The organism is Micromonospora sp. CA-263727 (genome assembly GCF_050942455.1).
In the GTDB taxonomy this organism is placed as follows: domain Bacteria; phylum Actinomycetota; class Actinomycetes; order Mycobacteriales; family Micromonosporaceae; genus Micromonospora.
Genome location: NZ_CP192031.1, coordinates 5987131 through 6044429 on the forward strand (window position 1 = coordinate 5987131; position 57299 = coordinate 6044429).

The 57299-nt window shown below is 73.2% G+C and carries 51 protein-coding genes (2 of these 51 only partly in view); 24 read left to right on the forward strand and 27 right to left on the reverse strand.

The window, feature by feature from the left end:
* The 4 genes from ACQPYA_RS26155 to ACQPYA_RS26170 all read left to right on the forward strand — a co-directional run.
* Positions 1–67 carry the final stretch of a carboxylate-amine ligase gene (locus tag ACQPYA_RS26155; protein WP_433529716.1) on the forward strand. Its footprint begins 1088 nt before the window's first position, so 67 of the gene's 1155 nt are visible here — the last part of the coding sequence; its start codon lies off the left edge, out of view; the stop codon is at positions 65–67.
* 13 nt (positions 68–80) lie between these two features.
* Positions 81–1451, forward strand: coding sequence for an FAD-dependent oxidoreductase (locus ACQPYA_RS26160; protein ID WP_433529717.1), 1371 nt, complete (start codon positions 81–83; stop codon positions 1449–1451).
* A 123-nt stretch (positions 1452–1574) separates the two neighbouring features.
* Positions 1575–2999: a WGR domain-containing protein gene (locus ACQPYA_RS26165; protein ID WP_433529718.1), complete on the forward strand. Its 1425-nt coding sequence runs from the start codon at positions 1575–1577 to the stop codon at positions 2997–2999.
* A 139-nt stretch (positions 3000–3138) separates the two neighbouring features.
* Complete coding sequence (locus ACQPYA_RS26170; protein WP_433529719.1) at positions 3139–4725, forward strand: ricin-type beta-trefoil lectin domain protein; 1587 nt, start codon at positions 3139–3141, stop codon at positions 4723–4725.
* Between the two features lie 109 nt (positions 4726–4834).
* On the opposite strand, the gene ACQPYA_RS26175 is transcribed toward ACQPYA_RS26170, so the two are convergent.
* Together ACQPYA_RS26175 and ACQPYA_RS26180 are read right to left on the reverse strand one after the other, a co-directional pair.
* Positions 4835–5641 (reverse strand): Fpg/Nei family DNA glycosylase, encoded by an 807-nt coding sequence (locus tag ACQPYA_RS26175; protein ID WP_433529720.1) that lies wholly within the window; start codon positions 5639–5641, stop codon positions 4835–4837.
* The gene (locus ACQPYA_RS26180) at positions 5595–5864 is read right to left on the reverse strand and encodes a Scr1 family TA system antitoxin-like transcriptional regulator (protein ID WP_433529721.1); all 270 of its coding nucleotides are present in this window, start codon (positions 5862–5864) and stop codon (positions 5595–5597) included. Before ACQPYA_RS26180 ends, ACQPYA_RS26175 begins: the two co-directional genes overlap by 47 nt.
* Positions 5865–6005: 141 nt before the next feature.
* Here ACQPYA_RS26180 and ACQPYA_RS26185 point away from each other — a divergent pair, with 141 nt between their 5' ends.
* From ACQPYA_RS26185 to rocD, 4 genes are all read left to right on the forward strand, one after another.
* Positions 6006–6698, forward strand: a complete 693-nt coding sequence (locus ACQPYA_RS26185; RefSeq protein ID WP_433529722.1) for an SDR family NAD(P)-dependent oxidoreductase — start codon at positions 6006–6008, stop codon at positions 6696–6698.
* Positions 6699–6848: 150 nt separating this feature from the next.
* Positions 6849–7667, forward strand: coding sequence for a thrombospondin (locus tag ACQPYA_RS26190; RefSeq protein ID WP_433529723.1), 819 nt, complete (start codon positions 6849–6851; stop codon positions 7665–7667).
* Positions 7668–8160: 493 nt separating this feature from the next.
* Positions 8161–8976, forward strand: coding sequence for a dimethylargininase (ddaH, locus tag ACQPYA_RS26195; protein ID WP_433533627.1), 816 nt, complete (start codon positions 8161–8163; stop codon positions 8974–8976).
* Positions 8973–10187, forward strand: coding sequence for an ornithine--oxo-acid transaminase (rocD, locus tag ACQPYA_RS26200; protein ID WP_433529724.1), 1215 nt, complete (start codon positions 8973–8975; stop codon positions 10185–10187). Before ddaH ends, rocD begins: the two co-directional genes overlap by 4 nt.
* Positions 10188–10252: 65 nt before the next feature.
* Here rocD and ACQPYA_RS26205 read toward each other — a convergent pair whose 3' ends face one another.
* From ACQPYA_RS26205 to ACQPYA_RS26230, 6 genes are all read right to left on the reverse strand, one after another.
* Entirely contained in the window at positions 10253–11401 is a 1149-nt protein-coding gene (locus tag ACQPYA_RS26205; RefSeq protein WP_433529725.1) for an FHA domain-containing protein, read from the reverse strand.
* Positions 11398–11691, reverse strand: coding sequence for a 4a-hydroxytetrahydrobiopterin dehydratase (locus tag ACQPYA_RS26210; protein ID WP_433529726.1), 294 nt, complete (start codon positions 11689–11691; stop codon positions 11398–11400). Before ACQPYA_RS26210 ends, ACQPYA_RS26205 begins: the two co-directional genes overlap by 4 nt.
* 63 nt (positions 11692–11754) lie before the next feature.
* On the reverse strand, positions 11755–15558 hold the full coding sequence (locus ACQPYA_RS26215) for an SCO7613 C-terminal domain-containing membrane protein (protein ID WP_433529727.1): 3804 nt from the start codon (positions 15556–15558) through the stop codon (positions 11755–11757).
* 48 nt (positions 15559–15606) lie between these two features.
* Positions 15607–15927 (reverse strand): divalent-cation tolerance protein CutA, encoded by a 321-nt coding sequence (cutA, locus tag ACQPYA_RS26220; RefSeq protein WP_433529728.1) that lies wholly within the window; start codon positions 15925–15927, stop codon positions 15607–15609.
* A 9-nt stretch (positions 15928–15936) separates the two neighbouring features.
* On the reverse strand, positions 15937–16953 hold the full coding sequence (locus tag ACQPYA_RS26225; protein ID WP_433529729.1) for a 1-acyl-sn-glycerol-3-phosphate acyltransferase: 1017 nt from the start codon (positions 16951–16953) through the stop codon (positions 15937–15939).
* Positions 16953–17783: a patatin-like phospholipase family protein gene (locus tag ACQPYA_RS26230; protein WP_433529730.1), complete on the reverse strand. Its 831-nt coding sequence runs from the start codon at positions 17781–17783 to the stop codon at positions 16953–16955. Before ACQPYA_RS26230 ends, ACQPYA_RS26225 begins: the two co-directional genes overlap by 1 nt.
* Positions 17784–17875: 92 nt before the next feature.
* Here ACQPYA_RS26230 and ACQPYA_RS26235 point away from each other — a divergent pair, with 92 nt between their 5' ends.
* The gene (locus ACQPYA_RS26235; protein ID WP_433529731.1) at positions 17876–19525 is read left to right on the forward strand and encodes a serine/threonine-protein kinase; all 1650 of its coding nucleotides are present in this window, start codon (positions 17876–17878) and stop codon (positions 19523–19525) included.
* 356 nt (positions 19526–19881) lie between these two features.
* On the opposite strand, the gene ACQPYA_RS26240 is transcribed toward ACQPYA_RS26235, so the two are convergent.
* From ACQPYA_RS26240 to ACQPYA_RS26270, 7 genes are all read right to left on the reverse strand, one after another.
* Positions 19882–20943: a glycosyltransferase gene (locus tag ACQPYA_RS26240; RefSeq protein ID WP_433533628.1), complete on the reverse strand. Its 1062-nt coding sequence runs from the start codon at positions 20941–20943 to the stop codon at positions 19882–19884.
* Between the two features lie 157 nt (positions 20944–21100).
* Positions 21101–21775 carry a BON domain-containing protein gene (locus tag ACQPYA_RS26245; protein ID WP_433529732.1) on the reverse strand — a complete coding sequence of 225 codons (675 nt, stop codon included), beginning with the start codon at positions 21773–21775 and terminating at the stop codon, positions 21101–21103.
* 171 nt (positions 21776–21946) lie between these two features.
* Positions 21947–23596 carry a trypsin-like peptidase domain-containing protein gene (locus ACQPYA_RS26250; protein WP_433529733.1) on the reverse strand — a complete coding sequence of 550 codons (1650 nt, stop codon included), beginning with the start codon at positions 23594–23596 and terminating at the stop codon, positions 21947–21949.
* 62 nt (positions 23597–23658) lie between these two features.
* Positions 23659–25212: a sensor histidine kinase gene (locus ACQPYA_RS26255; protein ID WP_433529734.1), complete on the reverse strand. Its 1554-nt coding sequence runs from the start codon at positions 25210–25212 to the stop codon at positions 23659–23661.
* Positions 25209–25910: a response regulator transcription factor gene (locus ACQPYA_RS26260; RefSeq protein WP_433529735.1), complete on the reverse strand. Its 702-nt coding sequence runs from the start codon at positions 25908–25910 to the stop codon at positions 25209–25211. The genes ACQPYA_RS26255 and ACQPYA_RS26260 overlap by 4 nt, the downstream gene beginning before the upstream one ends.
* A 79-nt stretch (positions 25911–25989) precedes the next feature.
* Positions 25990–26964 carry a lysophospholipid acyltransferase family protein gene (locus ACQPYA_RS26265; RefSeq protein WP_433529736.1) on the reverse strand — a complete coding sequence of 325 codons (975 nt, stop codon included), beginning with the start codon at positions 26962–26964 and terminating at the stop codon, positions 25990–25992.
* Positions 26961–27725: a GNAT family N-acetyltransferase gene (locus ACQPYA_RS26270; RefSeq protein WP_433529737.1), complete on the reverse strand. Its 765-nt coding sequence runs from the start codon at positions 27723–27725 to the stop codon at positions 26961–26963. Before ACQPYA_RS26270 ends, ACQPYA_RS26265 begins: the two co-directional genes overlap by 4 nt.
* A gap of 187 nt (positions 27726–27912) precedes the next feature.
* On the opposite strand from ACQPYA_RS26270, the gene ACQPYA_RS26275 reads away from it, so the two are divergent.
* From ACQPYA_RS26275 to pta, 6 genes are all read left to right on the forward strand, one after another.
* Positions 27913–28560 carry a hypothetical protein gene (locus ACQPYA_RS26275; protein ID WP_433529738.1) on the forward strand — a complete coding sequence of 216 codons (648 nt, stop codon included), beginning with the start codon at positions 27913–27915 and terminating at the stop codon, positions 28558–28560.
* 148 nt (positions 28561–28708) lie between these two features.
* Positions 28709–29644, forward strand: a complete 936-nt coding sequence (locus tag ACQPYA_RS26280; protein WP_433529739.1) for an ABC transporter ATP-binding protein — start codon at positions 28709–28711, stop codon at positions 29642–29644.
* Positions 29641–30456, forward strand: a complete 816-nt coding sequence (locus ACQPYA_RS26285; protein WP_433529740.1) for an ABC transporter permease — start codon at positions 29641–29643, stop codon at positions 30454–30456. Before ACQPYA_RS26280 ends, ACQPYA_RS26285 begins: the two co-directional genes overlap by 4 nt.
* Before the next feature lie 273 nt (positions 30457–30729).
* Complete coding sequence (locus ACQPYA_RS26290; RefSeq protein ID WP_433529741.1) at positions 30730–34431, forward strand: multifunctional oxoglutarate decarboxylase/oxoglutarate dehydrogenase thiamine pyrophosphate-binding subunit/dihydrolipoyllysine-residue succinyltransferase subunit; 3702 nt, start codon at positions 30730–30732, stop codon at positions 34429–34431.
* Positions 34432–34528: 97 nt separating this feature from the next.
* Entirely contained in the window at positions 34529–34708 is a 180-nt protein-coding gene (locus ACQPYA_RS26295; protein WP_433533629.1) for a DUF6104 family protein, read from the forward strand.
* 150 nt (positions 34709–34858) lie between these two features.
* A complete protein-coding gene (gene pta / locus ACQPYA_RS26300) occupies positions 34859–36958 on the forward strand; it encodes a phosphate acetyltransferase (RefSeq protein ID WP_433529742.1) in 2100 nt (699 codons plus the stop codon).
* 163 nt (positions 36959–37121) lie between these two features.
* Here the strand turns inward: pta and ACQPYA_RS26305 are convergent, their stop codons facing one another.
* A complete protein-coding gene (locus tag ACQPYA_RS26305) occupies positions 37122–38366 on the reverse strand; it encodes an IS110 family transposase (RefSeq protein WP_433529743.1) in 1245 nt (414 codons plus the stop codon).
* 239 nt (positions 38367–38605) lie between these two features.
* Between ACQPYA_RS26305 and ACQPYA_RS26310 the strand changes: the two genes are divergently transcribed.
* Positions 38606–39724: an acetate/propionate family kinase gene (locus ACQPYA_RS26310; RefSeq protein ID WP_433529744.1), complete on the forward strand. Its 1119-nt coding sequence runs from the start codon at positions 38606–38608 to the stop codon at positions 39722–39724.
* Positions 39725–39781: 57 nt separating this feature from the next.
* On the opposite strand, the gene ACQPYA_RS26315 is transcribed toward ACQPYA_RS26310, so the two are convergent.
* Positions 39782–39949 (reverse strand): hypothetical protein, encoded by a 168-nt coding sequence (locus ACQPYA_RS26315; protein WP_433529745.1) that lies wholly within the window; start codon positions 39947–39949, stop codon positions 39782–39784.
* 207 nt (positions 39950–40156) lie between these two features.
* Here ACQPYA_RS26315 and ACQPYA_RS26320 point away from each other — a divergent pair, with 207 nt between their 5' ends.
* On the forward strand, positions 40157–41023 hold the full coding sequence (locus ACQPYA_RS26320; protein ID WP_433533630.1) for an alpha/beta hydrolase family protein: 867 nt from the start codon (positions 40157–40159) through the stop codon (positions 41021–41023).
* A 234-nt stretch (positions 41024–41257) separates the two neighbouring features.
* Complete coding sequence (locus ACQPYA_RS26325; protein WP_433529746.1) at positions 41258–42241, forward strand: alpha/beta hydrolase family protein; 984 nt, start codon at positions 41258–41260, stop codon at positions 42239–42241.
* An 87-nt stretch (positions 42242–42328) separates the two neighbouring features.
* On the opposite strand, the gene ACQPYA_RS26330 is transcribed toward ACQPYA_RS26325, so the two are convergent.
* The 3 genes from ACQPYA_RS26330 to ACQPYA_RS26340 form a co-directional block, all read right to left on the reverse strand.
* The gene (locus tag ACQPYA_RS26330) at positions 42329–43291 is read right to left on the reverse strand and encodes a zinc-binding dehydrogenase (RefSeq protein WP_433529747.1); all 963 of its coding nucleotides are present in this window, start codon (positions 43289–43291) and stop codon (positions 42329–42331) included.
* A 76-nt stretch (positions 43292–43367) separates the two neighbouring features.
* Positions 43368–44546, reverse strand: a complete 1179-nt coding sequence (locus ACQPYA_RS26335) for an NAD(P)-dependent malic enzyme (protein ID WP_433529748.1) — start codon at positions 44544–44546, stop codon at positions 43368–43370.
* Positions 44547–44686: 140 nt separating this feature from the next.
* Positions 44687–45028 (reverse strand): S24/S26 family peptidase, encoded by a 342-nt coding sequence (locus ACQPYA_RS26340; RefSeq protein WP_433529749.1) that lies wholly within the window; start codon positions 45026–45028, stop codon positions 44687–44689.
* A 75-nt stretch (positions 45029–45103) separates the two neighbouring features.
* Between ACQPYA_RS26340 and sodN the strand changes: the two genes are divergently transcribed.
* Both sodN and ACQPYA_RS26350 read left to right on the forward strand, forming a co-directional pair.
* A complete protein-coding gene (gene sodN / locus ACQPYA_RS26345) occupies positions 45104–45508 on the forward strand; it encodes a superoxide dismutase, Ni (protein WP_433529750.1) in 405 nt (134 codons plus the stop codon).
* 172 nt (positions 45509–45680) lie between these two features.
* The gene (locus ACQPYA_RS26350) at positions 45681–46088 is read left to right on the forward strand and encodes an anti-sigma regulatory factor (RefSeq protein WP_433529751.1); all 408 of its coding nucleotides are present in this window, start codon (positions 45681–45683) and stop codon (positions 46086–46088) included.
* Positions 46089–46136: 48 nt separating this feature from the next.
* Here ACQPYA_RS26350 and ACQPYA_RS26355 read toward each other — a convergent pair whose 3' ends face one another.
* Entirely contained in the window at positions 46137–46526 is a 390-nt protein-coding gene (locus ACQPYA_RS26355; protein WP_433529752.1) for a hypothetical protein, read from the reverse strand.
* A 42-nt stretch (positions 46527–46568) separates the two neighbouring features.
* Between ACQPYA_RS26355 and ACQPYA_RS26360 the strand changes: the two genes are divergently transcribed.
* Together ACQPYA_RS26360 and ACQPYA_RS26365 are read left to right on the forward strand one after the other, a co-directional pair.
* Complete coding sequence (locus tag ACQPYA_RS26360) at positions 46569–47513, forward strand: diacylglycerol/lipid kinase family protein (RefSeq protein WP_433529753.1); 945 nt, start codon at positions 46569–46571, stop codon at positions 47511–47513.
* A gap of 446 nt (positions 47514–47959) precedes the next feature.
* Positions 47960–48217 (forward strand): WhiB family transcriptional regulator, encoded by a 258-nt coding sequence (locus ACQPYA_RS26365; RefSeq protein ID WP_007072794.1) that lies wholly within the window; start codon positions 47960–47962, stop codon positions 48215–48217.
* A 96-nt stretch (positions 48218–48313) separates the two neighbouring features.
* On the opposite strand, the gene ACQPYA_RS26370 is transcribed toward ACQPYA_RS26365, so the two are convergent.
* Genes ACQPYA_RS26370 through ACQPYA_RS26385 form a run of 4 tightly spaced genes read right to left on the reverse strand, consistent with a single transcriptional unit; the run spans position 48314 to position 51795 of the window.
* Positions 48314–49120, reverse strand: coding sequence for a sirohydrochlorin chelatase (locus tag ACQPYA_RS26370; protein WP_433533631.1), 807 nt, complete (start codon positions 49118–49120; stop codon positions 48314–48316).
* A gap of 26 nt (positions 49121–49146) precedes the next feature.
* Positions 49147–49911, reverse strand: coding sequence for a phosphoadenylyl-sulfate reductase (locus tag ACQPYA_RS26375; RefSeq protein ID WP_433529754.1), 765 nt, complete (start codon positions 49909–49911; stop codon positions 49147–49149).
* Positions 49908–50069 carry a hypothetical protein gene (locus tag ACQPYA_RS26380; RefSeq protein WP_433529755.1) on the reverse strand — a complete coding sequence of 54 codons (162 nt, stop codon included), beginning with the start codon at positions 50067–50069 and terminating at the stop codon, positions 49908–49910. The genes ACQPYA_RS26375 and ACQPYA_RS26380 overlap by 4 nt, the downstream gene beginning before the upstream one ends.
* Positions 50070–50082: 13 nt before the next feature.
* Complete coding sequence (locus ACQPYA_RS26385) at positions 50083–51795, reverse strand: nitrite/sulfite reductase (RefSeq protein ID WP_433529756.1); 1713 nt, start codon at positions 51793–51795, stop codon at positions 50083–50085.
* A 393-nt stretch (positions 51796–52188) separates the two neighbouring features.
* Here ACQPYA_RS26385 and ACQPYA_RS26390 point away from each other — a divergent pair, with 393 nt between their 5' ends.
* Entirely contained in the window at positions 52189–53724 is a 1536-nt protein-coding gene (locus ACQPYA_RS26390) for a glycosyltransferase family 39 protein (protein ID WP_433533632.1), read from the forward strand.
* Between the two features lie 146 nt (positions 53725–53870).
* Here the strand turns inward: ACQPYA_RS26390 and ACQPYA_RS26395 are convergent, their stop codons facing one another.
* On the reverse strand, positions 53871–55487 hold the full coding sequence (locus ACQPYA_RS26395) for a histidine kinase N-terminal domain-containing protein (protein ID WP_433529757.1): 1617 nt from the start codon (positions 55485–55487) through the stop codon (positions 53871–53873).
* Between the two features lie 25 nt (positions 55488–55512).
* Positions 55513–56544 carry an SIS domain-containing protein gene (locus ACQPYA_RS26400; RefSeq protein ID WP_433533633.1) on the reverse strand — a complete coding sequence of 344 codons (1032 nt, stop codon included), beginning with the start codon at positions 56542–56544 and terminating at the stop codon, positions 55513–55515.
* Between the two features lie 197 nt (positions 56545–56741).
* On the opposite strand from ACQPYA_RS26400, the gene ACQPYA_RS26405 reads away from it, so the two are divergent.
* On the forward strand, positions 56742–57299 hold the beginning of the coding sequence (locus ACQPYA_RS26405) for a tetratricopeptide repeat protein (RefSeq protein WP_433529758.1). It continues 1248 nt past the right edge of the window; only the first 558 of its 1806 coding nucleotides appear in the window; it begins with the start codon at positions 56742–56744; the stop codon falls past the right edge of the window.

Here is a 57299-nt window from a genome sequence, read left to right on the forward strand (position 1 = left end):
CACCGGCCGGTTGGAGGATGTGGTGGCGGACGTGGCGCGACAGACCCGGGGCGAGTTCCGGGCGTGACAGGAGGATTGCCGTGGCGGAACGGTTGATCGTCGTCGGCGGGGACGCCGCCGGCATGGCGGCCGCCTCCCAGGCGCGTCGTCGACGGGCTCGGGACGACCTGGAGATCATCGCGTTCGAGCGGGGGCACTTCACCTCGTACTCGTCGTGCGGTATCCCGTACTGGATCAGCGGACTGGTGGCCGACCGGGAGCAACTGGTGGCCCGGGATCCGGCCACCTTCCGGCAGTCGTACGACATCGACGTGCGCGTCCGGCACGAGGTGGTCGCGATCGACCTGGACCGCCGCGAGGTCCTCGCCCAGAACCTGGACGACGGCGGCGAGGTCCGCGAGCGCTTCGACACCCTGATGTACGCCACCGGAGCGGTGCCGACGAAGCCGGAATGGGTACAGACCGACGCGGCCGGGGTGTTCGGCGTGCAGACCCTGGACGACGGCTCGGCGCTGCGGGAGTGGCTGGACGCCGAGCCACGCCCCCGGCGGGCGGTCGTGGTCGGCGGCGGCTACATCGGCGTGGAGATGGCCGAGGCGCTGGTCCTGCGCGGGCTCTCGGTCACCCTGGTCGAGCGGGACGAGCAGCCGATGGCGACCGTGGACCCGGACATGGCCAAGCTGGTCACCGACGCGATGCGCGGGCTGGGCGTGGACATCCGCACCGGCGTGCAGGTCACCGCGCTCGCCGGCCGCGACGGCCGGATCTCCGAGGTGGTCACCGACGACGGCCCGATCCCGGCCGACGTGGTCGTTCTCGGCCTCGGCGTACGCCCGAACACCGCGCTCGCCGAGGCGGCCGGCCTGCCGCTCGGCCCGACCGGCGGGATCCGGACGGACCGCCGGATGCGGGTCGCCGGAGTGCCCGGGGTGTGGGCGGCCGGCGACTGTGTGGAGACCCTGCACCGGGTCAGCGGCATGCCGGTGCACGTGCCGCTCGGCACGCACGCCAACAAGCAGGGCCGGGTCGCCGGGATCAACATCGGCGGCGGGTACGCCACCTTCGCCGGGGTGATCGGCACCGCGGTCACCAAGGTCTGCGACCTTGAGGTGGGGCGCACCGGGCTGCGCGAGCGGGACGCCCTGGCCGCCGGCTTCGAGTTCGTCTCGGTGATCGCCGAGTCGACCAACCGGGCCGGCTACTACCCGGGGTCCCGGCCGATGACGGTGAAGCTGATCGCCGAGCGGCCCAGCGGCCGGCTGCTCGGGGCGCAGATCGTCGGCTGGTCCGAGGCGGCGAAGCGGATCGACACGCTGGCCGTGGCGCTGTGGAACCGGATGACGGTGGACGACATGACCGCCCTCGATCTCGGCTACGCACCGCCGTACGCCCCGGTCTGGGATCCGGTGCTGGTCGCCGCCCGCAAGGCGGTCGACGCCCTGGCGCGCTGACGGGTTCCGGGTACACCTGTTGTCGCCGGGACCGCAACAGATGTACCCACAGTTCTTGTCGGTGGTGGGGGTTAGCGTTTGCGCGCCACCCAGTCAGGGCCGGCCGACCCCTCGGAGGAATCCATGTCGCAGGAGACGACCTACCTCGAACTGTCCGAAGTGGACGGTGGAGCGCACAAGTTCTACGAGGTGGTGGTCGACGACGCCACGATGACCGTGCGCTACGGCCGGATCGGCGACCAGGGCCAGGTGAAGACCACCGGCTACCCCGACAACGCGCGGGCGCGGGCCGCCGCCGCGAAGAAGATCGGCGACAAGATCCGCAAGGGGTACGCCCCGGCGGTGCCCGGCGTACGGCAGAGGCGCTCGGTCTCCCGGCGGCAGATCGTCAGCACCCGCTCCACCGCCCGCACCGCCCCGGTGCTCTGGCGGTACGACTCCGGCGCCCCCGCCTTCGGCATCTTCATCGACGGGCGCACCTGCATGGTGGGCAACGAGTGGGGCGTGATCACCACCCTCGACCACGACGCCCGGGTGCTGGACCAGGTCCGCCTGCCGGACGGGGTGAAGTGCATCGTGGCCGACGACGCCTGGATCTACGCCGGCTGCGACGACGGCAACGTCTACGACCTCTCCGGCAAGATCCCCCGGGTGGCGTACGCGATCGCGCCCGACATCGACATCTACTGGCTGGACATCCACGACGGCGTCCTCGGTGTCTCTGACGCCGACGGCGGGATCGCCGCCATCGACCACGAGGACGAGTTCCTCTGGCGTCGGGCCGGGCGCGGCCGGTCGGCCTGGATGGTGCGCTGCGACGCCGATGCCGTCTACCACGGCGACTCGACCGGGGTGAGCGGCTACGACTGGCGCACCGGGCGGGAGTTGTGGCACACCCGTACCGGGCCGGTGCTCTTCGGCTGGCAGGAGCGCGACGCCGTCTTCGCCGGCACCGCGCTGCGCGACGTGGTACGCATCGGCAAGGACGGCCGGGCCGCCTCCCGCACGTACCGCGCCGACGCGCCGGTCTTCTCCTGCGCCACCGCCTCCGACGGCCGGTACGTCTTCGCCGGTGACAGCCAGTCCTCGATCTACTGTTTCGCCTCCGACGGCACCCGGCTGTGGAAGCTCGGCACCGGCTGCGGCTCGGCGTACTCGATGCAGTATCACGACCAGCGCCTCTACGTGGTGACCACCAGCGGCCACCTGGCCTGCATCGACGCCAGCGAGCCGGCGATCCGGGCGGCCGAGGCGGGCAGCGTGCCCGAGGTGGTCGACGTCAAGGCTCCCGCCCGACTGCCCGAGCCGGCCGCGTTCACCCAGGTCGAGGTGGTCGGCGACACCGGCAACGGGGTGATCGTGGAGTGCGTCGAGCAGGGCGGCCGGCTGCGGGTGCACGTCCTCTCCACCGGCTACCACCGCGACTGGTCGGTGCAGTTCCCCAAGGGCATCCGCGAGCCCGGAGCGCGCTACCTGGTCACCGAGGTCCGCGAGTCCGCCCGGGGCGGCTTCTACCGCGCCCACGGCGACATCCGCCGCCTCCGCTGATCCCGGTCCTGCCGTAGCCACGGCTGGCCGTACGGACGAAGCCGTCGTCGGTACCCGTGAAGAAGGCCGGCGAGATCGTGAACGCGAGGCGCTGGAGATCCGTCACGAGAGGTGTCGCCACGCCGAAAGGGATTGGTCTGTGCCAACCGACCTCACACTCAAGAAGTTCAAGGCGGGACGGATGCCGCGCCGGATGGTGGCGTTCGTCCTGGCCGCGTTGGCGATCCTCGCCGCCGTCGTCGCCGTCGGTTTCAGCGCCGCCTCGGCCCGGAGCGACGTGGTGGTCGGCGACCCGGTCACCGAGAAGCAGATGACCGTTCTCATCACCGCCGCCTCGTCCTGCCCGCTACTGACTCCGGCGAGGATCGCCGGGCAACTCATGGTCGAATCGGGTTTGAACCACCGGGCGTCGAAGACCGCCTCCGGCGGTCAGGGCATCGCCGGCCTCGAAGACGACGACTGGAAGGCGTGGAAGCCCTGGCCGGACGCCCAGCGCTCCGACATGTCCGCGAGCATCCTGGCGCTCGCCCACCAGATGTGCGACCTCACCGGCCAACTCCGGCTGGCTGGTGCCACCGGTGACAATTGGCGGCTCGCGGTGGCCGCCTTCCACATCGGGCTGCCCGCCGTGACCGAGGCCGACCGGGTGCCCGACGCTGCCGCGGACTACGTCGACCGGGTCAGCGACTACGCCGGGTACTACGGCAAGCTGAGGCAGTTCGGCGGGTCGGATGCCACCGCCCCGACGCTGCCCGCCGTCGAGGCGAAGCACGTTCCCGCCGCGTACGTGCCACTCGTCGTCGAGGCAGGTTCGGTCTGCGACCAGGTGACCCCTCCGCTGGTCGCCGCCCAGCTCATGACGCAGTCCGGATTCGACGCCAACCGGCTCGGTCCGTCCGGTCAACGCGGCATCGCGCAGTTCCTGCCCGAGGTGTGGCAGTCGTACGGACCCGACGGCGGCTCCGTGTGGGAGCCGGAGGTCGCGATCCCCGCCCTGGGCGACGCCATGTGCGGCCTGGTCAAGGAGTTGTCCGCTCTGGACGGTGACCCGCTTCTGCTGGCGCTCGCCGCCTACCGCGACGGCACCACGGCGGTACGGCAGGCCGGCGGCAGCATCGACCGCCAATCCGAGACGTTCCTGCGCTCGGTGAAGGCCCTCGCCGACATCTACGCGCTCGACTCCCGACTGACGCGGCCTGCCCCGGCAACGCCCTCCCCGTCGGCCGTACCGTCGCCCGTGGCCCCCACGACGCCGGACACCCGACCTTCCGGCGACCCGAGCCCGAGCACCGGCAGGCCCACTGGCACACCGTCCAGCCCGGCGACCGCCGCGCCGAAACCCACGCGCCCGACCGGCGCGGTGCAGATCTATCACGTGCAGACCAAGCTCTGCGTCAGCTCCGGCAGCACCGGCAGCGGTACCCGGCTCAAGCTGCGCACCTGCACCGAGGCACCGGCGCAGTGGTGGGATGTCCGTAGCGACGGGACCATCCGCTCCCGTGGCCTCTGTATGGAGATCGCCTCGGGTGGTTCCGAGGACGGCACCCCGGTGCAGGCGGCCACCTGCACCGGAGAGCCAGCGCAGCAGTGGCAGCTCGACGCCAAGAACCGCATGGTCAGCAAGCTCAACGACCGGGTCCTCGACGTCAGGCTGAACGACGAGGACAAGCCACTCGAAATCTGGACCAACAGGGGCTACGCCGACCAGGCCTGGCAACTGCGGTAACGACCGTGGGCCCTCCGTCCGCCGACCACGGCGGCGGGCGGGGCGGCGCCGGGAATCGCCGAGGGGCGTCGGCCCCCAGGGGGCGGGAATCAGTCGACGGTGGCCGGCTTCACGCCTGGCAGGTGGGGCACCAGTAGAGGTTGCGGGTGCCCAGGGTGCCCCGGCTGACCGGGGTGCCGCAGAGGTGGCAGGGCTGGCCGGCGCGACGGTAGACGTACACCTCGCCGCCGTGCCGGTCGACGCGGGGTGGGCGGCCCATCGCCTCCGGCAGGTGCGCCGGGCGGACCGTGTCGATCCGGCCGGCGGCGACGGCGAGTGCCATCAGCTCGACCAGGTCGGCCCAGAGGGCGTCCCACCCGGGGCGGGTCAGGTCACGGCCGGGCAGCGTCGGTGGCAGCCCGGCACGGAACAGCGCCTCCATCACGAAGATCAGGCCGGTGCCGGCCACCACCGACTGGTCCAGCAGCAGCGCCGCCAACGATGTCGAACTGCGCCGGATCCGGTCGTACGCGCGCTGCGGGTCAGCGTCGGCACGCAACGGGTCGGGGCCGAGGCGGGCCCGGAGCACCGCCACCTCGGGCGGGGTGAGCAGTTCACACGCGGCCGGCCCGCGCAGGTCGAGCCAGTGCCGGTCACTGGCCAGCCGCAGCCGGATCTGGCCGATCGGCTCCGGCGGCTCACCGTCGCCGTCGGTGACCTTGCCGTAGAGACCGAGGTGTACGTGCAGGGTCAGCTCACCGGCGTAGTGGTGCAGCAGGTGCTTGCCGTACGCCTCGGTGCCCTCCAGCACGCTGCCGGAGAGTAGCGCGGCACCCTCGGCGAACCGGCCCTGCGGGCTGGCCGCGAGCAGCTTCTCCCCGGCGAACAGCTCAGCATGCCGCGCCGCCAAACGATGGATCGTATGTCCCTCTGGCACAACACCAAGCGTAAAGGAGGGGCCCCCTGTTAACGCCTGGTGTATAGGAAGGGCCCCCTACTAACGGTCGGCGCAGGGTACGCCGCACCCCCTGCGGAAAGCCCAGCACGACGAAGGTTCCGGTCTCGCTGGCCAGCGGCGGGCCGGCGGCCAGCGGCAGCACCCGCAGCGAGACGTTCGGCAGCTTGGCCACGTCGGGCAGGTGTCGCAACGGCTCGACCATCGCCCGACGGAGCCGGCTCGGCCCCGCTGTTCGACGGTGGGGGCTGCCAGGAGTGTCTGGTTCAATTGCACGCCGGGCTGCCGGTGCGGCGGGCACCACGGCGCAATTCAGCGCAATTCAGCGCAATGAGGACGGTGGGTCATGGCGGATCGGGTGCGCTGTGCGGTGGTGGTCGGCAACAGCGACGGAATCGGGTTGGCGTTCACCCGGCGGCTGCTGGCGGACGGTTGGCGGGTCGCCGGGCTGTCCCGGCGGGAGAACGGGATCAACGTCCCGACGTACGCCCACCACACCGTCGACGTGACCGCGCCGGACTACCCCGACCTGCTCGGCAAGGCGGTCGACGAACTGGGGCAGGTGGACCTCTGCGTCTACGCCGCCGGCATCGGTGACCCCGTGGACCTGGCCGACCTGGACGCGCAGACCCACACCATCGAGGTGAACCTGATGGGGGCGGCCCGCACGGTGGCCGTGGTCGTGCCGAGGATGGTGGCGGCCGGTGACGGGCACGTCATCGGGCTGTCCAGCATGGCCGACCGGCTGGTCTCCGGGGAGGCGCCCGGCTACGCCGGCTCGAAGGCGGGGCTGTCGTCGTACCTGATGGGGCTGTCGGCGGCGCTGCGCGGACAGGGGGTGAGCGTGACCACCGTGCGGTTCGGGTTCGTCGATACCAAGATGGCCAAAGGTCCGGTGCGGCCGCTGATGATCCCGGTGGACCGCGCCGTGGAGATCCTGGCCCGGTGCGTCCGCAGCCGCCCCGTACGGGTCTCCCGCCCCCGCCGGATGGCCCTGCTCACCTCCCTGCTGGCCCCCCTGACCCGCCCCCGCCGGTGAGCAGCCTGTACCAAGATCCGCTTGCCTCGACGGCCTAATGGAACGAAGGGGTGTCGGGGAAGTGGGGGGTGGGTATCTCGGGGGCGTTGACGTGTGGCGGGCGATGAACGGGGTCGCGACGCCTTCCACGCATGACCAGGAGGTGTACCCATGAGATTTCCTTCGCTGTCCCGCCGGGAGGCGCCCGCACCGGCCCCGACCTCCGGCGACGACGCCGGCCGCAGCGGAGCGGTAGCCACCGAGGCCCGCCCCACCACTCGACCCAGGGTCGACGAGCGCACCGACGGCCGCACCACCGATCGGGGCGCGGCGGCGATCACCCCGACCACTTCCCGGGACCGCACCACCGGCAGGGCCGACGCCGCCTCCAAAGCCGGCGCCGAAAGGGGCGCCGTGGCCCGGGCCGTCACCGCCCGTTCCGGCGTCGACGGTTCCCGCCGCGCCCGTACCGCCGCACCGGGCTCGGCCCCGGCCACCGACGCCGAGCCGGACTCGCGCACCGACCGGACCACGAACACCACCGACCGTGCCCCGAGCACCGACCGGCCCTCGGGTGCCCACCGCGCCCCCGTCACCGGGCGGGACACTACGTCCGAGCAGGACCGGGTCCCCGCCGCCGACGTGCCGCCCGCACCGGTCGGCCCACGGCCCCGGGCCAGCCTGCTGGCCACCCTCGGCCTGGTCGTCGGGGTCGCCGGCATTCTCTTCGTCCTCACTGGGACGCTCGCCGGGTACGGCATCGCGGTCGGCGCGGTCGGCGCGGTGCTCGCCGTGCTCGGCCTGATCGCCACCCGGCGACGGCACATCGCCGGCAAGGCGGACGCGCTGCTCGGGATCGCCATCGGGCTCGGCGCGGTGGTCCTCGGCGTACTGGCGATGACCGGGCAGTACGACTGGCCGAGCACCGACGGCGACGCGGTGGCCCGTCTCCGTGAGTGGCTCGACTCACAGTTTGTCGACCGAATCTAGGGGGCACATTTCGGCCCGCCGGTGGTTCACCGGCGTCCGGCCGGTGAACCACCGGCCGCAGCCCGACCAGTTCTGGTGGTTCACCAGCCGGGCGCACACAACCCTCGTCAGGGGCGGCGGCTCGCCGCCCCTGACGCGTCTCCGGAGCATCCACCCCGGCGGTTGATCCACACAACTTCAGGGATGTTGCGGTGTCAGCGCGACTGGAGGCAGCAACTTCACCGAAACTGGGCGGATCATCTTCGGAGCGGCCGATGCCGCCCTGGGGCGGCGGCCACTGACGGTGAGGAAGCTGGTCCGCTCTTGCCCGAGCGGGGAAGCGACAACGCAACGATCCACCACTGCTACCGCAGGAGACACAACGATCAGCCGGCCTGTGCAAGGGTTCTCGGTGGATTCTGTGGTTCTGCGGCGCATAACGTTGAGCAACGGCGCCAGCCCGTCGGCCGACGGTGGCCGGGCGCGCCCGAGCCCTGGGAGCAGGACAATGACGATGGACGCCACCCGCCAGCGCTTCCTGATGTGCCGGCCGACGTACTTCGCCGTCGACTACGCGATCAACCCCTGGATGGACCCGAGCGCCCCGGTCGACGCCGGCCTCGCCGTGCGGCAGTGGGAGCGGCTGCGCCAGGTCTACCGGGACCTGGGTCACACCGTCGAGGAGATCACTCCGGTGCCGGGCCTGCCCGACATGGTCTTCGCCGCCAACGGCGGCACCGTGATCGACGGCAGGGCGATGGCCGTGCAGTTCCGGGACCCGCAGCGCGCCGACGAGGCGCCCGCCTACCGGGCCTGGTTCGAGGCCGCCGGCTTCGAGCTGTACGACCCGAAGCACGTCAACGAGGGTGAGGGCGACATCCTGCTGGCCGGCGACTACCTGCTCGCCGGCACCGGTTTCCGGACCGCGCACGCCTCGCACGCCCAGTTGCAGGAGGTCTTCGGCTATCCGGTGATCACCATGCAGCTGGTCGACCCGCGCTTCTACCACCTGGACACCGCGCTGACCGTGCTCGACGAGCGGACCGTGGCGTACCTGCCGGAGGCGTTCTCGCCCGGCAGCCAGGCCGTCCTGCGCCGGCTCTTCCCCGACGCGGTGCACGCCACCATGGCCGACGCCGAGGTGCTCGGCCTCAACGCGGTCGGCGACGGCCGGCACGTGGTGCTGCCCGCGCAGGCCACCGACCTGGCCGCGCAGCTGCGCGACCGGGGCTACGAGACCATCGGCGTCGACCTGTCCGAGCTGCGCAAGGCCGGCGGCGGGCCGAAGTGCTGCACGTTGCGACTCCGTCAGGGAAAGGCAAGCAAGTGATCGAGGACATGCTGCGGACTCCGGCCGCGGTACAGGACGCGGAGCGGTACACCGCCCACAACTACCACCCGCTGCCGGTGGTGATCTCCTCCGCCGAGGGCGTCTGGCTGACCGACGTGGACGGCCGGCGCTACCTCGACTGCCTGGCCGGCTACTCGGCGCTGAACTTCGGCCACCGGCACCCGGCGCTGATCGCCGCCGCGCACGCCCAGCTCGACAAGCTCACGCTGACCAGCCGGGCCTTCATCCACGACCAGTTCGCCGACTTCTGCCGCGAGTTGGCCGCGCTCTGCGGCAAGGAGCTGGTGCTGCCGATGAACACCGGCGCCGAGGCGGTGGAGACCGGCATCAAGGTGGCCCGCAAGTGGGGCTACCAGGTCAAGGGCGTGCCGGCCGGTCAGGCCAACATCGTGGTCGCCGAGGGCAACTTCCACGGCCGTACGACCACCATCGTCAGCTTCTCCACCGACGAGGACGCGCGGGCCGACTTCGGGCCGTACACCCCCGGCTTCCGGATCGTCCCCTTCGGTGACCTGGCCGCGCTGGCCGGGGCGATCGACGAGCACACCGTCGCAGTGCTGCTGGAGCCGATCCAGGGCGAGCAGGGTGTGGTGGTGCCGCCGGAGGGCTACCTGCCGGGCGTACGCCAGCTCTGCACCGAACGCAACGTGCTCTTCATCGCCGACGAGATCCAGTCCGGCCTGGGCCGCACCGGCACCACCTTCGCCTGCGAGCACGAGGGCGTCGTGCCGGACATGTACCTGCTGGGCAAGGCGCTCGGCGGCGGCATCGTGCCGGTCTCCGCGGTGGCGGCCGACGCCGACGTGCTCGGGGTGCTCAAGCCGGGCCAGCACGGCTCCACCTTCGGCGGCAACCCGCTCGCCTGCTCGGTGGCCACCGAGGTGGTCCGGCTGCTGGCCACCGGCGAGTTCCAGCGCCGCTCGGCCGAGCTGGGCGAGCGGCTGCACGCCGGCCTGCGCGGGCTGGTCGGCAAGGGCCTGGTCGCGGTGCGCGGCCGGGGCCTCTGGGCCGGCCTGGACATCGACCCGGCGCTGATGAGCGGCCGGGCGGCCTGCGAGCGGTTGATGGAGCGCGGGGTGCTGGCCAAGGACACCCACGGCTCGACCATCCGCCTCGCCCCACCGCTGGTGATCACCGAAGCGGAGATCGACCACGCGGTGGCGCAGCTGGCCGCCGTGCTGGCCGGCTGAGGTCGTCGTACCACCCGGGCGGGCGGCGGACCGCGGTCCCGCCGCCCGCCGTCGCTTGACCGGCCTCAGCGGGGCAGGCGCATCGCCATGGTGGGCGCCTCGGACATGACCGAGTCGGGGTTGTACGGCGCGCCCGTCGGCAGCTCGCTCGGACGGCCGATCTGCACCCCCGGATAGAGCTCCACCATGTCTCCGGCGCCCAGGACGCGGGACTGCTGCGGTGCCAGGGGGATCCGGTCCGACTCCGCCATCGAGCCGCCCGGACGGACACCGGAGCCGTTGGTGCTCACGTCGGTGACGACCACGTCGCCGCCACGCAGCTCCAACCGGACGTGACTGCGGCTGATCCACCGGCGGGCCTCGTCGTTGAGCCACTGCCCGAGCATGATCCCGCCGGAGCCGTCCGGCGCCCGGCCGACCACCGCCGGCTGCTCCTCGGTGAGCACGAAGCGGCGCCGGGTCAGGCCGCCGACGCGTACCGCGAGAACCTCGCTGCGCGGCCGGGGACCGGCGTCGCGGAGCCGGCTGCCGTGCCGGGGGCAGGTCGGCACACCGTTGCGCAGCGACGGTGGCGGCTGACCGGCCGGTACGCGGTCCACCGCGGCCAGGTCGGCGAAGGCCCCGCCGCCCCCACCGCCACCGAAGAGGGTGCAGCCCGACTCCGAGCACCGCCACTCCCGGGTGAGCAGCTTGGCGCCGGCCGGCGACGGTGGCCCGGAGACCGGCGTGTGGCCGCCGCCCACGTGGGCGATGAAGACCGGGCCACCGGCGCCCGGCACCGGGGCGAGCGCCCGACCCGGCTGCTCGACGAGCCAGGGGAACCGTCCGCGCAGGCCGTCGAAACGGACCCGGCTGAGCACCGGCAGGCCGAGCAGGTCGGCCACTTCCAGCATCCGGTCACCGGGGTTGTCGAGCACCTCGACCTTGCCGTCGTCGGCCCAGCGGCGGACCACCATCCGCTCGTTGGAGGTCAGGTCGGCGTCGGAGAGCACGCCCCGGTGCACCACCGCGTAGACCGGGACGCTGTCCTCCTCCATGCTGCGCGCCAGCGCGTCGATGACCATGCCGAGGCGCAGTGTGCTGGCCGGGCGTCCGCCGTCGAGATCCTGGTATCGGATGATCTCGGCCAGGTCGAGCACCGCGCGGGCCAGCTGCGGGTCGGTGCAGACCCGCCCCTCGATCGCGTCCAGCACCTTGCTGATCTCGAACCTCATCGGGCGGCCTCCACGATCTCGTCGATCAGGCGGGCCAGCTCAACGTCACGCGTCGTGACGCCGCCGGCCGAATGGGTCACGCAGCGGAAGGTCAGGGTCCGCCACCGGATGTCGATGTCGGGATGGTGGTCCCGCTCCTCGGCCGCCACGGCGACCCGGTCGACCACCGCGATGGCGTCCGGGAAGCTGGCCAGCTCCACCGTGCGGGTGATCCCGGTCGGATCTCCCGACCAGCCCGTCAACCCGCCCAGCTCGCTTCGCACCGCCTCGGCGGTGAGCACGTCTGCCATGGCCAGACCCTACCGTCGCACCTCCGGCCGGGAAGAGACACGTCCGCACCAAGATCGACGGGCTCAGGTCATCCGGGTCAGGGTGGAGCGGAGGCGGAGGAGGTCGCGGCGGCGGCGCTCGTAGGTGGCGGCCAGGCCGATCAGGGTCAGGCCGGCGGCGGCCAGGAAGACCCACCGGGGCAGCAGGTCCCAGCTGCGGACCAACTCGTGCAGGGCAAGCAGGGTCAACGTCGCCCCGCCGACCACGACCGGCGCCTGCCAGCGACGGACCGCCCCGAGCAGCGTCGCGGCGAGCGCGGCGGCGCCGAGCAGCAGCCGTCGCCACGGCTGCGGGTCCGGGCCGAACAGCACGGCGGCCAGGCTGGGCAGCAGCGCCGCGGCCAGGCCGGGGCCGAGCGCGAGCCAGCTGGTCAACCCCGGCCGGGTACGCAGCGCCACCGCGCCCGCCGAGAGCGCAAGCGCCGCCAACGGCACGGTGTACGCCTCCAGCACCGTCACCCCGCCGGACACCAGCAGCAGCCAGACGGCGAGCAGCTCGCTGCCCCCGGCGATACCGGCGAAGCCCCACCGTCGCCCGGTCGACTCGTCCCGGCGCAGCAGCCGCAGCCCGACCGCGGCCCCCCAGAGCACGCAGATCGTCGCGGCGTGCCGGGGCGCACCGACGGTGAGCAGCAGCGCGAGCAGCGCCACCGCCTGCGCGGCGGCATCCAGCGCCGCCCGCAGCAACCCCGCCCCGGCCACCGCCGACCCACCGGCGGAACCGGACGCGAACGACCCAGCCGAGCCCGGCGCAGCAAGCGGAGCGGGGACCGGCGCGGCAGGCGGGAACGGGACCGACGCAGCAGGCGGCGCCGGAGCCGGCGCGGCAGGCGGCGTCGGGACCGGCGCGGTCCGGCGGCGGGCGGGCACTGTCGCGGCGAGGGTGAGGGCGAGGGCCGCCACGCCGAGCACCGCGAACGCGGCCACCCGCAGCGGCAGCCCCGCGGCGAGCGGGGCGGTGACGGCGAACCCGGTCGCCGCCGCGACCGCGATCAGCCAGCCGGCCAGGCGCACCAGGGCGTGACGCGCCGCCACCCCGACCACGGTCGCCGCCACCACCAGCAGTCCCAGCCCGGCCAGCGTGCCGGCCCGGGTCGCCTGGAGATTGAGCAGCCCGGCCCCGGAGAGCACCAGCCCCACCGGCACGGCCGCACCGACGAACGGCGACCGTGCCGCCAGCAACGCGGTCGCCAGCAGCAGGGCGACCCCGGCGACCAGCGCCACCGCGGGCACCACCGGCCAGGGCGCGCCGGCGGCGACGAGCAGCACCTGCCCCGCCACGGCCGCGAAGGGCAGCACCGTCGCGGCCACCCGCCCGGCACCGGCCCGGCCGATCCGCCACCAGCTCTCCCCGCCACCAGCACCCTCGGCACCACCAGCACTCTGGGCACCACCAGCACCCTGGGCAGCACCGCCAGCACCAGCACGAGCGGCAGCACCCGCGCCAGCAGCGGCACCAACGCCCGCGGGAACGCCCGCGTCACCAGCGGCAGCAACGGTCAGGGCGATCGGCCAGGCGGCCAGCGCGGCGGCCAGGGCCAGCACCGCCAGCGCCACGCCGACCGGCACCGCGCCCGGGGCGGGCTGCACGGCCGGCACGCCGGACCAGGGGGCGGGTGGCGGGCCGTACGGGGTCACCAGCGCGGTCAGGGCCACCGGGACGGCGGCCAGCACCGCCACGGCGGCCAGCCCCACACCGGCCACCGGCAGCACCGCCAACAGTCGGGCCCGGAACCCGGCCAGCGCGACCAGCAGCGCCGCCCCGGCCGCGTAGACCGTCACCGGATCGTCGCCCGGCACGGCAACCGGCGACACTCCGGTCAACACGGCCGCCACGGCGAGACCGGCCGAGGCGTACGCCCACAGGTCGGGCCAGTGCCGGCGGAGGGTGAGCAGCGCGACCGCCGGCAGCGCGACGGCGGCCAGCGCCGCCCGTGCCTGCCACCACGGCGGCGCGCCGGCACCGATCAGCGCGACCGCCGCGCCGGCCGGCACCACGAGCACCGCCGCGACCAGCCCGAAACCGGCCACGGTGCGCTGCGCCAGCCCACCACGCCGGCCGAGGGCGGCCACGCCGAGACCGACGGTCAGGATCACCGCGCAGGCCGCGCCGGCCCCGCCCGGAGCGGCCAGCCCGACCAGCAGCCCGTGCCCGAGCAGCACGGCGCCGCCCGACGCCGGGGTGAGCGCCATCGACCCCCGTACCACCGGGCGGGCCACCGCGGCGGCCAACAGCACCGCCCCCACCACCAGGTCGACGGCGACCACGGCCGGCCACGGCGCGGCCCAGGCCACCGGCACGGCAAGCGCCGTCGCGGCGACGCCGGCCGCCACGACCGCCGGCCGGACGGACCGGGGCAGCAGCCAGACCACCGCCGCCGAGGTCAGCGCCACCGCGACCGGGAGTTGCCAGCCCCAGGCGAACGCCGGCCCCGCCGTGGCCCCCCGCCACGGCGGCAACGAGCGGCCGACGGTGGCACCGGCCAGCACCGCCGCCGCCAGCGTCGTCAACGTCGCCCCACCGGCAGCCACCAGCAACGCGCCGACCCGAGGGCCGGCCCGCCAGCCGGCCGGGAGCAGCCGAACCGCACCGGCCAGCAGCACCGTGACCAGCGCCGCCACCAGCAGCAGCAGCGACGGGCGCAGCTCTCCCGCCGGACGGATCAGCGCGCCGGCCAGCACCGGCACCAGGGCCCCGGCCGCCACCGCCCGCGCCGTCCCCCCGCCGACCAGCAACGCCGCGCCGAACACGGTCAGCGCCACCAGCAGCATCGGCCCGCCGGCCAGCAGCGGTACGCCGCCCGCCCGGCCGACCAGCAGCGGCACCAGCGCGCAGCCCCCGGCGAGCAGCACCGCACCGGCGTACCCGATCCCGGCGGTCACCTGCCCGGCGATCAGCACCGCCGAGGTCGTCGTGGCCCCCTCGCCCGCGACGTTCCCCGGCCGACGCCGCAGCGCGACGACCACCGCCAGGTCGACCAGTGCCACCCCGACGAAGACCACCGCCCAGCCGGCCGTCTCCGGTCGCGCCTCGGCGGCGAGCAGCGGCAGCACCGGCTGCCCGGCCAGCAGCGCGGCGAACCACGGCACGGTCAGCCGGCTGAGCCGGGCGTATCCGGCGGCGACCGCCGCGCTGGCCGCCGCGACGAAGGCGGCGTACCGGCTGCCCGGCCAGCCGGCCACCCCGAACAGGTCCACCGTCCAGGCGGCGTACCCGTCGAGCACCACCAGCAGCAGCCCGACGGCGGCGAACGTCTCGGCGGTGCCGCGCAGCCCGCGCCAGCGCGCGACCAGCGGCACGGCGAGCAGCAGCGCGGTGACCGCCAGCAGGATCAGCGCCCGGCCGGCCACCCCGACCGAAGCCCAGGCCACGGCCGTGAAGACCGTCGCCGCCGTGCCGAGCAGCAGTCCGCCGAGGACGAAGAGCAGACCCTGCACCGTCCGGGTCGAGGTCTCCGCCCCACCCGGAGCGACCGGCGCCGCCGGGACGGGCAGCGGCGCGGGACGCAGCACCGGGGCCGGCGGCCACCCGGCGGCCATCGGCGTCGCGGCCGGTACGCCCGGCGGCCCGGCCGCGACCGGTGCCGGAAACTCCGCCCGGACCGCGGCGGCCAGCTCGGCCCGGCGCCGTCGGGTCGTCGTCAGTCGCCCGGCCAGTTCCTCGTACGCCTGGCGGGCCCGCTCCACCTCGCCGCCGAGCGCGAGGATCTCCCGGTCGAGCCGGATCACCTCGGCGGCGCCGGGGTGCGGCGGCCGGCCGCATCCGGTGCAGCCGGAGTCGAGATTCGCCGGTGCGCCGCAGGCCGGGCAGGGGTAGCCGTTGTTCACCCGGTCATCCTCGGCGGACCCGCCCCGTCCGCGCCAGAGTGCGCGTACTCAGGGACGGGTGTGCTCGAACACCCACGCGGCATACCCGGGGTGACCGCAGTCGACCCGGCTGACCAGAATCTCCGGCACCTCGTACGGGTGGCCGGCGCGGATCTGCTCCACCAGCGCGTCGACCCGGTCCGGCGCGGTCTTGAACTGCACCGACCACTCGGTGCTGGTCTCCACTCCGGACCGCCACCAGTAGGTGCTCTCCACCTGGCCGCCCACCTGGGCGCAGGCCGCGAGCCGCCCGGCCACGGCGGCGGCGGCCAGCAGGTCGGCGACCGACCGCGCGTCGACCACCGTCGTCACCACGCTGATCTGGTCCACCTGCGCACCCTACGTGGGATCGTCGCGATTCGTCGCGACCCACTCGTCTATCCGACTCCACCAGTCGTACAGCCAGTCGATCCGCTGCTGCCGCCCGGACGGGATCTCCTCCGGCGGCACGGACCAGAACCGCATCACCAGCCGCTTGTCCATCGGCAGTTCCCGCCACACGTCGGCGACGGTGAGCATCCGGTCCAGGCCGGTGTGCGCCACGAAGATCACCCCGGCGTCCGGGGCCGCGTCCAGCGCCGCCAGCAGCCCGCCGGGCTTCGGGGCGAGCACGTGCTGCATGGCCTCCGCCTTCACCGCCATCCGCTCGTGGCCCCGGTCCCGCAGCCGGGCGATGGCCCGCAGCCGGCGCTTCGGGGTGAAGTTGCCGCCCTCCGGAAAGATCACGAAGGCGTCGTCGTCGTCCAGCCCGGTGGCGAGGTGCCCGACCTGCTCGGTGAGCGGGCCCCGGCCGTCCCGGCCGGGCGCGATGAACCGGCTCGGCAGCCGGTTGAGCAGCACGTCGATCGCCGGATCCCACTGGAGGGTGTCCTTGAGCACGATCCGCGGCTCGCGCCGGAACCAGTTGACCAGCGCGTGGATCAGGATGAACGAGTCGCCCGGACCGGCGTGCCGGCAGACCACCAGCTCGGGCCGGCCGGGCAGGGCCGTGTCCGGGTCGGTGCCGACCACCTCGATGCGCAGCCGCAGCGTCCATCGGGCCTGCCAGAACATCACCCGCAGGAACCAGCCGGCGAGCACGTAGTGGGCCCGTTGGAAGGCCGGTGAGGTCACCCGCCAGCCGAACCCGGCGGCCACCCAGAGCACGAACAGGCAGAGCAGGGCCGCGGCGTCCCAGAACAGGTAGAAGAAGGCGACCCACAACACGCGCAGCGGGCGCAGCCGCCCGGGGACGAACGGTGACACGGCCAGGGCCACCAACGCCCACACCGGCACCGTGGTCACCAACAGGACCGCGAGCAGCACCACGCCCGGAGCCAACAGCAGCCGGCGGACCCATCGCGGCGGTAGGGGCATCAGCGCTCCAGGTTCGCCAGGTAGTGCCGGGAGGCCGAGTAGGCGCGGCTGATCCGCCGGCCCACCGCGGCCATGTCCCGGTACGCCCACGGGGTGTCGTCGCGCGGTTCCAGCCCGCCGGTCGGCAGCACGTGCACCTCCACCCCGTCGGGCAGCGCGGCCAGTTCCCGGGCGAACCGGTGCCGGCGGGCGATCTCGAACGCGACCTGGGCGATCTCCCAGGGCCGCCGGGGCGGGGCCAGCGCCCGCTCGATCCGGCCAACCTGGAGTACGAAGATCCGGCCTGCGCCGGCCGTCACCGCCTCGCCGATCGGGATGGAGTTGACGATCCCACCGTCGACGTAGTGCTGGTCGCCGATCTGGGCCGGCGGCAGCAGCCCCGGCACCGAGGCGGAGGCGAGCACGGCCGGCACCAGCGGCCCGCCGACGAACCAGTGCTCGGCGGCCCGCTCGATGTTCGCCGCGCAGCAGCGGAACGGGATCTTCAGATCGGCGAAGGTGGTCTCCGCGCCCAGTTCGCTCTCCAGCAGCTTGCGCAGCGGCCGGGGCGAGTGCAGGTGGGTCCGGGTGGCGAACCGGCGCAGCTGCCGGGCCACCGAGTCGCCGTACACCTCGCTCGCCTCGGGCGAGGCCCAGAGCCGCACCAGCCGGTCGGTGACCGCCTCGGAGGGGTCGGCGGCGACCAGGGCGCCGTTGACCGCGCCGATCGACGTGCCGAGCACCATGTCCGGCCGGATCCCGGCCCGGAACAGCGCCCGCAGCATGCCCACCTCGACCGCGCCGAGGACGCCCCCGCCCCCGAGCACGAACGCCACCGGTCCCCGCACCATGCCCTTCATCCTGGCACGCCCGTGCGCCGTTGACAGGGCGGCAACATTCGCGCAACCTGATACCGCTTCCACCTATGAGGCAGGTGCGATCCGTGAAGCCAGCACTGCAGCCTGGCCGGTTGCTGGCCACCCGGTACCGGCTGATCGACCAGATCGGCGCCGGCGGGATGTCGGTGATCTGGCGGGCCCACGACGAGGTGCTCGACCGGGTGGTCGCACTCAAGGTGCTCGCCCCGTCGCTGGCCGCGGACGTCCGGTTCCGCGACATGGTCCGCGAGGAGGCCAGGGCCGCCGCGCAGCTCGTCCACCCGCACGTGACGTCGGTGCACGACTACGGCGAGACGGTGTCGCCGGACGGCACCATCACCTCGTTCGTGGTGATGGAACTGCTCTCCGGTGAGGAGTTGGAGTTCCGGCTCACCGAGGGGCCGCTGCCCTGGGTCGAGGCGGTCGAGATCGGGGCCCAGATCGCCGACGCGCTCGCCGCCGCTCACCGGCTCGGCATTGTCCACCGGGATGTCACCACGGCCAACGTGATGATGACGCAGGTGGGCGCGAAGGTGCTCGACTTCGGCATCGCCACCCGGATCGGCGCACCGGACGACGACGAGGACGGCGCCACCTTCGGCACCCCCGCGTACGTGGCGCCGGAGCGGCTCGACGGTGCCCCGGCCCAGCCGGCGACCGACGTCTACTCCCTCGGGGTGCTGCTCCACGAGATGCTGACCGGCCGGGTGCCGTACCCGGCGGAGACCTGGGAGGAGCTCGGCACCGCGCTGGCGGAGATCGCGCCGCCCACGCTGGCCGGCGCACCGGGCCTGCCACCGGCGGTGGCCGGGGTCTGCCTGCGCTGCCTGTCCCGCGACCCGGCCGACCGGCCCACCGCCCGACAGGTGGCCACCGTGCTGCGCGACCAGATGCTGCCCGCCGATCCGCAGGCCAACACGATGCTCGCCCCCACCGTCACCCTCCCCGCGGTCGAGCCGCCCAGCACCACCGGAGCGGTCGGGGCGGCCCCGGTCACCGGTGCCACCACCGGGTCGGTTCCGGCCACCACCGGAGTCGGTCCGGGCACAGCCGGGCCGGGCACGGCCGGGCCGGGCACGGTCGACGCCGGGGTCGGGCGGGGCACAGCGGGACCGGCTAGCGCCGGGGCCGGCGGAGAGTCCGGAGGCGCACCCGACGGCGGCGGGCCGGGATCCGGCTCGACCGACGGGCGGCGCAGGCCCGTGCTGCGCCCGGCGCTCGTCGTGCCGGCGCTGGCGGTGCTGATCGGGGCGGCGCTGGCGGTGCCCGCGTTGCTGCCGGACGACCCCGACCCGCCGGCCGCGCTGCCCACCGCGGAGCCGACCCCACCGGCCGGGCCGACTCCACCAGACCAGAGCGCCACGGAGCAGCCACCCGTCCCGCCGCCGGACAGCTCGCCCACACAGCCGGCGCCGACGTCCGCACCGAGCCCGCCGAGCGGCCCGGACACGCTGGTCGAGGCCGCGAACCGCCTCGAAGCGGTGATCGGCGCCGGCCTCGCCGATGGCGGGATCCGCGACGATGTCGCCCTCGACCTCCGCAACGAGCTGCGCAACCTCACCCGGGCGGTGACCGGTGGCGAGGGCGAACTGGGGCCGGGAGTCGCCCGGTTGCGCGAGAAGGTGTCCACCCGGCTGGGCGAGGAGGGGCTGAGTCCGGCGTACGCCCAAGAGCTGGACGCGGCGATCGCCGCGCTCGGCGCCGCGCAGGTCTGACCGGGCGTCCGGGGATTCGGCGGAGCAGCACTCCCACGCCAAGCGCCAACCCACCGGACCACGGGCCCAGCCGCAGAGGGCACCGAGCCGCCGTCCTGGACGACGTCCCCCGTGCCGCAGCCACATCCGACCCCGGGAGCACGGCCACACCCCGTCCCGGAGCACGACCAGACGTTGCCCGGGTGCGCGACCACGGAAAGCGACCGTTGCGGCGGTTGACGCAGAGCAAAGGACGTCAAGAGACCACCTCACGGTCCGGAAGAACACCACCAGCTGGGACGCCCCGGGCCTGCCGCCACCAGGGGCGCGCTCGCGCAACCGGCGTCCCGGACGCGCGCTGAGCAACCGTCCCAGGCTCAGCCCGGCGCCACTCGGGCCGGTTCCCGGACGGCGCTGCGCGGGGTCGCCGCGGCCAGGAACCGGCGGTACACCGCCTCGTAGCCGGTCGCCATCCGCTCGGTGGAGAAGGTCCGCGCGACGTGCGCCACGCAGTCGGCCGGGTCGAGCCGGGACGCCTCGCGCAGCGCCGCCGGCAGTTCGTCGGCCCGCTCGCAGACCAGCCCGGTCACCCCCGACCGGACCAGTTCCGGCACCGCACCCCGGTGCAGCGCCACCACGGGCGTGCCGGTCGCCATCGCCTCCAGCATCACGATGCCGAACGGCTCCTCCCACTGGATCGGCATGATCAGGCAACGCGCCTCGACCAGCAGTTGCAGGACGGCCTCCCGCTCGGCGTCGAGCACCACCCTGACGTCCGGGCCGAGCATCGGCTGGACCACCTCGTCGTAGTAGCGCCGCTCGGCTGGCTCGTTGCACTTACCGGCCAGCACCAGCGGCAGACCGGCCGCCCGGCAGGCACGGATCGCCAGCTCCGGCCCCTTGTCCGGGCTGAACCGGGCCAGCCACAGCACCGGGCCGTGGCTGGGTGCGCTCTTGCGCGGGAAAGAGCCGATCTCCATCGCGTTGTGCACGGTGCCGACCCACGGCAGCCGGGGGTTGAGCCGGCGTTGGGCGTGCGAGATGGCGACCAGCCCGACGCCCCGATCGGTGTCGCTGAGCACCGTGCCGTACTCGCCCACCGGGTTGCCGTGGACGGTCGCCACGGTCGGCACCTCCCGCCGCCCGGCGACCAGCGGGCCGATCGTGGTGTGGTCATGGACGATGTCGAAGTCGGCCGCGCTGACCAGATGGTTCACCCGGGCCAGGTGGGCCAGCTCGGGCAGCGACTCGCCGAGCCGGTCGTACTGCAACTCGTCGAGGGTGGCGAGATACTCGGCGGCCGTGCCATGCGCCGCACCGGCCCCCACCAGCGTCACCGCGTGCCCCCGGTCGACCAGGGCGTCCACCAGACCGGCCACCACCTGCTCCAGTCCGCCGTAGCCCGGCGGCGGCACCGACAGCCAGGGCGGCACCACCATCGCGATCCGCAGCTGGCGCTCCCCAGCGGGATGGTTGTCGGCCACGAGCCCTCCCGTCGGTCTGTGCTGGCGTCCGCTCCGGTCCGCACGGGGCGGGATCGGGGATCGAAGCGATTTCCCGGCGCTGGCCCCGGCAAACCGGACATCACGGCTGCGCTCAGCCGCCCACCAGCAGTTCGTCCCGCACCGCGCACACCCCCTCGGCCGACCACGCCACCCGTTCCGCCTGGTCCCGCTCCCACCAGGAGCGCACCACCCCGGCCAGGATCACGGTGTCACCGTGTACCTCGACGGTCACCCGCTCGGTGCCGATGCCGCGCAGCAGGGCGCGCTGCACGTCGCGGCGGACCCGGTCGGCGTCCGGCCGGGCGACGGGACGGACCTCGACCAGGTTGGTGACGCCGCGTACGCCCCGCAGCCGGCGCAGCTCCCGCTCGGCGGTACGCCGCTGCCAGCCGAACTCCACCTCGCCGCGCAGCATGACCCAGCCGTCGGCGACGGTCAGGTCCAGCCGCTCGGCCGGCACGAAGCTGTTCCACTCCAGCGCCCGGCTGGCCGCGATCGCCAGGTCCTCGTCGGTGACGCCGACCGGGCCGAGCGACCGCACCTCGATCTCGTCGGCGACCGCCCGGACCCCGCGTACCCGCTGCGCGCTGCGGACCGCCGCCCAGCTGTGGGCGGCGCTCTCCACCGAGCCGGTCAGGGTCACCACGCCGTCGTGCACGGTGACCCCGATGTCGGTCGCGCGCACCTGCGCGTCCCAGTCGAGTTCGTCGAGCACGTCGCGCTGGATCTGGTCGTCGGTCCGGGCAGCCGCTGCCGTGCTGGTCATGGCACCCCCATACGCCTCGAAGATCTCCACGGCCGAGGCTGCCGGGCGACGGGGTGACGGTGGCTCACCCGCCCGGGGTGAACCGGCCGGAACGAGGGCGGGGCGGCGGGCGCCGCGACCAACCCCCTTGGCCGCGCCACCCACCGCCCCGAGGGGAGGGAGGTCCTGAGGTTATGACGCTTCGGCGAGCGTCACGGTTGCCACCGATTCGGCCCCGTTTCGCTGATAGGTCACCTCGACCTGGTCACCGACCTTGCCGGCCTGGACGGCACCGACCAGGTCGTTCGAGTCGTTGATCACCGTGTCGCCGAACCGGGTGATCACGTCGCCGCGCTGGAGCCCGGCCCGCTCGGCCGCGCTGCCCGGGGTGACCGTGTTGACCAGCGCGCCCCCGTCGGGTCCGCCGCTCACGCTCACCCCCAGCGACGGGTGGCTGATCTTCTCGCCCCGCTGGAGCTTGTCCGCGACGTCCTTGGCCTTGTTGCTCGGGATGGCGAAGCCCACCCCGATGTTGCCGGTGTTGCCCTGACCCGAGGTGGCGATCGCGGTGTTGATGCCGATCACCTCGCCCCGGGTGTTGACCAGGGCGCCACCCGAGTTGCCGGGGTTGATCGGTGCGTCGGTCTGGAGCAGACCCGAGATCGAGCTGACCGCCTGGCCGGGCAGTTGCTGCCCGCTACCGGCCTGGATGGTGCGATCCCGGGCGCTGAGGATGCCCGCGGTGACCGAACCCTGCAGGCCGAGCGGGCTACCGAGGGCGAGCACCTGGTCGCCGACCTGCATCGCGTCGCTGTCGCCGAAGGTGGCCGGCTTGAGGTCGCTCACCCCGCTCGCCTTCAGCACCGCCAGGTCGGTCTTCGGATCGGTGCCGACGACCTGGGCCTGGGCGCTGGTGCCGTCCGCGAAAATCACCCGGACGGTGTCGCCGCCCTCGGCGACCACATGGTTGTTGGTCAGTACGAAGCCGTCGGCGCTGAGCACCACGCCGGAGCCCTCGCCGCTCCCGGTGGTGATCGACACGACGCTGTCCTGTACCGATGCGGCGATCCGCGGCAGGTCGGCGCTGTCGATGACCGGAGCGGCGGAGTAGGTGCGGGTGACCGTGGTCCCGTCACTGAGGGCCAGGACGAGCGCACCACCGGCGACACCGCTGCCGAGCATCAGCGCGAACACCGCCACGCCGGCACCGACGATCTTGGCGATCCGGCCGGGACGGGGTCCGCCGGACGGGTTCGGCGCCCACGGTGCCGGCTGCCCCGGGTAGCCGGTGGGCGGCCCGCCCGGCTGCCCCGGGTACCCGGCGGCGGGCGACCCCGGCTGCGCCGCACCGGCCCAGCCGGACTGGGTGCCGGGCGCTGCCGGCTGCCCGGCGTGGGGCCAGCCGGACTGCGCACCGGGCGACCCGGGGGACTGCGTCGCACCGGCCCAGCCGGGCTGGCCCGGGTGCCAGGGTGCGCCGGGCGCAGCGTGGCCGGGCTGGTACGGGTGGTGACCGGCCGGGGACCAGCTGGGCTGGCCGGAGACCGGCTGGGCCGGCGCGGGCGACTGGGCCGGCGGGGGCGAGCCGGCAACGGGCAGCCCCGCCAGCGTCGGTTCACCGCCCGATCCGCCGAGGGGGGTGGACGGCGCCTCGACGGTGGCTGGTTCCTCGACGGCCCGGACCTGGATGGTCGGCGCCTCCGCGGCCGGATCGGCGTCGCTGCCGGTCCAGGGAACGGATGGGGAGTCGGACTGCGCGCGCTCGGCGCGGGACAGCTCGGGGTGCGACGGCTCGGCGTCGGTGGGGGCCGGCCGCCGCGGGTCGGACTCGTACTCGGTCATGTCCCTACCCTCCCCCATACCTCTGCGACCCGCCTTGGACTGGGCTGAGCATTGGCTGAAAGTCACTCGTCCTCACTGTCGGTGGCCGGAGCGAGCGGCAACCGGACCCGGAAGGTGGCGCCCCCGCCCGGTGTCTCGGCCACCTCGACGCTGCCCTGGTGCACGGTCACCAGCGCGGCGACGATGGCCAGGCCGAGGCCGGTACCGGTGTTGCCGCCGAGCCGGCGGGTGCGTGCGGCGTCCGCCCGGTAGAAGCGCTCGAAGACCCGTTCCGCCTGCTCGCCGGTGAGCCCCGGTCCGGTGTCGGCCACCTCCACCACGGCCAGGTTGCCCGGTTCGGCCCGCAGCCGCAGCGTCACCGCCGCCTCCGGCGGGGTGTGCCGCAGCGCGTTGGTCATCAGGTTGCCGATCACCTGCCGCAGCCGCGCGTCGTCGCCGCGCACCACCAGCGGGCCGGAACCGGGCTCGATCTCCAACTCGATCCGCCGCTCGGGCGCCATCGCCCGGGCCGCCGCCACCGCGTCCGCGGCCAGCACCGGCAGCTCCACCGGGGCGAGCGAGAGCGGTCGCTCCCGGTCCAGCCGGGCCAGCAGCAACAGGTCCTCCACCAGCAGGCCCATCCGGGCCGCCTCGTCCTCGATCCGGCGCAGCAGGTCGGAGGTCTGCTCGGGGGCCCGGGCCGCGCCCTGCCGGTACAGCTCGGCGAAGCCACGGATGGTGGTCAGCGGCGTACGCAGCTCGTGCGAGGCGTCCGCGACGAACTGCCGCATCCGTTCCTCGGAGCGGCGGGCCCGGGATTCGGAGGCCAGGGCCGACTCGGCGGCTTCCCGGGCCGCGGACTCGGCGGTCCGGGCCGCCGACTCCGAGGCCGCGCGGGCGGTGAAGGCCATCTCGATCTGGCTGAGCATCGCGTTCAGCGCGCGGGCGAGCCGGCCCAGCTCCGAGGTCGGGCAGGGCTCCCCCTGCTCTGGATCGGGCACCCGCCGGCTGAGGTCACCACCGGCGATGGCGGCGGCGGTACGTTCGATCTCCACCAACGGCTTGAGGCTGGTCCGTACGATCGCCGCGCCGACCGTGGCGAGCAGGATCAGCACCGCCCCGCCGACCAGCAGGTCGATCCAGATCAGCCGTTTGACCGCCAGCTCCACGTCGGTGAGCGGCTGCCCGATGGCTAGCACCTCGTCGCCCGACAGCTGTGCGTAGAAGACGCGCCACCGGGTGTGGTCGTCCCGTGAGGTCACCGTACGCGGTTCACCCACCCGGTCGACGAAGCCCTCGAAGTTGTCGGGAAACCGCGGTACCTGCTCCGGCCTGAGCGTCTTGTCGTCGAAGAACAGCTTGCTCACGCCCCAGTTCTGGTTGGCCAGCACCACGACGAAGTCACTCGGCAGCACGGTGCCCACCGTGCCGTCGCGGAGGCTGGGCAGCCCGAGCGTCTGGCTCGCTCCCCGCAGTTGCGTGTCCACCTGTTCGACCAGATAGCTGCGCAGGAAGAACGTGGTGAGCGAGCTGATCACCAGCAACGCGGCGGCGACCAGGGCGAGGACGGCCGCGACCAGCTTGAGCCGCAGCGGGACTCCGCGCAGCCGGGCCTTGCCCTGCTGTAACGGATTCACGCCGCCGGCTTGCGCAGCACGTAGCCGACCCCACGGAGGGTGTGGATCAGCCGGGGCTCGGCGGTGTCGACCTTGCGCCGCAGGTACGAGATGTACGACTCGACGATGTTGTCGTCACCCCGGAAGTCGTAGTTCCACACGTGGTCGAGGATCTGCGCCTTGGACAGCACCCGGTTGGCGTTGAGCATCAGGTAGCGCAGCAGCTTGAACTCGGTCGGCGAGAGCTGGACCCGCTGGCCGGCCCGGTACACCTCGTGGGTTTCCTCGTCCAGCTCCAGGTCGGCGAAGGTGAGCCGGGCGGGACCCTGCTCGCCGCTGCTGGTGCGGCGCAGCACGGCCCGGATCCGGGCGGTCAACTCCTCCAGGCTGAACGGCTTGGTGACGTAGTCGTCGCCGCCCAGGGTGAGGCCGCGGATCTTGTCGTCGGTGGCGTCCCGGGCGGTGAGGAAGACCACCGGGGTACGCGTACCGCCCTCGCGCATCATCCGGATCACCTCGAACCCGTCGAGGTCGGGCAGCATCACGTCGAGCACGACCAGGTCGGGCCGGTGGTCCCGGGCCGCGCTGAGCGCGGCGCTGCCGCTGGTGGCGGTGGCCACGTCGAAGCCCGCGAAGCGCAAGCTCGCGGAGAGCAGTTCGAGGATGTTGGGATCGTCCTCGACGACGAGCAGTCGCGCCTCGGTCTGGGTAGCCGCCATGCCGCCATCATCCGCGCAGTCGCTGCGCTCACGCTGGGCGGATCCTGAAAAAAACCTGTGAGCGGGCGCACCGTACGGATCACGCGGCCAGCGGCAGCTCCCGGCCGGGCGTACTCTCCGCGTCGGGCCCCGGCCCGGACGGCCCCGGCCGGGCTCCCGACCATGCCGGCCTCGGCACCGCTGCCGGACGCGGCACCGCCGGTTCGGCCTCCGGGCGCGCCGGTACCGACGGTACGAGATGGACGGCCGATTCGGCGATCCGGGCCAGCCTCCGGCGGTCGGCGGCCCGGCCCGGGTGCAGCGGCGCGGCGATCTCGACGGTGACCGTCAGTTCCCGGACGGCGAGCACCCGACGCACCGAGCGCAGCAGGGTCTCGTCGCCGACGAAGGCCGGCGCGGTGGTCGGCACGCCGGTGGCCCCGCACCGGTAGCCGATCCGCAGTGGCACCACGGGCGCCCCGGCGTCGATCGCGGCCTGGAACATCGCCGGCCGGAAACCGGCGGGCGGGCGGCAGCCGTCGCCCGTACCGCACCAGGTGGTCCCCTCCGGGAAGACCGCCACCGACCGGCCGGCCCGCAGCGCCGCCGCGACCCGACCCACGCTGGCGGGCAGCGCGCGGGGGCGGGAACGGTCCACGAAGACGGTGCCGGCCGCCCGGGCCAGCAGCCCGACCAGCGGCCAGCGGCCGATCTCGTGCTTGGCCACCAGCCGGGCCGGCCCGACCGCCAGCACCGCCAGGATGTCCCACCAGGAGACGTGGTTGGCCACCAGGAGCGCGCGCCGCCGCGGCAGTCGGCCCCGCACCACCAGGCGTACGCCACAGGCACGGGTGGTGGCCCGCGCCCAGCCCCGCAGCAGGGCCCGGCGCTCCCGGGCGGGCAGCAGCGGGAGCAGCGCCGCCACCCCGATCCCGAGCCCGAGCATGCCGACCAGGGCGACGGCCCGCCCCACCTGCCGGGCCACCGGCACGGTCGGGGACTGGCCGGGCCGCGGCAGGCAGTCGGGACCGCACCCGGAGATCGGCCGCCACAGCGGGTGGACCAGCGTGGTCACGGCTGGCCGCCGAGGAAGTGCCGCAGGTAGCGCGGATTGATCCGGTCCATGGAGAGCAACACGTAGTAGTCGGCCACGCCGAAGTCCGGGTCGTACGACGGCTCGCCGCAGACCCAGGCGCCGAGCCGCAGGTACCCGCGCAGCAGCGGCGGGACCAGCTTGGCCGACCCCGCGACCGGCTCGGTCGGGACACCCGGCTCGGCAAACCAGGGCCGCAGCGGGCGGACCCGCAGCGGGGGCGGCGCCAGATGCCGGGCCTGGGCCTGGGCCCACACCTCGGCGGCGGCGAGGCCGCCGTCGGCGACCGGCACCGAGGCGCACCCGCCGAGCCAGCGCAGGCCGCGCAGGTGCAGGTAGCGGGCGATACCGGCCCACATCAGGTTGATCACCGCACCGGTTCGGTGGTCGGGGTGCACGCACGAGCGGCCGGCCTCGACGAGTTGCGAGCGCAGCGGATCGTGCGCGGCGAGGTCGAACTCGCCCTCGGCATAGCGGCGGCTGGTCCGCCCCGGCGGCAGCAGGCGGTACGTCCCGACCACCTCGCCGGTGCTCTCCTGCCGCACCAGCAGGTGGTCGCAGTACGGGTCGAAGGCGTCGCGGTCGAGGCCGGGCTCGCCCGGGGATACGGTCGCGCCCAGCTCACCGGCGAAGACCCGGTGACGCAGGCGCTGGGCGGCCTCGACCTGGTTGGGGTCGTCGGCGATGGAGAGGGTGTAGCCGCTGGTCGTCAGGGACACGTCCGCGGCGGGCATAACGGCCATGCCCCTTGTGTAGCGCCCGATGGGTTGCCGGCCCTGGTGACCAGCGGTGTCGATCCGGTGAACGCCGGTCGGCGACCCGTCGCTGGCCGGCCGGTGGAAGGCCGGCCCCACCGGGGGTGGCCGGGCGGCGGGCGTGCGAGGCTGCCCGGGCGCCGGGCGAGGTGGCCGGCGCGGCAGGAGGAACAGGATGATCATCGAGGCGCGTTTCAACGGGCCGGCCGGCTCGGGTAACGGCGGCTGGAGCGCCGGGGTCTTCGCCGGGGCGTACGGCGGGGACCAGCCGGTCGAGGTGACCCTGCGCCGGCCGCCGCCGCTGGACACCCCGCTGGCGCTGGTCGGCGGGGAGGTACGCGACCCGGCCGGCGAGGTGGTCGCGCAGCTGCGCCCGACGGAGCGGTTCGACGAGGTGGTGCCGCCGGTCGATCTGGCCACCGCGCGGGCCGCCTCGGCGGCGTACCCCGGGCTGCTGGACCACCCGTTTCCCGGCTGCTACGTCTGCGGCCCGCACCGCAGCGACGGCCTGCGGATCTTTCCCGGCCGGCTGCCGGACGGCCGGATGGCCGCGCCGGTGCTGGTGCCGGAGCAGGTCAGCGCCGCCGTGATCTGGGCCGCGCTGGACTGCCCCGGCGGCTGGTCGGTGATCGGGGCCGGCCGGCCGTACCTGCTGGGCCGGATCGCGGCGCTGGTCGAGGCGGTGCCCCGGCCGGGCGACGAGTGCGTGGTGACCGGCGCGACAATCGGCGTCGAGGGCCGCAAGGCGCTGGTGCGCACCAGCCTGTACGGTCCGGACGGCAGCCTGCTCGGCCGCGCCCGGGCCACCTGGATCGCCGTCTGAGTACGGCCGTCGATCGGGTCGTACCTGGGGATGAGGCGACTCCTGCCTGAGGCGGATCGCGATCTCCGGAGCGCGCCCGATTGAATTGCTTGACCGCTACCGTCACGCTGTGCAACGGCGCATCCCGGCGCCAAACGGGAGGAGAACGATGTCCCACGGGCAGCCACGCCCCACCAATGACGCGCAGATCGTGGTATCCGGCCTGAGCAAGCAGTACCGCAACGTCCTTGCGGTCAACAACCTGTCGTTCACGGTCGAGCCGGGCCGGGTCACCGGCTTCCTCGGCCCGAACGGCGCCGGCAAGACCACTACCCTGCGCATGCTGCTGAACCTGGTCACCCCCACCGCCGGAGAGGCGACCATCGGTGGCCGCCGGTACCCCGACCTGACCGATCCGCTGCGGCAGGTCGGCGCGGTCCTGGAGGCGTCCAGCGCGCACAAGGGGCGCACCGGTATCAACCACCTGCGGGTGATCGCCGCCGCGGCCGGACTGCCGCGACAGCGCGCCGACGAGGCGCTCGCCCTGGTCGGGCTGACCCCGGCGGCGAAACGCAAGTTCAAGGGCTACTCGCTGGGCATGAAGCAGCGCCTCGGGATCGCCGCCGCGATGCTCGGCGACCCGCGGGTGCTCATCCTCGACGAGCCGGCCAACGGGCTGGACCCGGAGGGCATCCGGTGGATGCGCGGGTTCCTCAAGGGCCTGGCCGCCGAGGGCCGCACCGTCCTGGTCTCCAGCCACCTGTTGTCGGAGATGCAGCTCCTGGCCGACGATGTAGTGATCATCGCGGCCGGGCAGTTGGTCCGGCAGGGCCCGGTCGACCAGGTGATCGGGTCGATGGCGCAGAGCGTCCGGGTCCGGGTCCGGACCCCGGAGGCGGAGAAGCTGACCACGGCGCTGGCCGGCGGGCCGGCCACGGTGGAGACCGACGAGCAGGGCGCGCTCCTGATCGCCGGGGTGGACGCCCCAACGGTGGGCCGCGCGGCGTTGACCGCCGGCGTGGAGCTGCACGAGCTGACCACCGAACGACCCGACCTGGAACGGGTCTTCCTTGAGCTGACGGCCGGAAAGGCGGGCATCCGATGAGCAAGCTGGTCCGCTCCGAACTGCTCAAGATCCGTACGACCAGCACCTGGTGGTGGCTGGCGATCGGGGCGTTCCTGTCGATCGCCATGGCGTTCCCGTTCAACGCCTGGATGTTCGACACGGCGGTCGGCGGCAGCGGGGAGGACATCGGCGTCACCGGCGACGCCGCCTCCGCGCCGGCGCAGGCGGCGAACCTCTACACCTCGGGGCAGTACCTCGGGCTGATGTTCGTGATGCTCATCGGCATCCTGATGGTCACCAACGAGTTCTTCCACCAGACCGCGACCACCACCTTCCTGGCCACCCCGCGGCGTACCAGGGTGATCGTCAGCAAGCTCGTCGCGGCGGGCCTGCTGGGCTTCTCGTTCTGGCTCTTCACCACGCTGGTCGACCTCGGTGCCGGGGCCATCTTCCTGACCCTCAACGACCACGGCACCCTGCTCGGTGAGTGGGAGGTCCAGCGGGCCCTGCTGCTCAACCTGATGGCGTACGCGATCTGGACCGTGCTCGGCGTGGGCATCGGCACCTTGATCACCAACCAGCTCGGTGCGGTGATCACCGCCTCCGTGCTGTACCTGATCGGCACGCAGGTGGTCGGGCTGCTCTTCTTCCTGCTGGCGAACTGGCTGGACAACATGGCCGTGCTCAAGTGGCAGGTGATCTGGCCGGCCGCCGCGTCCACGATCATGATCACGCCCGGCGAGAACGAGATGTACCCCGTCTGGTGGGTCGGCGCCCTCGTGCTGGTCGGCTACGCGCTGGTCAGCGGCATCACCGGGGTCCTGATCACCCGACGCCGCGACATCTCCTGACCGGCCGGGCCGCGAGGCCCGACCGCAGCGGCCGACGGGCCCGGGTTCACTGGCGGAAGCCGGCGAACCGGGCCCGTCGTTCGTAGCAGTAATCAATGGGATGCGCAGCGCTTACCGAACTTCTGGCACCTTCTGTGAATCGGACCACGCGACGGAGGCGGAAATGCCTCGGCGATCAGTACGGCGTAGCCTGGGTTCCGTCCTGTGCGCCCGTCCCGGCGCAACGGACACCGCGTGACACACAAACCCGCGTGAAAGAGGCGATTACCGGCCGTGTCGACCCAGCAGACTTCGCAGGAGAACCCACTGGCGGGTTTCGGCCCGAACGAGTGGGTCGTCGAGGAGATGTACCAGCGATACCTCACCGACCCGACAAGCGTCGATCCGGCCTGGCACGACTTCTTCGCCGACTACCGGCCCGGCCCCGGCGCAGCCCGCCCGGCCGAGGGTGACGGCGCCGGCCGGCCGGCTACCGCCGCCGAACCCACCCCGGCAAAGGCCACGCCGACGGCCAAGGCCGAGCCGGCGGCCGGGACCGCCACCGAGCCCCGGAGCACGCCGACGCCGAAGAAGGCCCAGCCGGCCAAGGCCGAGCCGGCGAAGACCGCGCCGACCGCCACCGGACCGCAGACCACCCCGCTGCGGGGTGTCGCCGCCAAGATCGTCCAGAACATGGACGCCTCCCTGGCCGTGCCGACCGCGACCAGCGTGCGGGCCGTGCCGGCCAAGCTCCTGGTGGACAACCGCATCGTGATCAACAACCACCTCGCCCGGGGGCGCGGTGGCAAGGTCAGCTTCACCCACCTGGTCGGCTACGCGCTGGTCCGGGCGCTGGTCGCGCACCCGGAGATGAACAATTCCTTCGCCGAGGCCAACGGCAAGCCGGCGATGGTCCGTCCGGAGCACGTCAACCTGGGCATCGCCATCGACCTGGCCAAGCCCGACGGCAGCCGCAACCTGGTGGTCCCCTCCATCAAGGGCTGCGAGCGGATGGACTTCCGGCAGTTCTGGCAGGCGTACGAGGACGTGGTCCGGCGCGCCCGGCGCAACGAGCTGACCATGGAGGACTACTCCGGCACCACCATCTCGCTGACCAACCCCGGCGGCATCGGCACGGTGCACTCGATGCCGCGACTGATGCAGGGGCAGAGCGCGATCATCGGGGTCGGCGCGATGGAGTACCCGGCGCCGTACCAGGGCATGAGCGAGGCCACCCTCGCCGAGCTGGCGGTCAGCAAGGTCATCACGCTGACCAGCACGTACGACCACCGGATCATCCAGGGCGCGCAGTCCGGCGAGTTCCTCAAGGTCATGCACGAGCTGCTCCTCGGCGAGCACGGCTTCTACGACGGCATCTTCACCTCGCTGCGCATCCCCTACGAGCCGGTGCGCTGGATGCGCGACGTCGCGGTCGACAGCGAGGGCCAGATCAACAAGACCGCGCGGGTGCACGAGCTGATCCACTCGTACCGGGTGCGTGGCCATTTGATGGCCGACACCGACCCGCTTGAATTCAAGATCCGCAAGCACCCGGATCTGGACGTGCTCCAGCACGGCCTCACCCTGTGGGACCTGGACCGCACCTTCCCGGTGAACGGCTTCAACAACCGGCAGCGGATGCGGCTGCGGGAGATCCTCGGCGTGCTGCGCGACTCGTACTGCCGGCGGGTCGGCATCGAGTACATGCACATCCAGGACCCGGCGGAGCGCCGCTGGATCCAGGAGCGGGTCGAGCGCAAGTACGAGAAGCCGCCGGCCGACGAGCAGAAGCACGTGCTGAACCGGCTCAACGCGGCCGAGGCGTTCGAGACCTTCCTCCAGACCAAGTACGTCGGCCAGAAGCGCTTCTCGCTGGAGGGTGGCGAGTCGCTGATCCCGCTGCTCGGCGAGGTGCTGGAGGCCGCCGCCGAGGGCGATCTGGACGAGGTCGTCATCGGCATGGCCCACCGGGGCCGGCTCAACGTGCTGGCCAACATCGTCGGCAAGCCGTACGAGAAGATCTTCTCGGAGTTCGAGGGGCATCTCGACCCGCGCTCCACCCAGGGCTCCGGGGACGTGAAGTACCACCTCGGCCAGAACGGCAAGTTCACCACGCCCGACGGCGACCACTCGGTCAAGGTCTCGGTGGTGGCGAACCCGTCCCACCTGGAGGCCGTCGACCCGGTGCTGGAGGGCATCGTCCGGGCCAAGCAGGACCGCATCGACCTCAAGCTGGAGGGCTACACCGTGCTGCCGCTGGCGGTGCACGGCGACGCCGCCTTCGCCGGCCAGGGTGTGGTGGCCGAGACGCTCAACCTCTCCCAACTGCGCGGCTACCGCACCGGCGGGACGGTGCACGTGGTGGTCAACAACCAGGTCGGCTTCACCACCGCCCCGGAGTACTCCCGCTCCAGCCTGTACAGCACCGACGTGGCCCGGATGATCCAGGCGCCGATCTTCCACGTCAACGGCGACGACCCCGAGGCCGTGGTCCGGGTCGCCCGGCTGGCCTTCGAGTACCGCCAGACGTTCAACAAGGACGTCGTGATCGACCTGGTCTGCTATCGGCGGCGCGGGCACAACGAGGGCGACGACCCCTCGATGTCGAACCCCCAGATGTACAAGATCATCGACTCGAAGCGTTCGGTCCGCAAGCTCTACACCGAGGAGCTGATCGGGCGGGGTGACATCACCGTGGAGGATGCCGAGGAGCTGCTGCGCGACTACCAGGCCCAGTTGGAGCGGGTGTTCAAGGCCACCCGCGATGCAGCCAGCACCCCGCGTCAGGTCAGCCGGCCGGCCCGGCAGGACGAGCCGGAGCCGGAGGTGGAGACCGCGACCGACGCGTCGGTGGTCAAGGCCATCGGCGAGGCCCACGTCAACCTGCCGGACGGCTTCACCCCGCACAAGCGGATCCAGCAGCTGCTCGACCGGCGGGCCCGGATGTCCGTCGAGGGCAACATCGACTGGGGCTTTGGCGAGATCATCGCCTTCGGCGCGCTGCTGCACGACGGGGTCACCGTCCGGCTCGCCGGGCAGGATTCGCGCCGTGGCACCTTCGTCCAGCGGCACGCCTCGATCGTCGACGCGGTGACCGGCGACGACTACCTGCCGCTGAAGTCGCTGACCGGCGACGGCGAGCGGTCCCGGCTCTTCGTGCACGACTCGCTGCTCTCCGAGTACGCCGCGATGGGCTTCGAGTACGGCTACTCGGTGGAGAACCTCGACGCGCTGGTCTGCTGGGAGGCGCAGTTCGGCGACTTCGTCAACGGCGCCCAGTCGGTGATCGACGAGTTCATCTCCTCCGGCGAGGTGAAGTGGGGCCAGCGCTCCGCGGTCACCCTGCTGCTGCCGCACGGCCACGAGGGGCAGGGCCCGGACCACACCTCCGGCCGCCCGGAGCGGTTCCTCCAGCTCTGCGCCGAGGACAACATGCGGGTGGCCACCCCGACCACCCCGGCGAACTACTTCCACCTGCTGCGTCGTCAGGCGCTCTCGCCGAAGCGCAAGCCGCTGGTGGTCTTCACGCCGAAGTCCCTGCTGCGGCACAAGCTCTGCGTCTCGTCGGTGGAGGACTTCACCACCGGCACCTTCGCCCCGGTGCTGGCCGACCAGTCCGCCCCGGCTCCGGAGCAGGTCAAGCGGGTGCTGCTCTGCTCGGGCAAGGTCTACTACGACCTGTTCCAGGCCCGGCAGGAGCGCGGCGTCAGCGACACGGCGATCGTCCGCCTGGAGCAGCTCTACCCGATGCCGGTGGAGGAGATCCGGGCCGCCCTCGCCCAGTACCCGAACGCGGAGGACTTCGCCTGGGTGCAGGAGGAGCCGGCCAACCAGGGCGCCTGGTCGTTCGTCGCGCTCAACCTGCTGGAGCACCTGGACGGGGTCCGGCTGCGCCGGATCTCCCGTCCGGCCGCCGCCGCCCCGGCCGGCGGCTCCGCGAAGACGCACGAGGTCGAACAGGCCGCGCTCATCGAAGCGGCCCTGCCCCGCCCCTGACCAGGTCAGATCCATCCCGGTCCCGTTCCACCCCTCGGGTGGGACGGGACCGGCCGACTTTCACCGGATACCCGCCGGTGAGGAAGCGAGTATGCGCATGTACTTCACCGACCGGGGCATCGAGGAACTGGTCCAACGACGCGGCGACGAGCAGATCAGCATGGAGTGGCTGGCCGAACGCCTACGCGACTTCGTAGACCTGCACCCGGAGTTCGAGACTCCGATCGAACGTTTCGCCACCTGGCTCGCCCGCCTGGACGAAGAACCCGAAGACTGACCCCCCGCCCCACCCTCCAGACCTCGTCGATCATGACGGTTAGCGGCCCGGAAACGGGCAAGATTCGCCGCCAACCCCATGATCGACACGGAAGACGGTGGGGTGGAGGGGGTCGGAGGGCCTGGGTGGGGTGGGGCTGGATCTTGTAGCGTGGGCGCTGTGGCCCGGAGTGTGTACCTGACCAGTATCGGATCGGGCGGGGGAAAGTCGACCATCGCCCTCGGCCTGGCCGAGCTGCTGTCCCGGCAGGTCGACCGGATCGGTGTCTTCCGCCCGCTGGTCGCACCGGACCGGACCGACCCGATCCTCGCCCTACTCAGCGAGCGGTACCGGGTCGGGTTGCCGGTCGCGGAGCTGAGCGGCACCACGTACGCCGAGGCGACCGCCCTGGTCGCCGACGGCCGGCGGGAAGAATTGATCTCCCGGATCGTGGAGCGCTACCGGGACGTGGAACGCCGGTTCGCGGCGATGGTCGTGGTGGGCAGCGACTTCGCCGGTGCCGGTGACGCCGCCGGGCCGCGCGAGCTGGCCTTCAACGCCCGGCTGGCCACGGAGTTCGGCAGCGTCGTGGTGCCCGTGGTGGACGGGTTCGGGCAGCAGCCGGCGGCGATCACCGCCGCCACCCGCGGGGCGTACCACGATGTCGCGGACCTCGGCGCGACCGTGCTCGCGGTGCTCGCCAACCGGGTGCCGGGCGAGATGACGCTGCCCCGGCTGCCGGTGCCCGCGTACGCGATTCCGGAGGTGCCGAGCGTGTCGGCGCCGACGGTGGCCGAGGTGGCGGCGGCGCTCGGCGCCACCCTGCTGACCGGCGACGACACCGCGCTCGGCCGCGACGTGCTCGACTACGTGGTCGGCGCGGCCCACGTGCCGACCCTGCTGGACCACCTGACCGAGGGCGCGCTGTTGATCATGCCGGGCGACCGGGACGACCTGCTGGTGGCGGCGAGCGCGGCGCACGTGGCCGGTCAGGTGTCGCTGGCCGGGCTGGTGCTCACCCTCGGCGTGCCGCCCGACCCCCGGGCGATGCGGCTGGTGGACGCGCTGAACGCCCGGCTGGCGGTGCTCTCGGTGCCCACCGACAGCTACCACACGGTGGCCGCGTCGAGCCGGATCGAGGGCCGGCCCAGCACCGCCAACCCACGCAAGGTGGAGGCCGCGCTCGGCGCGTTCGAGGCGCACGTGGACACCGTCGAGCTGGCCAGCCGGCTACGGGTCAGCCGCTCCGCGCGGGTCACCCCGCTGATGTTCGAGTACGACCTGATCGACCGGGCCCGGACCCGACGCCGGCACCTGGTGCTGCCGGAGGGGGCCGAGGAGCGGATCCTGCGCGCCACGGAGATCCTGCTGCGCCGTTCGGTCGCCGACCTCACCCTGCTCGGCCGCCCCGACGAGATCGCCCGACGCGCCCGGGAACTCGGCGTCGACATCGGCGCGGCGCGGGTGGTGGACCCGACCACCAGCCAGTGGCGGGACGAGTTCGCCGAGGCGTACGCGAAGGTCCGCGCCCATCGCGGGGTCACCGTCGAGCTGGCGTACGACATCGTGGCGCAGCCGAACTACTTCGGCACCATGATGGTCTGGGCCGGCTACGCCGACGGCATGGTCTCCGGCGCCACCCACACCACCGCGGCCACCATCCGGCCGGCGTTCGAGATCGTCAAGACCGTGCCCGAGGTCTCCGTCGCCTCCAGCGTCTTCTTCATGCTGCTCGCCGACCGGGTGCTGGTGTACGGCGACTGCGCGGTCAACCCCGACCCGGACGCCGCCCAGCTGGCCGACATCGCGATCTCCTCGGCCGACACCGCGGCCCGGTTCGGCATCGAACCCCGGGTGGCCATGCTGTCGTACTCGACCGGCAGCTCCGGCGCGGGCGCGGACGTGGAGAAGGTCGCGGCGGCCACCGCCCTGGTCCGGCAGCGCCGGCCCGAACTGGCCGTGGAGGGACCGATCCAGTACGACGCGGCGATCGACCCGGCCGTGGCGGCGACGAAACTCCCCGACAGCATGGTCGCCGGCCGGGCCACGGTCTTCATCTTCCCGGACCTGAACACGGGCAACAACACGTACAAGGCGGTCCAGCGCTCGGCCGGCGCGGTGGCCGTCGGGCCGGTGATGCAGGGCCTGCGCCGGCCGGTCAACGACCTTTCCCGGGGGGCCACCGTGCCGGACATCGTCAACACCGTGGCGATCACCGCCATCCAGGCCGCCGCGCTCGCCGGCGCCCCGACACCGGGTGCCGGCTCGTGAGCGAGCGCCAGCGAGCGAACCCATCAACGCCGTGGGAATGCCGGCCCGCAGCGGAGCGGAGTGCCGGCATGAGCGAGCGTCAGCGAGTGAACCATCAGCGCGGTGCGGTGGTGCCTCATGACGGCACGGAGCGTAGCGGGGTGCCGGCATGAGTTGCCCTGTGTCAAGCCACCGCTTGTTGATCTTGGTTGAGCAGTCGTTGGAGGGCGCCGTGGAGGGCGGGGTCGTAGGGGGTGTTGGTGGTCCAGCATTTCCGGATGATGCCCAGCCAGGCGCGGGCGAGGATGCGGACGGCGTGGGGGTGGTCGTGTCCCTTGGCGCGGGCCTGGCGGTAGAGATCGGCTGCCCAGGGGTTGGCGTGGCGGCTGTCGCCGGCGAAGTCGCAGACGGCGTCGCGCAGTTGTTTGTCGATGGCCCAGCGGAACGCGACGATGGTGACTTTTCCGGATTGTCGGGTCGAGGGGGCGACGCCGGCGAGGCAGGCCAGGGAGGCCGGGGTCGGGAATCGGCCACGGGCGTCGCCGATCTCGGCGAGCAGCCGGGCGGCGCGTACGGTGCCGGAGCGGGGCAGGCTGGTGAGGATGTCCCGGTCCGGGTGCAGGTCGAGGTTTTCGGTGATCTGCTGGTTGAGCGCATCGATCTGGGCGGTGATGGTGGCCAGGGCGGCCAGGTAGGCGCGGGTGATCGTGGCCAGGGTCCGTGCGTAGTCGCCGGTGGCGCCGCGGGGTGCGGCGGTGATGCGCTGGTGCAGCACGGCCGGGTCGGTGCGACCGCAGTAGCGTGCGCTCTTGAGCCAGGCGGCCAGGCGGGCCGGTGTCAGCCGGTCCAGGGCGTCCTGGGTGGTGAACCGGGTAAGGAACTGCCGGCTGATCGGGGAGTCGATCGCGTCGAACAGGTCGACGGCGGCCGGCAGGGTGGTGGCCAGGTGGGCGCGCAGCTGGTTGGCGACCGCGATGCGGTGCGCGACGAGGTCCTTGCGGGCGCGGCACAGCTTCCGCAACGCGGTGGTTGGTTCACTGTCGAGCATCAGCGGGGTGAGCCGGCGCCGGTCGGTGCGTACGGTGTCGGCCAGGACGTAGGCGTCGAACCGGTCGTTCTTGTTCCCGGCCGAGCCGTAGCGTCGGCGCAAGGCTTTGACCTGCGAGGGTGGGATCACGTAGACGGCCTGCTCGGCGGTCAGCAGGGCGTCGACGATCGGCCCGTCGGGGCGTTCGATCCCGATCGCGTCCACGTGATGCCGGTCGAGCAGGTCGATCAGCCGGCGCAGGCCGGTCTTGGTGTACTTCAGCGTGGCCCGCTCCAACGGCTCGCCGTCGGCGTCGATCACGCAGACCGCGTAGTCGTCCTTGGCCCAGTCCACACCTGCCGAGTTGGCTCGCGTCGAGTTGGTGGTGTCGGTCAAACTCATTGTTGCCTCTCCGCTGCGCTACCAGTGGGGAAGCACCTGGCGGTTCCGGGACACCACTGCCGGTCGCTCATTGAGCGGCGCTCGATGGCGCATAGCCCTGTTGCCAGTCGGGGTGTCCCGGGCCGCCGGGCCTCGCAGAACTCATGCTGGACCTCGAGGGGCGAGCAAGCTGGGCGATGGCCCGGCGGTCACCGGTGCGCCCAACCCATGATCGGATCGAGCGAAACAAGGGTGCACCAATGAGCAAGGTGCTGGTGCTCAACTGCGGGTCGTCGTCGGTCAAGTACCGGTTGTACGACGGCGAGCAGGTCGCCGCCAAGGGCACCGTCGAGCGGATCGGCGAGCCGGGCGGCGGCCCGGCCGACCACGCCGGTGCGGTACGGCAGGTTCTGGCCGGGCTGGACCTGACCGGGCTCGCCGCCATCGGTCACCGGGTGGTGCACGGTGGCCGCCGGTTCACCGCCCCGACGCTGGTCGACGACGCCGTGCTGGCGGCCATCAACGACCTGGTGCCGCTGGCGCCGCTGCACAACCCGGCGAATCTCGCCGGCATCGCGGTGGCCCGCGAGGCGCTACCGGAGGTGCCGCAGGTCGCCGTCTTCGACACCGCGTTCCACCACACACTGCCCGATCCGGCCGCCACGTACGCGATCGACCGGGACGTGGCGCAGCGGTACGGCATCCGGCGGTACGGCTTCCACGGCACCTCGCACGCGTACGTCTCCCGGCGCACCGCCGAACTGCTGGGTCGCCCGTACGCCGAGGTCAACACGATCACCCTGCACCTGGGCAACGGGGCCAGCGCCTGCGCGGTCGCCGGTGGGCGCAGCGTGGCCACCTCGATGGGAATGTCCCCGCTGGAGGGCCTGGTAATGGGCACCCGCAGCGGCGACCTGGACCCGACCATCGTGTTCCACCTGCGCCGGGAGGGCGGGCTGGGCGTCGACGAGATCGACGACCTGCTCAACCACCGCAGCGGCCTGCTCGGGCTGACCGGTGCCAACGACATGCGTGAGGTGTTGGCCCGCCGGGCCGCCGGAGACCCGGCGGCGGCGCTCGCCTTCGACGTCTACTGCCGCCGGATAACCGGCTACGTGGGGGCGTACTACGCCCTGCTCGGCCGGGTCGACGCGGTCACCTTCACCGCCGGGGTCGGCGAGCACGCGGCGCCGGTACGCGCGGCCGCCCTAGCCGGGCTGGACCGGCTCGGCATCGCCGTCGACGCGGAGCGCAACGCGGGTAGCAGCGACCGGCTCATCTCGCCGGACGGCACCGAGGTCGCGGTCTGCGTCGTCGGCACCGACGAGGAGCGGGAGATCGCCCGGGAGGCCAGGGCGGTGGTAGCGGCGACCGGCTGACCCGGGCCGGTCAGCCGCAGGCGAGCCAGGCGGGTCAGCCAAGAGCGAGCCAGGCGGTCAGCCGAAGGCGAGCCAGGTGGCGAGGGCGAGCAGCAGCACCGCGACGACCGCCGCCGCGACGATCAGTCCGGTACGCGACGCCGTCTCCGCCGGGGCGGCCTCCGGGTTGACGAAGGCGCGGAACGCCTCGGTGTTGCCGCTCGGGTCGGTGTAGTTCTCAGCCATGCCGCGAACCTTAGCGAAACCGGTCCAGCCGGACCCTCTCGTACCCGCCCGACGCGCTCGACACCACTCGCACGGAATACGCCGGGTGCCGCCCCGGGCACCGTCCGAAGCCGGGTGCCGCGCGACTGTGGCAACGACACCCGGGTGGGTGACCCGGGGCCCTACCGTGATGCCGTGGGGATCAGGCAGCGGCTTGCCGCGTCGACGATGACGGTGCTGATGGCGTGCCTGACCGGCTGCGCGGTGACCGGCGAGCCGGTCGTCCAGGCGGCACCGACCCGGCTGGCGCCGCAGGTGCCGTACGCGGTGGCCGTCCGGAGCTTCGTCGTCGACGCCGGTTCGGCGCGCCCGCTGCCGGTCACCCTCTGGTACCCGACACAGGGCAGCCGGGTGGCCGACGGGCGGTTCCCGGTGGTGATCTACAGCCACGGCCTGGCCAGCCTGCCCGAGCTGCACGCCGGGCTGACCGCCCGGTGGGCGGCCGCCGGTTTCGTGGTGGCCGCACCGACGTACCCGCACACCCGGCGCGGCGCGACCCGGTTCTCCCGGGCCGACGTACGCAACCAGCCGGCCGACGGATGGCGGGTGATCCGGCACCTGGTCCGGCTCGACGGCCGGCGCGGCGACCCGCTCGCCGGTCATCTGGACGTGCAGCGGATGGCGGCGGCCGGGCACTCGGCGGGCGGCTTCACCACGGCCGGCATGTTCACCTCCGGGCACCCGGCCCGGCTGCGGGCCGGCATCGTGATCGCCGGTGGCGGGATGGCGGGCAGCTTCGCGGGTCCCTCCGCGCCCATACTCTTCGTGCACGGCACCGCCGACACCGTGGTCCCGCTCACCGTCGGCCGGGCCGCGTACCGGCGGACGCCCGGGGCGGCCTGCTTCCTGAGCCTGCTCGGGCAGGGCCACGGCGAGTACCTCATCCCCGGCCGGCCGGGGTTCGCCCAGGTGCTCGGCGCCACCACCGACTTCCTCCGCTGGACCCTCTACGGCGACCTGGAGGCCGCCCGCCGGCTACCCACCCGGGCCCACCTCTCCGGCATCACCACCTTTGAATCCCGCCCCGCCTCCTGACCCATCCGCCTCCTGACCCGCCCCGCGGCTTGGCTCCGCCGCCACCGTCTGACCCCGCCGCACCGTCTGACCCTGCCCCGCGGCTTAGCCCCGCCCCGCGGCTTGGCCCCGCCCGCCTTCTGACCCCGCCCTGCGGCTTGGCCCCGCATCCGTGTTCCGGCCCGCCCGGTCGCCGCGCCGCCGCAGCCGACTCGGGCGGGAGTGCCGGCGGGCGGGCGAGGCAGAATCGGAGTCATGTCGCGTCGCGTCGCCTCCGCTCTGCTCGCCAGCGCCCTCCTCGCCAGCGCCCTGGTGGGCTGCTCCACCGACCATCGGCCCGCCGACCAGGCCGCCCCACCCGCAGCCCAGCCGACCACACCCACACCGGCGGCGACCCCGTCGGCACCGGCGATCCCCGCCGGCAGCGCGCCGGAACGCAGCTTCGCGGTCGGCGTACGACAGCTGAAGCTGAACCGCGACGGCGATCGGCCGCTGCCGGTGACCGTCTGGTACCCGGCGGCCGGACGGGCGGGCGGTAAGCCGACGTCGGCGGCGGAGGCCGCGGAGGGCAAGTTCCCGGTGGTCGTGTTCAGCCACGGCCTGGGCGGCCGGCCCGCCGACTACGCGACCCTGCTGACCCGCTGGGCGGCGGCCGGTTTCGTGGTGGCCGCGCCGACCTTCCCGCACACCTCCCACGGCAGCGATCGCAATGTGCTCGACGTGCTCAAGCAACCGGCCGACGTGTCGTACGTGTTGACCCAGTTGCTCGCCCTCGACGGGCGCGCGGGCGACCCGCTACGTGGCCGGCTGGCCACCGACCGGGTGGCCGCCGCCGGGCACTCGGCGGGCGCGGTGACCACGATCGGGCTCTTCACCGCCGGCCGGGACGAGCGGCTGGCGGCCGGGATCGTCTTCGCCGGCACCGCCCTCGGGGTGGGCACCGCCTTCGCGGGTGCCTCAGCACCGCAGCTGTTCGTGCACGGCGAGGCCGACGAGGTGGTGCAGTACGCCGCCGGCAAGGCCGTGTACGACAAGGTGCCCTGGCCGAAGGCGATGCTGAGCCTGCCCAAGGGCGACCACGGCCGGGCCCTGCTGGGCGACGGCCGCTCGCTACGGGTCGTCGCGGACACCACCATCGAGTTCCTGCGCTGGGCGCTCTACGGCGACGCCGAGGCCAAGGAGCGCCTCCCCAGCGCCGCCGCCCGCAACAACCTCGCCACCCTCGACAACCACCTGTAACTGAAGGAAGGGCCCCCTGTTAACGCCTGCGGTAGAGCAGGGGCCCCTTCTTAACGCTCCAGCTCACACTCCAGCCCACGCTCCAGCTCACGCGGCGTGGTCGACGACGACCTTGCCGAAGACGTCCCCGGAGTGCAGTCGGGCGAAGGCATCCCCGACCCGGCTGAACGGCACGACGCTGTCCACCACCGGGCGCACCTTCCGCTCGGCGCAGAAGGCCAGCAGGTCGGTCAGGTCGCCCGGGGTGCCCATCGAGGTGCCGAGGATCTCCAGTTGCATGGCGAAGACCCGGCGCAGGTTGACCTTCGGCTCGTGCCCGGCGGTCGCGCCGGAAACCACGATCCGGGCCCCCGACGCGGCGGACTTCAACGAGTGGTCGAAGGTGGCCGCGCCGACGGTCTCGATCACCACGTCGACCCGCTCCGGCAGCCGCGTGCCGGGCTCCACGGCGGTCGCGCCCAGCTCGGCGATCCGCTCGCGCTTGGCGGCGTCGCGGCTGGTCGCGTACACCCGCTTGCCCATTGCGACGGCCAGCACGACCGCCGCGGTGGCCACGCCACCCCCGGCGCCCTGGACCAGCACGGCCTCGGCCTCGTCGACCCGGCCCTTGGTGGTGAGCATCCGCCACGCGGTCAGCCAGGCGGTCGGCAGGCAGGCCGCGTCGATCGCCGCCAGGCCCGCCGGCAGCGGCAGCAGGTTCCACCGGGGTACGGCCACCCGCTCGGCCAGGGTGCCGGGGAAGTGCTCGGAGAGGATGGACATCCCGCGCGGGTCGCCCGGGGTGGGCACCACCGGGTAGACGACCACCTCGTTGCCGTCCGGGTCCACCCCGACCGCGTCGCAGCCGAGGATCATCGGCAGCTGCTCGGCGCGCAGCCCGACGCCACGCAGCGACCAGAGGTCGTGGTGGTTGAGCGAGCTGGCAACGACGCGCAGGGTCACCCAGCCGTCGTCGGGCAGGCTCGGCTCGGGCTGGTCACCGACGGTGAGCGCGGCGAGTGGGTCGGCGTCGTCGAAGCGGGAGGCGAAGGCAGCACGCATGATCCGCACCGTAACAAGCTGAGCGCCCGTTAAGAAGGGCCCCTTCCTCTACCGGAGGCGTTAAGAAGGGGCCCTTCCTTGCACCTCAGGTGCGGGCGACGTTGTCGCGGCGGGCCGCTTCGGCGACCGCCTCGGCGACGGCGGGAGCGACCCGGGGGTCGAGTGGTGAGGGCACGATCGCCTCCGGGGTCAGCGCCTCGGCCACCACGGAGGCGATGGCGTCGGCCGCCGCGACCTTCATGGCGTCGGTGACCCGGGTGGCCCGCGCCTCCAGCGCGCCCCGGAACACGCCCGGGAAGGCCAGCACGTTGTTGATCTGGTTCGGGTAGTCGCTGCGACCGGTGGCGACCACCGCGACATGCCGCCCGGCCACCTCCGGATGCACCTCGGGAGTGGGGTTGGCCAGCGCGAACACGATCCCGCCGGGAGCCATCCCGGCCACCGCCGACTCGGGGATCTGCCCGCCGGAGACTCCGATCAGCACGTCGGCGTCGCGCAGCGCCTCGGTGATGTCGCCCTGGCGGCCGTCGGCGTTGGTCAACTCGGCCAGTTCGACCTTGGTGCCGGTGAGCCCGGTGCGCTGCGTGCAGATGATCCCCCGGGAGTCGCAGACCACCACCCGGTTCGGGTCCACTCCCCCGGCCACCAGCATCCTGGTCACCGCCACCCCGGCCGCGCCCGCGCCGCTGACCGTCACCCGCAGGTCGCCGAGCTTGCGGTTGAGCAGCGTGGCGGCGTTGCGCAGCGCGGCCAGCACGACGATCGCGGTGCCGTGCTGGTCGTCGTGGAACACGGGGATGTCCAGCGCCTCGTCGAGCCGGCGCTCCACCTCGAAGCAGCGGGGGGCGCTGATGTCCTCCAGGTTGATCCCGCCGAACGAGGGCGCCAGCGCCCGGACCACCGCGACGATCTCGTCGACGTCCTGTGTGTCCAGGCAGACCGGTACCGCGTCGATCCCGCCGAACTGCTTGAACAGCACGGCCTTGCCCTCCATCACGGGCAACGCGGCGCGCGGGCCGATGTTGCCGAGGCCGAGTACGGCCGACCCGTCGGTGACGACCGCGACCGTGTTCGACGCCCAGGTGTAGTCGTGGGCGAGCGACGGGTCGGCGGCGATCGCCTCGCAGACCCGGGCAACCCCGGGGGTGTACGCGAGGGAGAGGTCCTCCCGGCTGGTGAGCGGGACCGTCGAGACGACGGCCATCTTGCCGCCCCGATGCAGCTGGAAGACGGGATCAGCAGGGTCCACGGTGGACGAAGACATGGTGACTCCAGGATCTGTCGAGCAGATGGACCGGCCGGTCGGGCGCACGGTGAGGCGAGCGAGCGGCGGCACGAGGTGCGGGGGGTCACCCGGGCACTTCCGAGCATAGTCACGCCCCGGGGGCCGGTATGTGAGCAGGGTCATAACGGTGGCGGCGGCACCCGACCGGGCCGGGGCCAGTAGCGGGCCACCACCCGGCCCAGCACGTCGGCCACCCCGTACGCCCGGGAGTCGTCGGTGACCAGTTCGTTGTCCCCGTACAGCCACCACCCGCCGCCGGTGGGACGGACCGCGCGCTTGACCACGAGCAGGTCCGGGCGGCTGCGGAAGACCGCGATGACCACGTCGCCGGGGCGGACGGCCCGGCCTCCGCGGCGCACCAGCACCGCGTCGCCGTGCCGCAGGGTCGGCGACATGGACGGACCGGTCACCAGTACGGCGGACAGCGGCCACCGAAGCCGGGACGCTGGCACGGGTTTCACCTCCTGCGGCCTCGGGGACCACGTCCAGGAGTAATGTCGCCTTGGATCATCGCAAACTTCCCATGGAGGACCCTGATGCGACTTCCACGCATCCTTGCGCCCCGCGTGACCGCCAGCGCCCACTGCGACCTGCCCTGTGGTGTCTACGACCCGGCACAGGCCCGGATCGAGGCCGAGTCGGTGAAAATGATCTGCGAGAAGTACCAGGCCAACACCGACCCCGAGTTCCGCACCCGGGCCATCCTGATCAAGGAGCAGCGGTCCGAGCTGGTCAAGCACCACCTCTGGGTGCTCTGGACCGACTACTTCAAGCCGGCCCACTTCGAGAAGTACCCGAACCTGCACCAGCTCTTCAACGAGGCGACCAAGCTGGCCGGCGCCGCCGGCGCCAAGGGCGCCACCGACCCGGCCAAGGCCGACGAGCTGCTGCAGAAGATCGACGAGATCGCGAAGATCTTCTGGGAGACCAAGCAGGCGTGACGCCGCCCGCCCGCGGCGAAAGGTCTCGCGAGAGGTCTCGGCGGCCGACGCGTCCACACCGGGCGCGGCGGTCGCCGGCGCGGCCGGCCGAGTCGGAGACTGTCACGGTTTGACAGCCGTCAACCGCCCCGGCCGCCTGAGCGGGTAGAGTCCCCGACCGGGGGGATGAGTGGTGACTCAACTGACCGGCCAACCAACGACCGACGACGACGTCGTGCATCTCACCGTGCCCGCCGACGGTGGATATCTGGGCGTTCTCCGCACCGCCACCGCCGGCCTCGCGGCCCGCCTCCAGTTCGCCCTCGACGAGATCGAGGATCTACGCATCGCGGTCGACGAGGCGTGCGCCATGCTGCTCGCCATCGCGCCTCGGGGCGCCGAGCTCGACTGCCGTTTCGCGGTGACCGAGGACGCACTGACCGTCGAGGTGACCGTGCCGACCGTGCCGGGTGCCCGGCTGCCGGCCGAGTCGTCGTTCGCGTGGAAGGTGCTCACCGCGCTGACCACCTCGGCGTCGGCGAGCGCGGTCGACGGGCGGGCCACCATCTCGCTGCTCACCCGCCGCGCCTCCGGCTGGTGAGCGGCCCGCGCGGGTCGGCCCGCGCCGCCGTGCCGATGCGCCGCGCGCTCACTCGAAGCCGAGCGCGCGGGTGGTGGGCGGGCTCACCAGCAACCAGGTGACGCCGAGCCCGAGCGCGATCAGCGGTACCCCGAGCCAGCCCAGGCCCCCCTGGATCATGAACCAGCCGATCGGCAGCAGCATGAGCTGGAGCACGATGGCGGGTGCCCGCGCGCCGGCCCGGCGACGCAGCAGCGCGCCGCCCAACGCCCAGAGCGCGACCGCGGCTCCGATGGCGAAGGCCGTGACCAGCAGCGCCGACGTCAAATCGGTGGTGGTGGCGGTGAGGTCGGCGACGACCAGCCACGCGGCGACCAGCCCGACGGCGACCGCCTGGCCGCGGAGCAGCCGAACCGCCCACCGCAGCGTCACCGGGCTCGGGTCGGGGTCGATGGTCACGCGGTCACGATACCCGTGACGCCTCGGAGTACAGTGCCGCCCATGCGGGCCGTCCTGCTGGTCAATCCGAAGGCCACCACCACCAGCGAACGCGCTCGGGACGTGCTGCTCCGAGCGCTGCGCAGCGAGGTGGACCTCTCTGTGCGTTACACCCGCCGGCGTGGTCACGCCACCGCGCTGGCCCGGGAGGCCGCCGTGGAGGGCGTCGACGCCGTGGTCACCCTCGGTGGTGACGGCACGGTCAACGAGGTGGTCAACGGGTTGATGGCGGCGACCACGGCCGGCGGCGACGCGCCGGCCGCCGATCGCCTGCCCGCCCTGGCCACCGTGCCGGGTGGCTCGACCAACGTCTTCGCCCGAGCGCTGGGCCTGCCCAAGGAGTGGCCGGAGGCGACCAGCATGATCCTGGACGGCCTGCGGCTGGGCCGGCACCGGACGATCGGGCTGGGCCGGGCCGATGACCGCTACTTCACCTTCTGCGCCGGCTTCGGGCTCGACGCGGCGGTGATCCACCGGGTCGAGGAGGCCCGCCGTCGGGGCCGGGTTTCCTCGCCGGGGCTCTACTTCCGCGCCTTCACCGCGCAGTTCCTGTTCGGTGCCGAACGGCGGCACCCGGCGATCCAGCTGGAGCAGCCGGGCGAGCTGGCAGAGGGCGACTTGGCCAGCGTCATCGTCCAGAACACCGCCCCGTGGACGTACGTCGGAGACCGGGAGGCCAACCCGAACCCGGAGGCGTCCTTCGATCTGGGGCTGGACATGATGGCGTTTCGCCAGCTGGGCGTTGCCAGCACGACACGCACCGTGACGCAATTCCTCTCCGCCACGCCCGATCCGCGCGGGCGTCAGGTGTTGCGGTTACATGACGTAGCGGAGTTCACCCTGGTCGCAAGCCGTCCGCAGGCGTTCCAGCTCGACGGCGACTATCTTGGCGAGCGGGAAAAAGTCAGATTCACCTCCGTTCCCGCCGCACTCAGAGTAATCTGTTAGGCCTCCGGCACCACCGGGCGGAGACGGTCGGCGCGACCCCCGACACGCGACGACTGTGACACCCGGGACTGGTGCCGGAAATGTCAGCAATGTCGGCCGGACTGTACTATATTGATCCTCGACTGTGGTAAGCCGGGTAGCCGGAGTGATCTGGAACCCGGACAAAAGGGTTGTGGGCTTGCTCACCGCACGGAGTTTTTCCGAGCGCCACCCTTGACATTGGGTGAGTTCGTGAAAGTATTCACAAGCGAACTTGAGTTACCGGGACATTGCCTGGATATGCTCGGCAGGTTGAGACGTTCCAGCAGGCCCCCGGGGCTAACAGCCTGCTCACGCACTGCCGAATTGACGGATGCAAACCGTCACCGTCGGCATTGCGGACGCATATAGGAAAAGCACCAACCAGCAATATCTGCCACCCATCCAGAATGAGGAGTGTTGCCGCCATGGACTGGCGTCACCATGCTGTCTGCCGCGACGAGGACCCGGAACTGTTCTTCCCGATCGGGACGTCCGGTCCGGCTCTCCTGCAGGTCGAGCAGGCCAAGGCCGTCTGCCGGCGCTGCTCCGTGACCGACCAGTGCCTGCAGTGGGCGCTGGAGTCCGGTCAGGACGCTGGCGTCTGGGGCGGAATGAGCGAAGAGGAGCGGCGCGCCGTCAAGCGTCGCGGCGGCCTGCGTGTGCTGCGAGCTCACTCCGCCTGATCCACCACCCACCACAGCGATACGCCCCGGCCGGCCCACGCCCGCCGGGGCGTCCTGCTTCCCACCCCCACCCCACCGCCCACGTTGATCATGAGGTTAGCGGCGGAGTCGGAGATCGAAAACGCCGGCAACCTGATGATCAACACGAGTGGGGGTGGCGGCGTCGACGCGGTCTAGCACCAGCTCGACTAGTTCGGGGGCGTCCGTCAGGGGGGGTGCCACGGCGACTGCGCCGGCTTGGCGCGCGGACGCCGTCACCGCGTCGTGGAACAGCCCGGGAGCCAGGAAGTAGGCCGCCACCGCCACCCGGCGCGCGCCGGCCGCCCGCAGCCGGGCCACCGCCGCGCCGACACCCGGCGGTGCCGCCGAGGCGTACGACACCCGGGTCGGGGTGTTCAGGGCCGCGCCCAACGCGGCGGCCACCCGGCCGACGGACCGCCGCGCCGCCGCGTCCCTGGTGCCCGCCGCAGCCAGCACGAGCGCGTCGAAACGGCCTGGATCCGCCTCGGCCAACCGCCGCCGCAACCCGGCCAGCAGCGCCGGCTCCACCCCGGCCGTCGTCGGGCCGAGCACGTCGGTGATCCGGACCCGGATCGGCGGCCCGGGCTCCCGCGCGGCCGTCACCGCCGCCGGAATGTCCACCCGCCGGTGGTACGCGGAGGTGAGCAGCACCGGCACCAGGACCGCCCGGGAATGCCCCGCGGCGGTCAGTTGACGCAGGACCTGCGTCGGACCGGGCGCGGTGTGGTCTAGCCAACTCGCCAGCACCGGCGTGCCGGGTCGGGCGGCCGAGACCGCCCGGGCCAGCGCCCTGGTCGCGTCGGCCGCCCGCGGGTCGCGGCTGCCATGGGCGACCAGGAGCACCGGGTCACCGCCCGGCCCGTACCCCTCGGGCCGGACCAGGCCGCCGGGCGGACCCGCCCGTTCGGTCAGAGATGCAGACCGCACTCGGTCTTCTCGAACATGGCCCAGCGGCCGGCGCGCGGATCCTCGCCGGCCCTGGTCCGCCGGGTGCAGGGCCAGCAGCCGATCGAGCCGTAGCCGCGCCGGAACAGCTCGTTGACCGGCACGTTCCAGCGGGCGATGTAGGCGTCCACGTCCGCCTGGCTCCAGGCCGCGATCGGGTTGACCTTCACCCTGCCCCGACGGGCGTCGAAGGTCACCACCGGCGTGTTGGCACGGGTCGGCGACTCGTCCCGGCGCAGGCCGGCGGCCCACGCGTCGTAGCCGGCGAGCGCCCGCTCCAGCGGTTCCACCTTGCGCAGCCGGCAGCATTCGTCCGGTGACTTGTTGAACAGCCGCGGCCCGTACTCGCCGTCCTGCTGGCCGACGGTGAGCCGCGGCCGGATCGACCGGACGTTGACCGGCAGCGTGCGGGACACCTCGTCGCGGACCGCGAGGGTCTCCGGGAAGTGCAACCCGGTGTCGAGGAAGACCACGTCCACCCCGGGCGCCACCCGGGAGACCAGGTGGGCGAGGACCCCGTCGGCCATCGAACTCGTCACGCAGAACCGGTTGCCGAAGGTCTCCGCGGCCCACCGGGCGATCTCCAGCGCGGGCGCGCCCTCCAGCTCCCGGCCGGCGCGCTCGGCCAGCTCGCGCAGCTCGGCGGGGCTCCGCCGGTCGGGACCGGTTGGGGTCGCGGCGTCGGTGCCGACCAGCCCGAGGCCGACGGCGGAGACCAGGATGCTCACCGGGTCACCGCCCGGGAGAGCAGGCCGGTGAAGCGGACCGTGAACACCCGGGCGCAGGCGTGGCACTCCCACGCGCCGTGGCCGGTCTCGCTCGGTCGCAGGTCCTCCTCGCCGCAGTACGGGCAGTACAGCGGCGCGGCCCGGGTCTCGCTGCTCATCGCGTCACCTCGCTCATCGCAGTAGCTCCTCGTCGGCCCTGATCACCCAGTTGGCGAACGTCTCGCCCTCGGTGCGGCCGGCCAGATAGCGCCGGGCCAGCCGCTCGACGTACTCGGGAAGCTCCTCGGCGGTCGTCTTCAGGCCGCGCAGCTTGCGACCGAAGCCGGCCGTGCTGCCCTCGGCCATGCCGAGCCCGCCGCCGAGGTGTACCTGGAAGCCCTCCACCTGGCGGCCGTCCGGGCCGGTCACCAGCTGGCCCTTGAGCCCGATGTCGGCGACCTGGGTGCGGGCGCAGGCGTTCGGGCAGCCGTTGATGTGGATGGAGATGTCGGTGTCGAAGTCCCGCAGCCGTTGCTCCAGCCGGGCCACCAGGTCTTCGCCGAGCGCCTTGGTCTCGACGATGGCGAGCTTGCAGTACTCCAGGCCGGTGCAGGCCATGGTGCCGCGCCGCCAGGCCGACGGGCGGGCCTCCAGACCGATCCCGCGCAGCGCCGTGACCAGCGGCTCCGTCCGCTCCGGCGGCACGTCGAGGACCAGCAGCTTCTGGTACGGGGTGAGCCGTACCCGGCCGCTGCCGTGCGCCTCGACCACGTCGGCGAGCTGGGCGAGCTGGGTGCCGGAGACCCGGCCGACCACCGGGGCGGCGCCGACGTAGTTACGGCCGCCCCGCTGGGCGTGCACGCCGATGTGGTCGACCGGCTTCTCCGGCAGCTCCGGGGCGGGCCCGTCGAGCAGCGTCCGGCCGAGGTACTCCTTCTCCAGCACCTCGCGGAACCTGGTCACGCCCCAGTCGGCGACCAGGAACTTCAGCCGGGCGCGGTGGCGCAGCCGGCGGTAGCCGTAGTCCCGGAAGATGCCGACCACGCCGGCCCAGATGTCCGGCACCTCGGCCAACGGCACCCAGACGCCGAGCCGCTGGGCCAGCATCGGGTTGGTGGAGAGCCCGCCGCCGACCCAGAGGTCGAAGCCGGGGCCGTGCTCGGGATGGTCGACGCCGAGGAAGGCGATGTCGTTCGCCTGGTACGGGGTGTCCACCAGCCAGGAGATCGACGACTTGAACTTGCGGGGCAGGTTGGAGTACTGCTTGTCGCCGACGTACCGCCGGACGATCTCGTCGATCGCGGGCGTGGCGTCGATCCGCTCCGACTCGGCCACCCCGGCCACCGGGCTGCCCAGCACGATGCGGGGGCAGTCGCCGCACGCCTCGGTGGTCTGCAACCCGACCGACTCCAGCCGCCGCCAGATCTCCGGCATGTCCTCGACCCGGATCCAGTGGTACTGGATGTTCTGCCGATCGGTGATGTCGGCGGTGTCCCGGGCGAACTCCCGGGAGATCTCGGCGATCGTACGCAGCTGCGCCAGGTCGAGCTGGCCGCCGTCGACGCGTACCCGCAGCATGAAGAACTCGTCTTCCAGCTCGTGCGGCTCCAGCACGGCGGTGCGCCCGCCGTCGATGCCCGCCTTCCGCTGGGTGTAGAGGCCCCACCAGCGGAACCGGCCACGCAGATCCTGCGGGTCGATGGAGGCGAAGCCCCGGTGGGCGTAGATGTTCTCGATCCGTTCCCGCACGTTGAGCGGGTTGTCGTCCTTCTTGCTCCGCTCGTTGGGGTTGAGCGGCTCACGGTGCCCGAGCGCCCACTGGCCTTCGCCCCGGGCGTGGCGAGGTGCCCGTACGGGGCGGGCCGAGGGGTCCCCGGGGCGGGCCGGAATCTCACTGACCGCCATCGCGGCGTCCTCCGTTGTCTGCGGTGCCTCAGTTGGGTACGCGGACGCGACGACCGGCTCCCGGAGGGCCGTGGACGGCGATGTCGTGGGCGGCCGGCGCGCTGCGTGCCCGAGGCAGGGTGGTCGGGCGTGGTCAGTGGGCCGGACAGATGGCGCTGCGCACGCGGCCGTAGTCGACGTGGCGTCGGGCCACGAAGAAGCGGACTACGGCGGCAGTCATGAACGTCATGCTGCCACACCTGATGCGGAGCGGCCAATGAGCGCGTGCTCGATCCCACATCACGGGCGGTCGCTGCCGCCACCCGGAGCGCGACCGTGTGGCAGGCTCACGACATGGGGGATTTGTCCGATAGGTCAATCCCGAGCGCCCGGCGGGGCGTCCGGCTCAGCGGGATGCGCCTGCGGTCGCTGCCGGTGTGGCTGGTGCCGACGGGCGTGACCCTGGCGGTGACGCTGACCGGGTTGGACGCCGCGCAACCCTGGCGGGACGAACTGGCGACCTGGAGCGCCGCCACCCGGGGCGTGCCCGCGCTGCTCCGGCTGGCCGGCACCATCGACGCCGCCACCGGCCCCTACTACCTGTTCATGCATGCCTGGGTGACGGTGGTCGGCGACTCGGTGGCCGCGCTGCGCCTGCCGTCCGCGCTGGCGATGGCGGCAGCGGCCGGGCTGACCGCCGTACTCGGGCAGCGGCTGTCGCACACCCGCCTCGGCGCCCTCGCCGGCCTGCTCTTCGCGGTGCTCCCCGGCACCTCCCGGTACGGCCAGGAGGCCCGACCGTACGCCCTGGCCACCGCCCTCGCCGTGCTGAGCACCCTGCTCCTGGTCGACGCGCTGCGCCGCCCCGGCTGGCGGCGCTGGACCGGGTACAGCGTGACGATCGCCGCCCTCGGGCTCACCCACCTGATCGCCCTCACCCTGCTCGCCGCCCACGCCGTCGCGGTGCTCGCCCGAGTCGTCGCCAACCCGCCGCCGCCAACCGCCGATACGGCCACCGCCGGCCCGCCCGGACCCGGCGCCGCCGGAACTGCTTCCGAGGTCGGCACCACCCGCCCCGACCCCAGCCACCTGCGCACCGGCCGGCTCGGGCCGTTCCGGTGCTGGTTGCTCGCGCTGGTGCCGGTGGCGCTGCTGCTGGCCCCGCTGTCACTGCTCGCCCGCGGCCAACGGTCCCGCCAGTTGGCCTGGGTGGACTCCGCCCGGCTCGGCGACCTGGCCGGCCTCGCCGGCGGCCTGGCGCAGAGTGCGCTGGTCGGCGGCATGCTGGTGGCGCTCGCCGCGCTCGGCGCGGGGCGGCTCGGCCGACGCGCGCTGCTGCCCGTGGCCGCCGTCCTGCTCCCGGTGCTGTTGCTCTTCGCCGCCGGGCTGGTCGTCCCGCTGTGGGTACCCCGCTACCTGGTCTTCGTGGTGCCCTTCGGCTGCCTGCTGGCCGGCGCGGCCCTGACGGCGGTGCGGCTGCCGGCGGCACTCGTCGTGGTGGCCCTGGCCGGGCTACTCGGCCTGCCCGACCAGGTCACCTTGCGGCGGACCCACGAGTGGCCGCGCACCGCGACCGTCGACTACCGGGGCGCGGCACAGATCGTCGCGGACGGCCAGCGCCCCGGCGACGCGGTGGTCTACTCACCCCGGGACAGCTGGCTCTTCCTCGACCTCGGCCTCCGCTACCACCTGGGCGAACAGGTCCCGCACGACGTGCTGGCGACCGAGAATCCTGAGCGCCGGGGCGACCTGTGGGCCGCCGAGTGCGACCAGCCGGCCGCGTGCCTGGCCGGCACAGACCGGGTCTGGTTGGTGGTGGCCGGCCGCCGCACCGAACCGCTGACGGCCATCCCCGGCGCCAAGGGCGACGCGCTGCGCGCCGATTTCACCGTCACCCACCTCTGGCCCCGCCCCGGCCTGACCGTCGCCCTCCTCACCCGCCAACACTGACCCCCCAGCCCACACCGCCATCGCCGGAGTTGATCGAGAGGTCTGTGTCACGACGCCCCGGGGCGAATGACGCAAAGTTCTTGATCAACCGGGTGGGGAGACGGATCGCCCCCGGACGGGCGCAGGGGCGGGGTCAGGGCGTGGGGTCAGGGGGTGGGGCGGGCCAGGGGGACGATGAGGAGGGCTTCGGTGCCGCCGTTGGCCCCGGGGCGCAGTTCGATGCTGCCGCGCAGTTCGCCGGTGACCAGGGCGCGGACGATCTGCAACCCGAGCTTGGCGCCGCCCTCGGCCTCGAACCCGGCCGGCAGCCCTCGACCGTTGTCGGCGACCGTGACGTGCAGCATCTTGCGGAACCGGTGCGCCGACACCACGACCTCGGGCGCCGTGGCCTGCCCATCGACCGCAGGCATCCCCACCCCGTTTGCCCCGTCGGCTGCCGCCGGGTCAGCCGCAGCCCCACCCCCGGCCGTTACCCCGGCAGGCGGGAAGTCGTCGGATTCGCCGGCGGGCGGGAAGCCGTGTTCGACGGCGTTGAGCAACAACTCGTTGAGGACCATCACCAGCGACGTGGCGATCTCCGCCGGCAGCACGCCGAAGCTGCCCGTACGGCGCATCCCGACGGTCACCTCGGTCGCCGCCACCTCGGTCGCGGCGCTGGCCACCCGGTCGACGATCCCGTCGAACTCCACCGCCTCGTCGCTGGACATCGAGAGCGTCTCGTGCACCAGCGCGATCGAGGCCACCCGGCGTACGGATTCCTCCAACGCCACCCTCGCCTCGGGCATGGCGACCCGGCGGGCCTGCAAACGCAGCAACGCCGCGACGGTCTGGAGGTTGTTCTTCACCCGGTGGTGGATCTCCCGGATGGTGGCGTCCTTGGTGATCAGGGCGCGGTCCCTACGGCGTACCTCGGTGATGTCGCGGACCAGCACCAGCGCGCCGATCGGCACTCCGGCGGGGATCAGCGGCAGGGCCCGGGTGAGCATGGTCGCGCCGCGCGCGTCGATCTCCCGCCGGGGCGGCGCCTCGCCGCGTAGCGCGGCGAGGATGCCGTTCCCGGCCTCCGTGCCCTCCAGCGGGTCGTTGGCGAGCCGGCGGTGCAGCGCCGCGAGATCCTCACCCACCAGGTGCGAGGCGTAGCCCAGCCGCCGGTACGCCGACTGCGCGTTCGGGCTGGCGTAGGTGACCTTGCCACCCGCGTCGAGCCGCACCAGCCCGTCGCCGACCCGGGGCGCCGAGGTGGTCTCCCCGGGATGCCGGGGCGGCGGGAACGTGCCGTCGGCGATCATCTGCGCCAGGTCGTCGGCGGTGGTCAGGTAGTTCAGCTCCAGCTGGCTGGGGGTACGCGCGGTGGAGAGGTTGGTGTCCCGGCCCACCACGGCGATCACCTCGCCGGATTCGCCGTCGGCGGCACGCAGCCGCACCGGGATCGCCTCGTGCCGGGCCGGCACGTCGCCGTACCAGACCGGGTCGCCCTCCCGCCAGATCCGCCCCTGCCCGTAGGCGACCTCCAGGTGTGCCACCTCCGGGCCACCGACGATCCGTCCCACCTGGTCGTCCTGGTAGGCGGTGGGCGCGGTGGTGGGACGGACCTGGGCCACGCAGAGGAAGCTGCCCTCCCCGTCCACCGGAACCCAGAGCAGCAGGTCGGCGAAGGAGAGGTCGGACAGCAGTTGCCAGTCACCGGCGATGCGGTGCAGGTGGTCGATGTCGGCCGGGCGCAGACGGGTGTGCTCCTCGGCGAGGTCGCGCAGCGTTGACACGCCGACCAGCGTGCCACGCCGGTGGTCACATCGTCGCGGTGACCTTCTTCAGCCCTCGGGGCGCGTCCGGGTCCTCGCCACGGGCCAGGGCCAGCGCGAGGGCCAGCCGCTGCAACGGCAGGATGTCCAGCAGCGGGGCGTAGCGCTCGTCGACCTCGGGCACGGCGATCCGGGTGGCCCCCTCGACCTCGGCGGAGCCGACCACGACCACGTCGGCGCGGCGCTCGCCGAGCCGGGGCAGCACCTCGCCCATCGCCCGCCCGCCCGGACCCGAGCCGACCACGGCCAGCACCGGCACGTCCGGGTCGGTCATGGCAAGCGGGCCGTGCAGCAGGTCGGCGCCGGAGAAGGCCAGCGCCGGCAGGTACGAGGTCTCCATCAGCTTCAGCGCGGCCTCCCGCGCGGTCGGGTACGCGTACCCCCGGCCGGTGGTGACGAGCTGGGCGGCGAACCGGTAGCGCGGCGCGAGCTGGGCCGGGACGGGGTCGGCGAGGGTACGGGCAGCCAGCTCGGGCAGGGCCGCCAGGGCGGCGCGCTCCTCGTCGGGCAGTACGCCGTCGCCGGCCCGGATCCCCTCGACCAGCATGAGCAGGGCCAGCAGCTCGGCGGTGTAGGTCTTGGTGGCCGCCACGGCCCGTTCGTGCCCGGCCGCGATGTCCACGGAGAGCGCGGCGGTGGCCGCCAGCGGGGAGTCGGGCGCGTTGGTGACCGCGAGGGTGAGCGCGCCGGCGTCCCGGGCCACCCGGAGCACCTCGGCCAGGTCCGGCGAGCCGCCGCTCTGGCTGACCCCGACCACCAGCGCGTCGGAGAGATCCGGCCGGGCGCCGAAGAGGGTGATCGCGCTCGGCGAGGCGAGCCCGGCCGGCAGGCCGAGGCGGATCTCGGTGAGGTAGGCCGCGTACAGCGCGGCGTGGTCGGAGGTGCCCCGCGCGGTGAACACCACGTGCCGCGGACGGCGCGCGGCGACGGCCGCCGCGACCCGGGCGATCGGTGCGGCGTGGTCGGTGGAGAGCAGTCGCTCGTAGCCCGCCGGCTGCTCGTCGATGTCGGCGGCCATGCCGCCCCCTGGGCGCGTCACAGAAGCTCCTCCCCTGCGCGATTCCCGCGCGTTTGCTGCTCAGTGTTGCACCTTTGATCCTGTCTGAGCAATTGAACGAGCAGTAGTGCGCAGATGATCACCAAAGCTGGGCATCGTCGCCTACGCTGACCCGACCTCACCGCGCAACCGTTGGTACCGACCAGTGAGAGGACGACGTGGCCGAGGGAACGGACGACCGGGCGTTGCCGGCAACGGAGGAACTGGACCTGGCCCGGCGGGCCCTGGACTCCGGCGATCTGGCGCACGCCGCCGACCATGTCGCGGGCGCGCTGGCCCGGGCACCCACCCTGCCCGAAGTACACGAGACCCTCGCCCAACTGGCCGCAGCCAGCGGTGACGGCGGGCTGGGTCTCTTCCCCCTACAACACCAGACCTTCATCGGCGCGGTGGTCGCCCGGGCACACCTGCTCGCCGCGGCCGGCCGCCCCGCCGAAGGGCTCGACCTGCTGGTCGCCGCCACCGCGAACGCGCCGGGCGCGGATTGGGCGGGGGTGCCCTGGGTGACCTCACCCGAGCTGGCCGAGCGGATCGGCCCCGACCAGGCGGCCCGGGTCCTGATGCAGGTCTGCGCCGCCGCGCCCGATCCGGTGCCGCCGGCCGACCGGGCCGCGCTGGCCGCGTACCTGACGCTGGCCCGCAACGCGGTCACCGTCCACCCCGAGCACAGCCTGCTGCTGGGCACGGCCTCCGCGCTGGCCCGGCGGGTGGACGAG

Bases quoted from the DNA above. Each gene is read 5' to 3' on its own strand.
- ACQPYA_RS26210 (WP_433529726.1), bottom strand. From the start codon at position 11,691: ATGGCAGACGTGCTCACCGCCGAGGCGGTGCGAAGCGAGCTGGGCGGG.
- ACQPYA_RS26305 (WP_433529743.1), bottom strand. From the start codon at position 38,366: ATGAGTTTGACCGACACCACCAACTCGACGCGAGCCAACTCGGCAGGT.
- ACQPYA_RS26315 (WP_433529745.1), bottom strand. From the start codon at position 39,949: ATGGCTGAGAACTACACCGACCCGAGCGGCAACACCGAGGCGTTCCGC.
- ACQPYA_RS26270 (WP_433529737.1), bottom strand. From the start codon at position 27,725: ATGGCCGTTATGCCCGCCGCGGACGTGTCCCTGACGACCAGCGGCTAC.
- ACQPYA_RS26225 (WP_433529729.1), bottom strand. From the start codon at position 16,953: ATGCCCCTACCGCCGCGATGGGTCCGCCGGCTGCTGTTGGCTCCGGGC.
- ACQPYA_RS26295 (WP_433533629.1), top strand. From the start codon at position 34,529: ATGTACTTCACCGACCGGGGCATCGAGGAACTGGTCCAACGACGCGGC.
- ACQPYA_RS26275 (WP_433529738.1), top strand. From the start codon at position 27,913: ATGATCATCGAGGCGCGTTTCAACGGGCCGGCCGGCTCGGGTAACGGC.
- ACQPYA_RS26385 (WP_433529756.1), bottom strand. From the start codon at position 51,795: ATGGCGGTCAGTGAGATTCCGGCCCGCCCCGGGGACCCCTCGGCCCGC.
- ACQPYA_RS26245 (WP_433529732.1), bottom strand. From the start codon at position 21,775: ATGACCAGCACGGCAGCGGCTGCCCGGACCGACGACCAGATCCAGCGC.
- ACQPYA_RS26185 (WP_433529722.1), top strand. From the start codon at position 6,006: ATGGCGGATCGGGTGCGCTGTGCGGTGGTGGTCGGCAACAGCGACGGA.
- ACQPYA_RS26165 (WP_433529718.1), top strand. From the start codon at position 1,575: ATGTCGCAGGAGACGACCTACCTCGAACTGTCCGAAGTGGACGGTGGA.
- ACQPYA_RS26230 (WP_433529730.1), bottom strand. From the start codon at position 17,783: ATGGTGCGGGGACCGGTGGCGTTCGTGCTCGGGGGCGGGGGCGTCCTC.
- ACQPYA_RS26325 (WP_433529746.1), top strand. From the start codon at position 41,258: ATGTCGCGTCGCGTCGCCTCCGCTCTGCTCGCCAGCGCCCTCCTCGCC.
- ACQPYA_RS26400 (WP_433533633.1), bottom strand. From the start codon at position 56,544: ATGGCCGCCGACATCGACGAGCAGCCGGCGGGCTACGAGCGACTGCTC.
- sodN (WP_433529750.1), top strand. From the start codon at position 45,104: ATGCGACTTCCACGCATCCTTGCGCCCCGCGTGACCGCCAGCGCCCAC.
- ACQPYA_RS26335 (WP_433529748.1), bottom strand. From the start codon at position 44,546: ATGTCTTCGTCCACCGTGGACCCTGCTGATCCCGTCTTCCAGCTGCAT.
- ACQPYA_RS26320 (WP_433533630.1), top strand. From the start codon at position 40,157: ATGACGGTGCTGATGGCGTGCCTGACCGGCTGCGCGGTGACCGGCGAG.
- ACQPYA_RS26310 (WP_433529744.1), top strand. From the start codon at position 38,606: ATGAGCAAGGTGCTGGTGCTCAACTGCGGGTCGTCGTCGGTCAAGTAC.
- ACQPYA_RS26365 (WP_007072794.1), top strand. From the start codon at position 47,960: ATGGACTGGCGTCACCATGCTGTCTGCCGCGACGAGGACCCGGAACTG.
- ACQPYA_RS26205 (WP_433529725.1), bottom strand. From the start codon at position 11,401: ATGAGGTTCGAGATCAGCAAGGTGCTGGACGCGATCGAGGGGCGGGTC.
- ACQPYA_RS26360 (WP_433529753.1), top strand. From the start codon at position 46,569: ATGCGGGCCGTCCTGCTGGTCAATCCGAAGGCCACCACCACCAGCGAA.
- ACQPYA_RS26180 (WP_433529721.1), bottom strand. From the start codon at position 5,864: ATGGTCGAGCCGTTGCGACACCTGCCCGACGTGGCCAAGCTGCCGAAC.
- ACQPYA_RS26285 (WP_433529740.1), top strand. From the start codon at position 29,641: ATGAGCAAGCTGGTCCGCTCCGAACTGCTCAAGATCCGTACGACCAGC.
- ACQPYA_RS26190 (WP_433529723.1), top strand. From the start codon at position 6,849: ATGAGATTTCCTTCGCTGTCCCGCCGGGAGGCGCCCGCACCGGCCCCG.
- ACQPYA_RS26260 (WP_433529735.1), bottom strand. From the start codon at position 25,910: ATGGCGGCTACCCAGACCGAGGCGCGACTGCTCGTCGTCGAGGACGAT.
- ddaH (WP_433533627.1), top strand. From the start codon at position 8,161: ATGGACGCCACCCGCCAGCGCTTCCTGATGTGCCGGCCGACGTACTTC.
- ACQPYA_RS26240 (WP_433533628.1), bottom strand. From the start codon at position 20,943: ATGGTGGTGCCGCCCTGGCTGTCGGTGCCGCCGCCGGGCTACGGCGGA.
- ACQPYA_RS26280 (WP_433529739.1), top strand. From the start codon at position 28,709: ATGTCCCACGGGCAGCCACGCCCCACCAATGACGCGCAGATCGTGGTA.
- ACQPYA_RS26250 (WP_433529733.1), bottom strand. From the start codon at position 23,596: ATGACCGAGTACGAGTCCGACCCGCGGCGGCCGGCCCCCACCGACGCC.
- ACQPYA_RS26380 (WP_433529755.1), bottom strand. From the start codon at position 50,069: ATGAGCAGCGAGACCCGGGCCGCGCCGCTGTACTGCCCGTACTGCGGC.
- ACQPYA_RS26390 (WP_433533632.1), top strand. From the start codon at position 52,189: ATGCGCCTGCGGTCGCTGCCGGTGTGGCTGGTGCCGACGGGCGTGACC.